The following is a 55679-nucleotide window of genomic DNA, read 5'->3' as shown; positions in this document are numbered from 1 at the left end:
TATTCGAGTTGGCCCTTGGCGAAGTCCGCGTCGAGCTTTTCCATCGCGTCGTTGGGCTTGAGCTTGCCGGCCTTCTCGTAGGCGGTGGCCGCCGCGTCTTCCTTCTTGTCGCCGTGCAGGAGCAGCAGCAGGTTGCCGTGTTCGAAATGGGCGATGGGGGAGTCGGGCGTGAGCTTGAGGGCGGTGGCCAGGTGCTTCTCGGCCTCGCTGGCCTTGGCGCCGTAGGTCATGCCGCCGACCAGGGCGCCGATCTTGCTGATGATCTCGGCGTGGTACAGGCCCAGCGCGGTGTGGGCCTCGGCGTGCTTCGGCGCCAGCTCGAGCGTCGCTTCGAGCGCCTTCCTCACCTTCGTGGCCAGGCCCATCTTCAGCGCCTTGGCGATCGAGATGCCCTGGCTGTAGCGGCCCATGGCGTGGGCGTAGCGGTAGTGGCTGTTGGCCTCGTCCGGCAGCGCGGCGATGGCGGCTTCGGCCAGCTTGCCGGCCTGCTCGTAGCGCGCCAGCTGCTCGTTCTCGTCGTCGACGAGGTGCGTGGCGTGGATGGCCAGCGCCTTGCAGGCCACGGACGCGCCGACCGGGCCAAGGGCCGAGCCGGCTTCATAGGCCTGCTGGAAATCACCGCGGTGGAAGGCGCGCCACGCGTCCTGCAGCGCTTCGGCCAGCGTAGCGGCGTCCATGCCCTTGGGCGCGGCCTTGCTGGCAGCCTTGATCAAGGCGGCGGCGCGCTTGTCGTCGGGGAACGGTTCGCAGTCACCCGCGTGCAGCGATGGCCACGCCTTTTTCAGCTTGTCGCCGGACTGGTCGAAGGCCTTGGCCTCGTGCGGGAACTTGGCCCAGGTCGATTTCTTCGCAGCCATGGCGGGTCTCCGTGCAGGGGAGGCCAGCATGTCGCGGGGCCCGGCGGGCCGCAAGCGCGGCTAGTGTGATTGCTCGGGTGCGGCGGCACAGACTCGGACGCGAACGGCCATCCCGGCCATCGCCACGAGGTGCCCCATGACCCGCTCGACTCCGACCCGCCGCCGCAGCCCCGCCCGCAAGACCGAGATCAGCCCGCGCGCCGTCATCCTGGCCGGCATCGGCGCGGTCTCGCTGGGCCGCAAGCAGGCCCAGGCCAAGCTTGGCCAGGCCGAGACCCTCGCCCGCCAGACCCGCGACCAGGCCGAAGCCTTCGTGCGCCAGGCGCGCACCCAGGTCGAAACCGCGCTGGCCCCGGTGCTGGTGAAGCTGGGCGTGAAGCGTGCCCCGGCCAAGCGCAAGGCCCGCGCCAAGCGCACCTCCGTGCGGTCGCGCAAGCGCGCCTGAAACCCGATCTCTCTCCCCGTCAGTGGGATTTCGCGCCCCGGTCGATTGGCCGGGGCGTTTTTTTGCAGTTGTAGGAGGGCCTTCAGGCCCGAAGCCTTTCGCGAAGGGCTTCGGGCCTGAAGGCCCTCCTACAGGTTCTAGGGATGGGCGCGGCGGGCGGCTTCGAAGGCGGCCAGTTGCTCGGGCGTCGCCTCGGGCTGGTACTTGGCCTTCCAATCGGGGAAGGGCATGCCGTAGATGGCCTCGCGGGCGGCGTCCTTGCCGATCGGGGTGCCGGCGGCGGCGGCCGCTTCCTCGTACCAGGTGGACAGGCAGTTGCGGCAGAAGCCGGCCTGGATCATCAGGTCGATGTTCTGGACGTCGGTGCGCTGCTGCAGGTGGGCGACCAGCCGGCGGAAGGCGGCGGCTTCGAAGGCGGTGGTGTCGGTCATTTTCCGGTAGCCGGGCAGGGAAGGGTTCGGGGATAATCGCATTTCGCGACCCGGACCCGCCCGCGCGGGGCCGCCCCCACTGTTCCCGGAGCGCCATGACCGCCCGCATCCTCGACGGCAAAGGCATCGCCGACGCCCTGCTCGACGACCTCGCCCGCCGGGTGCAGGCCCGCATCGCCGCCGGCAAGCCCGCGCCCGGCCTGGCCGTGGTGCTGGTGGGCCAGGACCCGGCGTCCGCCGTCTACGTGCGCAACAAGCGCCGCGCCGCCAAGAAGGTCGGCATCCGCGCCATCGACTACGACCTGCCGGCCGAAACCACCGACGCCGAGCTGGCCGCCCTGATCGACCGCCTGAACGCCGATCCGGCCATCCACGGCATCCTGGTGCAGCTGCCGCTGCCCGGGAACCGCGACGCCACCTGGCTGATCCACCGCATCGACCCGCGCAAGGACGTCGACGGCTTCCACCCGGAAAACGTCGGCCACCTCGCGCTGCGCCAGTTCGGCCTGCGGCCCTGCACGCCGCGCGGCATCACCACGCTGCTGGCCTACACCGACCGGCCCGTGCGCGGGCAGAGCGCCACCATCGTCGGCGTCAGCAATCACGTCGGCCGGCCGATGGCGCTGGAGCTGCTGATCGCCGGCTGCACCACCACCAGCTGCCACAAGTTCACCCCGCGCGAGGTGCTCGAGCGCCACGTGCGCGAGGCCGACATCCTGGTGGTCGCGGTCGGGCGGCCGGGCCTCGTGCCGGGCGAATGGGTGAAGCCGGGCGCGGTCGTGATCGACGTCGGCATCAACCGCCTCGACGACGGGCGCCTGGTCGGCGACGTCGGCTTCGACGCCGCCTTCGAGCGTGCGTCCTGGATCACGCCGGTGCCGGGTGGGGTGGGGCCGATGACCGTGGCCACCCTGATGCAGAACACGCTGGAGGCCGCGGACGCCTCCGATGCCACCGTCGCGTCATGATGACGCCGGAGCATCGACACTCATGGCCATGACCCGACGCGTCGCATCCCCGCTGCTGGTCCTTCTCGCCGCCGTGCTGATGTTGGCCGGCTGCGCGACCCTGGTCGGCCGGGCCAGCGACCAGCTGGCCGCGCAGCTGGGCAGCGCGATCACCAACAGCAACGACCCGGCCACCGTGCGCGACGGCCTGCCGGCCTACCTGCTGCTGATCGACGGCCTGGTGGAAGGGCAAACGCCGGGTGACCGCCGCAACGCCGGCCTGCTGTTCGCCGCCGCGGAACTCAACGGCGCGTACGCCGGCAACTTCACCGGCGACGACAAGGCGCGTTCGCGCCGACTGGCCGCCAAGGCGATGGATTACGCGCGTCGCGGCACCTGCGCGCAGGACGCGCGGCTCTGCGACGCCATCGATGCCGACATCGAGACCTTCAACGCCGCGCTCGCGGCCGCGCCGGCGAAGGACGTCGCCGGGCACTACGCGCTGGCCGCGGCCTGGGTGGGCTTCCTGCAGGCCAACAGCGAGGACTGGGGCGCGATCGCCGACCTGCCCAAGGTGCAGGCGCTGCTCGACAAGGTGGTCGCCACCGATGCCGGCCATGCCCGCGGCATGCCGCACGTGTATCTCGGCGTGCTGCATTCGCTGCGGCCCGAGGCGATCGGCGGCCAGCCCGCGCGCGGCCGCGCCCACTTCGAGCAGGCGCAGGCGCTGTCCGCTGGCCGCAACCTCTACGCCAAGACGCTGATGGCCGAGTACTACGCGCGCCTGCTGTTCGACCAGGAGCTGCACGACCGCCTGCTGGCGGAGGTGCTGGCGGCCGACCCCGTCGAGCCCGGCTTTACGTTGATGAATGTGCTGGCCCAGCAGCGCGCCGAAGCGCTGGTGGCCAGCGGCAAGGACTATTTCTGAGGATGTGCCCGTGATCCAGGCTCCGCTAGCACGACTCCTGCTTGCCCTCGGGCTGGCCTTCGCGGTCGCTTCGCCGGCGGCGGCGCAGGCGATAAAGATCGCCACCCTCGCGCCCGACGGCTCGGCCTGGATGCGCGAACTGCGCGCCGCCGCCGCCGAGGTCAAGGCCGGCACCGACGGCCGCGTGGACGTCAAGTTCTACCCGGGCGGCGTGATGGGCAACGACGCGGTGGTGCTGCGCAAGATGCGCCTGGGCCAGCTGCAGGGCGGCGTGCTCACTTCGAGCGAGCTGTCGCTGGTGTATCCCGATGCGCCGGTCTACAGCCTGCCGTTCCTGATGTCGTCGTGGGAAGAGGTCGAGCACGTGCGCAAGACCGTGGACCCGATGCTGGCCCGGGGCTTCGATGAGCGCGGCATCCGCATGCTAGGCGTCTCCGGGCTCGGCTTTGCCTACATGATGGGCGACAAGCCGCTCGGCAGCTCCGGCGAACTGGCGGGCCGCAAGCTCTGGGTGCCGCAGAACGACGCCGTCGCCGCGCGCATCTTCGAGATGGGCGGCGTCAACACCATCCCGCTGCCGATCGGCGACGTCTTCACCAGCCTGCAGACCGGCCTGGTGGACACCGTGGTGAACACGCCCAGCGGCGCGGTGGTGCTGCAGTGGCACGGCAAGATGAAGCACATGGTCGACCTGCCGCTCACCTTCGTGGTCGGCTTCCTGGTGATTGACGACAAGGCCTGGAAGCGGCTGACGCCGGCCGACCAGGCGGTGCTGGCCAAGGCCTTCGCCGACGCCGGCCGGCGCATGGACGTCAACACCCGGCGCGATGACGCCGCGGCCCTCGAGGCGATGAAGAAGCAAGGCCTGCGGGTCGCGCCGATGGACCCGGCCGAAGCCCGTCGCTGGCAGGCGCTGGGCACGCAGCTGGTGACCGAGATGGAGGCGCAGCGCAAGATCTCTCCGGAGATCCTGGCGGCAGTGCGCCGCTCGCTGGCCGAGTACCGGGCCCGCTGATGGGGCAGCGCTGGCTGGAGCGCCTGCACCGGGTCGAGGACGCGCTGCTGGCGGGCCTGCTCGGTGCACTGCTGCTGCTCTCGGTGGCGCAGATCGCGCTGCGCCTGCTGTTTGATTCCGGGCTGGACTGGGCCGAGCCGGTGAGTCGCGCCGGCGTGCTGTGGCTGGCGCTGCTGGGCGCCCTGGGCGCCACCCGCACTGGCAAGCACATCGCCATCGACGCCTTGCCGCGGGCCTTGCCCGCCGGCGCGCAGCGCGTGCTGTGGACCCTCGCGCAGGTGGCGGCCGCGGTTATCGCGCTGTGGCTGGGCTGGCTGGGCTGGGGCCTGGTCGGGCTCGAGCGCGAGGCGCCGGTGCCCTTCGTCGCCGGCATCCCGAGCTGGGTGCCGATGCTGGCGCTGCCGGTCGGTTTCGGGCTGATGGGCCTGCGTTTCCTGGTGGCCGCCGCGCTGCCGCCGCCGGTGCATGCGGTGATGGGCGAGGGGACGCCGTGAGCCTGGGGCTGGGCCTGGCCATCATCCTGGGGCTGGCCGCGCTGGGCATGCCGCTGTTCGCGGTGATCGCGGCGATCGCGCTGCTGGGCTTCCACCTGGCCGGCTACGACCTGATCGCCGTGGCCGTCGAGTTCTATCGCCTGGGCGACATGCCGGGGCTGATCGCGATCCCGCTGTTCACGCTGGCAGGCTACCTGCTGGGCGAGAGCCAGGCCCCGAAGCGGCTGGTGCGGCTCTCGAACGCGCTGCTGGGCTGGTTGCCCGGCGGGCTGGCGATCGTGGCCATCGTCGCCAGCGCCTTCTTCACCGCCTTCACCGGCGCCTCTGGCGTGACCATCGTGGCGCTGGGCGCGCTGCTGTACCCGGCGCTGCGCCAGGCCGGCTACGGCGAGCGCTACAGCCTGGGCCTGGTGACGGCGGCGGGCAGCCTGGGCCTGCTGTTCGCGCCCTCGCTGCCGCTGATCCTTTACGGGTTCGTGGCCGGGCAGATGGGCTCGGATCCGCCGGTGACCATCCCCGACCTGTTCCTCGCGGGCCTGCTGCCGGGCCTGCTGATGGTGGGCATGCTGTCGCTGCACGCGATGTGGGTGGGGCGGGGCATCCCGCAGTCCCGGCACCGGTTCGACACCGCCGAGCTGGCGCGGGCCCTCCGCGAGACGGCGTGGGAGCTGCCGCTGCCGGTGATCGTGCTGGGCGGCATCTACACCGGTGCGCTCGCGGCCAGCGAGGCCGCAGCTGTGACGGCACTTTATGTATTGGTCGTAACCGTACTGATTAAAAAGGAAATTAGTTTCCGAAAGCTGCCCGAAGTGATGGCGGAGTCGATGCGCCTCGTGGGCGCCATCCTGCTGATCCTGGGTGCCGCGCTGGCGCTGTCGAACTGGCTGGTGGACCAGGAGGTGCCGGCCACCCTGTTCGCCGCGCTGAGCGAGCACGTCGACAGCCCCTGGGTCTTCCTGCTGCTGCTCAACCTGTTCCTGCTGGTGGTGGGCATGCTGCTCGACATCTTCTCGGCCGTGGTGATCCTGACCCCGCTGCTGCTGCCGGTGGCCGCGGGTTTCGGCATCCACCCGGTGCATTTGGGCGTGGTGATGCTGGCCAACCTGCAGCTGGGCTATTTCACCCCGCCGGTGGGCATGAACCTGTTCATCGCCGCCTACCGCTTCGGCCAGCCGGTGCTGGTGCTGGTGCGGGCCTGCGTGCCGTTCTTCCTGGTGCTGGCGGCGGCCGTGGCCCTGATCACCTGGTGGCCGGCCCTGTCCCTGGGACTGCTATAATTTCGCGCTTCCCAATCCCCGGAGCCGCTCCATGCTGCGCATCCAGGCCGAAGCGCTGACCTTCGACGACGTATCCCTCGTTCCCGCGCACTCGGCCGTCCTGCCCAAGGACGTCAGCCTGGGCACCCAGCTCACCCGCGGCATCTCGCTGAACCTGCCGATCGTGTCGGCCGCCATGGACACCGTCACCGAAGCCCGCCTGGCGATCGCCATGGCCCAGCTCGGCGGCATCGGCATCATCCACAAGAACATGTCGGTGCAGCAGCAGGCCGCGCACGTCGCCCAGGTCAAGAACTTCGAGGCCGGCGTGATCCGCGAGCCGTTCACGGTCGGGCCCGACACCACCATCGGCGAAGTGATCCGCCTCACCCGCGCCCGCAACATCTCCGGCGTGCCGGTGGTCGACGGCGGCCAGCTGGTCGGCCTGGTCACCAGCCGCGACATGCGCTTCGAGAAGAAGCTCGATGATCCGGTCCGCCACATCATGACCAAGAAGGACAAGCTCGTGACGGTGCGCGAAGGCGCCACCGACGACGAAGTCCTGCAGCTGATGCACAAGTACCGCATCGAGAAGGTGCTGGTGGTGGACGACAGCTTCGCGCTGCGCGGCCTGATCACCGTCAAGGACATCCAGAAGGCGCGCGACAACCCCTTCGCCGCCAAGGACGCCGACGAGCAGCTGCTGGTCGGCGCCGCGGTCGGCGTCGGCGGCGACACCGAGGCGCGCATCGCCGCGCTGGCGGCGGCCGGCGTGGACGTGGTGGTGGTCGACACCGCCCACGGCCATTCGCAGGGCGTGATCGACCGCGTCGCCTGGGTCAAGAAGACCTTCCCGAACCTGCAGGTCATCGGCGGCAACATCGTCACCGGCGACGCCGCGCTGGCGCTGTTCGACGCCGGCGCCGACGCGGTGAAGGTGGGCGTGGGCCCGGGCTCGATCTGCACCACGCGGATTGTCGCCGGTGTCGGCGTTCCCCAGATCACCGCGGTGGGCATGGTGGCCGAAGCGCTCAAGGGCCGCATCCCGCTGATCGCCGACGGCGGCATCCGCTACTCCGGCGACATCGCCAAGGCCCTGGTGGCCGGCGCCAGCACCATCATGATCGGCGGTCTGTTCGCCGGCACCGAGGAAGCGCCGGGCGAGGTCGAACTGTTCCAGGGCCGCAGCTACAAGAGCTACCGCGGCATGGGCTCGCTGGGCGCGATGGAGCAGGGCAGCAAGGACCGCTATTTCCAGGACGCCTCCGACGCCGACAAGCTGGTGCCGGAAGGCATCGAGGGCCGGGTGCCTTACCGCGGCCTGCTGCGCAACATCGTGCACCAGCTCGCCGGCGGCATCCGTGCCTCCATGGGCTACGTCGGCTGCGCCACCATCGAGGAGATGCGCACGCGGCCGAAGTTCGTGCGCGTCACCAACGCCGGCACCCGCGAGGCGCACGTGCACGACGTGCAGATCACCAAAGAGCCGCCGAACTACCGGATGGGCTGAGGCCAGATGACCGACATCCACAGCGACAAGATCCTGATCCTCGACTTCGGCGCGCAGTACACGCAGCTGATCGCCCGCCGGATCCGCGAGTTCGGCGTCTACTGCGAGATCTGGGCCTGGGACCACGACCCGGCCGAGATCGCGAAGTACGCGCCCAAGGGCATCATCCTCTCCGGCGGCCCCGAGTCGACCGTCGAGGCCGGTTCGCCCCGCGCCCCGCAGGAAGTGTTCGACGCCGGCGTGCCGATCCTGGGCATCTGCTACGGCATGCAGACCATGGCCATGCAGCTCGGCGGCCGGGTCGAGGCCGGGCACCACCGCGAATTCGGCTATGCCGAGGTCGAGGTCGTGGCCGAGTGCGGCCTGCTCGACGACCTCAAGGACCACGCCGGCAGCCCGCCGCGGCTGGACGTGTGGATGAGCCACGGCGACCGCGTCACCGCGATCCCGCCGGGCTTCCAGGTTACCGCCCGCACCGGCGCGGTGCCGATCATCGCCATGGGCGACGACGCTCGCCGCTGGTACGGCGTGCAGTTCCACCCCGAGGTCACCCACACCAAGTCGGGCGAGCAGATGCTGCGCCGCTTCGCGGTGGACATCTGCGGCTGCGACACGCTGTGGACCGCGGCCAACATCATCGAGGACCAGATCGAGCGCGTGCGCGCGCAGATCGGCGAGGGCAACGTGCTGCTGGGCCTGTCCGGCGGCGTGGACTCATCGGTGGTCGCGGCGCTGCTGCACAAGGCCATCGGCCCGCGCCTGACCTGCGTGTTCGTGGACACCGGCCTGCTGCGCTGGCAGGAAGGCGACCAGGTGATGGCGATGTTCGCCGAGCACATGGGCGTGAAAGTGATCCGCGTGAACGCCGCCGATCGCTATTTCGCCGCGCTCAAGGGCGTGGACGAGCCCGAGGCCAAGCGCAAGATCATCGGCCGCCTGTTCGTCGAGATCTTCGATGAAGAAGCCGCCAAGCTCGACAATATCCAGTGGCTGGCGCAGGGCACGATCTATCCCGACGTGATCGAGTCGGCCGGCAGCAAGACCGGCAAGGCCCACGTCATCAAGAGCCACCACAACGTCGGCGGCCTGCCCGAGCACATGAAGCTGGGGCTGGTGGAGCCGCTGCGCGAGCTGTTCAAGGACGAGGTGCGCCGCATCGGCGTCGAGCTCGGCCTGCCGCGCGAGATGGTCTACCGGCATCCGTTCCCGGGCCCGGGCCTGGGCGTGCGCATCCTGGGCGAGGTCAAGCCCGAGTACGCCGAGCTGCTGGCCCAGGCCGATGCGATCTTCATCGACGAGCTGCGCAAGTCCGGCTGGTACGACAAGACCAGCCAGGCCTTCGCGGTGTTCCTGCCGGTGAAGTCGGTCGGCGTGGTCGGCGACGCCCGCGCCTACGAGTGGGTGATCGCCCTGCGCGCGGTCGAGACGGTCGATTTCATGACCGCGCACTGGGCGCACCTGCCGTACGAGCTGCTTGACGATTGCTCCCGCCGCATCATCAACGAACTCCGCGGCGTCTCCCGCGTCGTCTACGACATCAGCGGCAAACCCCCCGCCACCATCGAGTGGGAGTGACGGCGGGGGTGGGGGCTGCGTGTTTGAACGCGGATCAGAGCGGATGGACGCGGATAAGGGCGGATAAGATTGATTGAGGAGAGGTTTCCCGGAACCCAAGGGGCTTCCTCTTTCCAAACCGTCCTCGCGTCCATTCGCACCGGATGCCACGCTTCAATCCAAAAGAATCCGCTTTTATCCGCGCCCATCCGCTCTGATCCGCGTTCAATCCATGGCCCACACCGACGAAGAATGGATGCAGCAGGCGCTCGCGCTGGCCGACAGGGCGGAGCGGGAGCATGACGAGGTGCCGGTGGCCGCGATCGTGGTCGGGCCGGATGGCGCGCTGCTGGCGGAAGGGTTCAACCGGAACATCGGGGAGTGCGATCCGAGTGCGCATGCCGAGATCGTCGCGATGCGCGAGGCCGGCCGGAAGCTCGGCAACCACCGTCTGCTGGGCTGCACGCTTTACGTGACGCTGGAGCCCTGCGCGATGTGCGCGATGGCGATGGTGCATGCCCGCGTCGCCCGCGTGGTGTTCGGCGCCCGCGACCCCAAGACCGGCGCCGCCGGCAGCGTCTTCGACCTGCTCGAAGACCCGCGCCACAACCATCGCGTGGCGGTGCAGGGCGGGGTGCTCGGCGAGGAAGCCGGTGCGCGCCTGACCGCTTATTTCCGCCGCAAGCGCGGCAAGCCCCAGCCCGGCAACGCCGGCTGAGCCGAAGCCGCCCGCGCGTCGGCCACCGCCGCGGCCGGGGCCAGGCTCATCGCCGGCGGCGCGCCAGCTCCATGTCCAGTTCAGCGTCGAAGCTGCGCACCGACAGGCTCACTTCCCGCCCCAGCGCCAGGCTGGCGCCCAGCAGGCCGAGCACGCCGACCACGGCCAGGCCGGTGGGCAGGTAGGGCAGGCGGAAGCCGGCGAAGGCGTCCACCGCCAGCGCCAGGCTGGTGCCGACGAACGCGCCCAAGCCCAGGTAGAGCATCAGGCAGGCGCGCAGCACCAGGTGGGCGCGGCGGCGGTGCCGCTGGATCTGCTGTTCCAGCTGCGCGCGGTCCATGCCGTCGCCGCCGTCGAGCTGGGCGATGATCGCGCGCAGCCGGTCCACCACCCGGGCCAGGCGCGCGTTGGCCGAGACCAGCAGCGAGCCGGTGGCCGCCATCAGCAGGGCGGGGGCCAGCATCGACGTGAGGATGCGGTAGTGGTCCAGGGCGTCCTGCGGGTTCACGGCGGGGCTCGGCGGGGGCGGGCCTGAAGTATGATGCGGCCATCCCCACCGCCGCCAGCCGCGCATGCCCAGCCACGAGCAGAACCTGATCTGGATCGACCTGGAGATGACCGGCCTCGACCCGGACACGGATTCGATCCTCGAGATCGCCACCCTGGTCACCGACAGCCAGCTCAACGTGCTCGCCGAAGGGCCCGAGCTGGCCATCCGCCACCCGCTGGCCCGGCTCGAGGCCATGGACGACTGGAACCGCAACACCCACTCGCGCTCGGGCCTCTGGCAGCGCGTGCTCGACAGCGACGTCGACCTGGCGCGGGCCGAAGCGCTGACCGTGGAGTTCCTCACGCACTGGGTGCCGGCCGGCAAGTCGCCGATCTGCGGCAACTCCATCGGCCAGGACCGCCGCTTCCTGGTGCGGCACATGCCGCGGCTCGAGCGCTACTTCCACTACCGCAACCTCGACGTCTCGACGCTGAAGGAACTGGCGCGCCGCTGGGCGCCCGACGTACTGGCCAGCTTCAGCAAGGTCGGCGCGCACACCGCGCTGTCCGACATCCGCGAGTCGGTGAAGGAGCTGGCGCACTACCGCCAGCACATGGGCAAGCTGGGCGGGCTTTGAACATGCAGGCCCTGACCCGCAGGCTGCTGGCGGCACTTCTGTTGCTGGCCGGCCCGGCCGCGCTGGCGCAATCGCAGGATCAGAAGGCGCTCGACGCCTACGCCCGCGAGATCTGGACCACCCGCGACGGCCTGCCGCACAACCAGGTCAACTCGATCGCGCAGACGCCCGAGGGCTACCTCTGGTTCGCCACCTGGGAAGGCGTGGTGCGCTACAACGGCCAGGAGTTCCGCAGCTTCGGCCGCAACAACGTGCCGGCGCTGCAGGACAGCGGCATCCGCGCGGTCAGCGTCGGCCCCACCGGCAACCTGGTCGTGTCGACCTCGCGCGGCGGTGTCAGCGTGCTGCGCGGCGAGGAGTGGACCACCTACACGACGGCGCAGGGCCTGGCGCAGGATGAAACCTTCGCGGCCATCGAGGACCGCAACGGCCGGATCTGGGTCGCCTCGGAGAGCCGGGGCGTCACCCGGCTCGATCCCGACGGCGCCACCCACTTCAACATCGGCAATGGCCTCGGCTCGGACGTGGGCTACGCCATCGTCGAGGACGGCTCGGGCGCGATCTGGGCCGCCACCGGCCTCGGCGTGGCGCGAATCGAAGGCGACCGCGTCCAGAATTTCAGCATCGATGCCGGCCTGCCGGCCGGCGCGGTGTTCAGCCTGGCGCTGGCGCCCGATGGCCAGCTCTACGTCGGCACCGAAGAGGGCCTGTACATGGGCCGCGGCGGTCGCTTCGAGCCGGTCGGCGCCGGCTTCCCGGCGGTGGCGGTGGCCAGCCTGCAGGTGGACCAGCAGGGCAGCCTGTGGATCGGCACGGTCAGCCGCGGCCTGTTCCGGCTGGGCGATCGCGGGCTCGAGCACTTCGACGTCTCCGACGGCCTGCCCAACAACCGCGTGGCCTCGCTGTTCGCCGATCGCGAGGGCAGCGTGTGGGTGGGCACCAATGCCGGCCTGATGCGCTTCGCCGACACGCCCTTCATCACCATCGACAGCCACCAGGGCCTCGCCGACGACTACGTGCGCGCGCTGCTGCAGACCCGCGAGGGCGAGATCCTGATCGGCACCAGCCGCGGCATGGACCGCTGGAAGGACGAGGTCGTCACCAACTCGCCCGAGCTGTCCGCGCATTCGGTGCTGAGCATCGCCCAGGACCAGGCCGGCGACATCTGGATGGGCACGTACTCGACCGGCCTGCTGCGCTGGCGCGACGGCGTGCTGCTGGAGCAGATGACGGCCGGCGATGGCCTGCCGGCGAACCAGGTGCGCGCCGTGCACGAGAGTCGCGACGGCACGCTCTGGATCGGCACCTCGCGCGGGCTGCTGCGGCGCAAGGACGGCAGCAGCCTGGTGCTGGGCGAAAAGGACGGACTGCCGCGCGAGTTCGTGCTCAGCCTGTTCGAGGCCTCCGACGACAGCCTCTGGGTCGGCACCTCGAACGGCGCCGGCCGCATCCGCGGCGAGGAGATCACGGCCGTCGACCTCTCGACGATGGACGGTGCGCAGGACGTCTTCGGCATGCACGAGGACCCCGACGGCACCCTTTGGTTCGCCACCGACCGCGGCCTGGTGCGGCGCCTGCGCAGCGGCGAACTGAGCATCGTCGGCAGCCGCCAGGGCCTGCCGGTGGATGCGGTGTTCCAGGTGGTCGTGGACAGCTACGGCAATTTCTGCCTCAGCTCGAACGCCGGCGTGGTCTACATCCGCCGCGAAGACATGGAATCGGTGGCCGACGGCACCGGCGAACGCCTCGACTACCAGCAGTTCGCCGAGGCCGACGGCATGGGCAGCGCCCAGTGCAACGGCGGCGCCGGCCCGGCCGCACTGCGCGCCGCCGACGGCAGCATCTGGGTCGCGACCGCCAAGGGCGTGGCCGTGGTCCAGCCCGACCAGCTGCCGCGCTACCAGCTGGCGCCGCCACCGGTAGTGATCGAAGGCCTGCGCGTGGACGACGCCAGCACGAGCGCCGCGGGCAGCCTGGTGCTGCCGCCCGGCACCCGCAAGCTCGAGCTCGACTACGTCAGCCTCAGCTACCGCACGCCCGAGCAGATCCGCTACCGCTACCGGCTCGAGGGCTTCGACAACGGCTGGGTCGAGCGCAGCACCCGCCGCAACGCCCAGTACACCAACCTGCCGCCGGGCCAGTATCGGTTCCAGGTCAGCGCCGCGCAGCGCGGCAGCGGCTGGAGCCCCGAGACGGCGTCGGTCAACTTCGAGATCCAGCCCCGCTTCTACCAGCGGCCCTGGTTCCTGCCGGTGGCGGGCTCGCTGCTGGCGCTGTTCCTGTACTCGCTGTACCGCGCCCGCGTGAACCAGCTCAAGGCGCGCGAGGCCCAGCTGAGCCGCATCGTCGACGACCGTACGCGGGCGCTGAGCGAGAAGAACGGCGAACTCGAGCTCAAGAACGAGACCATCCGCAAGCAGTCCGAGGTGTTCGAGCTGCTCTCGCGCACCGACGCGCTGACCGGCCTGCCGAACCGCCGCAGCATGGACGAAGGCCTGGCCCGCGCCTACCGCGAGGCCGTGGCGGCGGACCAGCCGCTGAGCTTCGGCCTGCTCGACATCGACCATTTCAAGCGCATCAACGACGGCTACTCGCACGATGTCGGCGACGAGGCGCTGCGGCGCGTGGCGCGGGCGATGGTCAAACAGATGGGCCGCCACCCGATGGAGGGCTGGACCGCCGAGCAGCGCGTGGCGCGCTGGGGCGGCGAGGAGTTCGCCCTGCTGTTCCCGGGGGCCAGCGCCGACCAGGCGGCGGTCATCGCCGAACAACTGCGGGCGGCGATCGAGGCGATCGACTGCAGCGACTTCACGGCTGGCCTGAAGATCACGGCCAGCATCGGGCTTTGCGAGCGCACCGGGTTGAGCCACCACGAGCGCCTGGTGACGCACGCCGACGAGCGGCTTTACGAAGCCAAGCGGGCCGGCCGCAATCGCGTCAGCCGCTGAGGGAGAGGCGCCGGCCGCGGCCCGCGGGCGGCGTGCTCAGCGTGCGGGGAAGCGCGGCGCCGTCGGCGTCGAGTGCAGCACTCGCACGCTCCCCGGCGCCAGCGCGTCGGGCGCCTGGCCCATCAGCAAGGCCTCCAGGCCCATCGGCCCGAGCGCCTCGCCCGGCGCCAGGCCCACCCACGCGTTCTTGCCGGCCGCCTTCGCCGCGTAGAGGGCGCGGTCGGCCAGCGCCACGCTTTGCTCCCAGTCGCCCACCACCGCGTGCCGGGCCGAGAACGGCCAGGGTGCGAAGCCGATCGAACAGGTGATCGACAGCGTCAGCCCCGCGGGCAGCACGAAGGGCTGGTCGGCGATCACGCGGCGGATGCGCTCCGCCACCGCCGGCGCGTCGTGCATGTGCAGCTCGCGCAGCATCCACAGGAATTCCTCGCCGCCCCAGCGCACCACCACGTCGTGGCCCCGGCTGAGGCTGCTCAGCCGCGCGGCGAAGGCCACCAGCACCTCGTCGCCGACCGGATGGCCGTGCTGGTCGTTGACCGCCTTGAAGTCGTCGATGTCGACCATGAAGAACACCAGTCCGCCGCGCCCTTCGCCCGCGGCCGCCTCGCGCACGATCTGGAGGCCCTCGCGGGACAGCCACTGCTGCAGGTCGCGGCGGTTGGACACGTGGGTCAGCGGGTCGGTGCGGGTGGCGACTTCGAGCTCGCGGTTGTTGGCCTGCAGCTGGAGGTTGGCGCGCTCGAGTTCGGCGGTGCGCTCGGCCACGGTGCGGTTGAGCAGGGCGATCCGGGCCTCGCGCTCGCGGGCGCGGGCGCCGATGCGCGAATAGCCCCAGGCCAGCAGCGCGCAGCCGAGCAGGGCATAGCCCAGGTAGGCGAGGGGATGCCGCCAGATCGGCGGCGGCACTTCCAGCACCAGGGTGCGCGGCGGGCCGAAGCGGCCGTCGCGCCCGGCGGCGGACAGCTCGAGCGGGTAGTCGCCGGGCGCGAGGTGGCTGAGCATCAGCTCCGCCTGCGGCCCGCGCGTGCGCACCCAATCGTCGTGGATGCCGCCGAGGCGGTAGCGCAGGCGCGCCGCCGCCGGGGCCGAGAAATCAATCGCCACCAGGTCGACCGCCAGCACCGCGTCGCGCGGGTCCATGGCCACGCGATCGGCGTACAAGGTGTCGAACCGGCGTCCCTCCGGCACCGGCGTGCCGCCGCCGCGCACGCCGATCACCTGCAGTCCGGCGACCACCGGGGTGGCCGGCGGGGAGGTGAAATCCAGCGCTTCGGGATCGACGACATCGAGGCCTTCGGTGCCGCCGAAGAACAGCCGGCCCTCGGCATCCACCCAGCCGGCGCCGCTGTTGTACTCGCGGTTGCCCAACCCATCGCCCGGGCCCAGCGGCTGGATCACGCCGCTGGCGGGGTCGAGCACGTTCAGGCCGTTGTTGGTGCTCAGCCACAGCCGCCCGCGGCGGTCGGGCAGGATGCGGTAGACGACGTCGTTCGAGAGCCCGTCGGCACTCGTGAACGCCCGCACCGCGTCGTCGTCGCGACCCAGGCGCAGCAGGCCGCCGGCGAAGGTGCCGACCCAGTAGGCGTCCGGACCGGCGTGCAGCGACCAGACCGAGTTGTGCGGCAGCCGGCCATTACCCGGGTGCAGGTGCTCGAGGCGGCCGTCGGGCCAGAGCCGGTACAGGCCCCGCTCGTTGCTGCCGATCCAGAGCCGGCCACGCACGTCGCGCATCAGGCTGGTGAGGAATTCGCCAGCCAGCTCCGCCGGCACGCCGGCCGTGGTCAGCACGCCGTCGCGGACGTGGGCCAGGCCGCCGCGGGTCGCGATCCAGACATCCGCACCTTCCACCAGCAGGTCGGTCACGCGCGGATCGGGCAGGGGGGAATGCGGTCGGGCATTCCCTTCGCTGTCCATCCGCCACAGGCCGCGATGGGTGCCCAGCCACCAGCCGTCGTCCGCGGCCGCGGCGATCGCGCGGATCGAGGTGTTGCCCAGCTCGGGCACGCTGCGCCAGGGCGCGTCCGGCGCCGGGCGCCAGGCCAGGCCGGCATCGGTGCCCACGAGTTCGACGCCGTCGCGGCGCCACACCGAGCGCACGCTGCGCACCGGCCAGGCCGCGAGATCCCCGGGCGTGACCAGGTCGCGACGGATCGCCGCCGACAGCGGCCGGCCGCGGAACAGGCCGCGGGTATGGGTGCCTATCCACAGCACGCCGTCGCGGTCCTGGGTGAGGACCTGGATCGCACCGTGGATACGCTGGTCGAATTCGAGGCGCTGCGCCGCGCCGTCGCCGCGCACGTCCAGGCGCAGCACGGTGCCGTCGTCGTGGCCCAGCAGCAGCTCGCCGCCCGGGCGCTGCAGCAGGCTGGTGACGCTGGCCCCGGCGGGCGTGATCGCGGCCGGGGCGAAGCGCTGCAGCAAGTGGCCGCCGGGCGAGGCCAGCATCACCTCGCCGGACGCCATGGCCAGCCACAGCCCTTCGGCCGAGCCCTTCAGCGCCACGCAGCCGGCCAGCCCGTCGGCCAGCGGCGGCAGCGGGTCGATGCGCTCCGGCCAGAGCCGCCAGAGGCGGCAGTCCGCGCCCAGGGCATAAGGCTCGCCCGCGGCACGGGCCATGGCGATCATGCGGACATCGACGGCGAGCGTTTTCGCACCCGAGATCGCGGCATCGACGTAATCGATGCCGCGCTCGGTACCGATCCACGCGCCGGCATCGCCGTCCACCAGCACGTCGCCCACGGTCGGGTGCGACAGGCCCTGGTCGGTGCCCAGGCGCAGGCGCTGCCCGGTCCGCAAGTCGAGTACTTCCAGGCCGGCGTCGTTGGTGCCGATCCAAAGGCGGCCGCGGCCGTCGTGGGCGAGGGTATCCACGCTGCTGCTGACCGGGCCCGCGGCCTGGTCCGGCTGCCGGCGCTGGACGACGAAGCGCTGGCCGTCGAAACGGTTCAGGCCTTCCTGGGTGCCGATCCAGAGGAAGCCGGTGTCGTCCTGCACGATCGAGGTGACCGACAGCTGCGACAGGCCTTCGTCGAGGCCATAGCGCTCGAGGCTGAGGAAAGGAGGGCGGGGTTCGATGGCGGACGCCGTAGCCAGCGCCAGGGCGCCCGCCAGGAACATCGCCGTCCGGTGCCGCATCCGCATGCGTCGGTCGCCCCCTGCCGGGGTCTGGGCCCCGTTGGCCCGAGTATGCCCGGCCCGGGGGGCCGCGGCCACAGCGAATTTTCCGCCCGCGGCTCAGCCGCGGTCGGGGTCCTCCACGGCGGCAGTGACCTGCGCCAGCGGCCGGCCGTCGGCGTCGTGGTGGTAGACGTGCAGGTCGCGCTGCGGGAAGGGGATCGAGACGCCGGCCTTGGCGAAATCGCGGTGGATGGCTTCGGTCAGCTCGCTGCGCGCGATCACGAAGTCAGGCGTCTTCACCCAGGCGCGCAGTACCAGGCCGATGCTGCTCTCGCCGAGGCCGGTGACCAGCACGTCGGTCTCGGGCGCGTCGAGCACCTTTTCATTGGCCCGGGCGATGCCGAGCAACACCTCGCGCGCCTGGCGGATGTCGTCGCCGTAGCCGACGCCCACGGTGACGTCCACGCGGCGCTCGCCGCGCGAGGTGAAGTTGACGATCGGCGAGGTGGTGACCTCGCTGTTGGGCAGGGTGATGTCGTGGTTCTGGTAGGCGCGCAGCACGGTCTGGAAGATGCCGACCCGCTCGACCACGCCTTCCTGCCCGGCGATCTGCACCGCGTCGCCGGCGCGGAACGGGCGCAACACGATCAGCATCACGCCCGAGGCGATGTTCGACAGCGAGTCCTTCAGCGCCAGGCCGATTGCCAGGCCGGCGGCGCCCAGCACCGCCAGCATCGAGGTGGTGGGCACGCCCAGCGCATCCAGCGCCGCCACCAGCACCACGACGAGGCCGATGGCGTAGGCGAGGTTGCGCAGGAAGTCGCGCAGGATCAGGTCCAGCCCGGCCCGCAGCATCACGCGGTCCAGGCCCTTGGACAGCATCCGCGCCAGCCACAGGCCGACCAGCGCGATCGCCAGGGCCACGGCGATGCGCCAGAGCCAGTCGGATTCGGCGACCTGGCGGGCCAGGTCGCGGGCGGTGTCGGCGGGGGCAGCGAGGAAGCTGGCGACCGCCATCAGCTCGCCTTGAGCTTGGCCAGGCGCAGCCAGGTGTCGACGACGGTGTCCGGGTTGAGCGACACCGACTCGATGCCCTGCTGCATCAGCCAGTCGGCCAGGTCGGGGTGGTCGGACGGGCCCTGGCCGCAGATGCCGATGTACTTGCCCTTGGCGCGCGCGGCCGAGATCGCCATCGACAGCAGCTTCTTCACCGCCGGGTCGCGCTCGTCGAAGAGCTCGGCGACGATGCCGGAGTCGCGGTCCAGGCCCAGGGTGAGCTGCGTGAGGTCGTTCGAACCGATCGAGAAGCCGTCGAAGATATCGAGGAACTCGTCGGCCAGCAGCGCGTTCGACGGCACTTCGCACATCATGATGACCTTCAAGCCGTTCTCGCCGCGCTTGAGGCCGTTGGCCTCGAGCGTGCGGATGACGGCGCGGCCTTCCTCGAGCGTGCGCACGAACGGGATCATGATCCAGCAGTTGGTCAGGCCCATCTGGTCGCGCACCTTCTTCACCGCCCGGCACTCGAGCGCGAAGCAGTCGCGGAAGTCGGGGTGCACGTAGCGCGAGGCGCCGCGGAAACCGATCATCGGGTTTTCTTCGTGAGGCTCGTAGGCCTTGCCGCCGACCAGGTTGGCGTATTCGTTCGACTTGAAGTCCGACAGGCGCACGATGACCGGGTTCGGCGCGAACGCCGCGGTCAGCGTGGCGATGCCCTCGACCAGGCGCTCGACGTAGAACTCGACCGGGCTGGCGTAGCCGGCGGTGATCTGGTCGATCTGCTTCTTCAGGTCGGCCGGCTGGCGGTCGTACTCGAGCAGGGCGCGCGGGTGCACGCCGATCTGGCGGGCGATGATGAACTCCAGGCGGGCCAGGCCGATGCCCTGGTTGGGCAGCTGCGCGAAATCGAAGGCGCGCTCGGGGTTGCCGACGTTCATCATGATCTTCAGCGGCGCCGGCGGCATGTTGCCGAGGTCGGTGGTGATGACCTCGAAGCCCTGCTTGCCGGCGTAGATGAAGCCGGTGTCGCCTTCGGCGCAGGACACGGTGACTTCGGCGCCATCGGGAATCATCTTCATCGCATCGCCGGTGCCGACCACGGCCGGCACGCCCAGCTCGCGGGCGATGATCGCCGCGTGGCAGGTACGGCCGCCGCGGTTGGTGACGATGGCGGCGGCGCGCTTCATGATCGGCTCCCAGTCGGGGTCGGTCATGTCGGCCACCAGCACGTCGCCCGGCTGGAACTTGCTCATCTCGGCCAGGCTGCGCACCACGCGCGCCACGCCGGCGCCGACCTTGTGGCCGATGGCGCGGCCCTCGGTGAGCACCTCGCCCTTGGACAGCAGGTGGTAGCGCTCGATCTGGTTGGCGCTGGCGCGCGACTTCACCGTTTCCGGGCGCGCCTGCACGATGTAGAGCTTGCCGGTGTGGCCGTCCTTCGCCCACTCGATGTCCATCGGGCGGCCGTAGTGCTTCTCGATGGTGAGGGCCTGGCGCGAGAGCTCCTCGACGTCGGCGTCGGAGATCGAGAACTGGCGGCGCAGTTCGGCCGGCGTGTCCTCGATGCGCACGCGCTCGCCGGGCTGGTCGGAATACACCATGCGGATCAGCTTGGAGCCAATCGTGCGGCGCAGGATCGCCGGCTTGCCCTGTTCCAGCGTGGGCTTGTAGACATAGAACTCGTCCGGGTTGACCGCGCCCTGCACGACCATTTCGCCCAGGCCGTAGCTGGAGGTGACGAACACCGCGTCGCGGAAGCCCGACTCGGTGTCGAGCGTGAACAGCACGCCCGAGGACCCCACGTCCGAACGCACCATCAGCTGCACGCCGGCGCTCAGGAACACGTCCTCGTGCTTGAAGCCGTGGTGCACGCGGTAGGCGATGGCGCGGTCGTTGTAGAGGCTGGCGAAGACTTCCTTCACCTTGCGCACCACGTCGTCCTCGCCGGTGACGTTGAGGAAGGTTTCCTGCTGGCCGGCGAAGCTGGCGTCGGGCAGGTCCTCGGCGGTGGCCGAGGAGCGCACGGCCACGGCCATGGCCGGGTCGCCGGATTCGGCGCACATCTTGCGGTAGCCGGCGCGGATGGCCTGGTCGAGTTCGGGCTGCAGCGGCGCGTCGATGACCCAGCCGCGGATCTCGCCGCCGGCCGCGACCAGCGCGTCCACGTCCTCGACGTCGAGCGTGGCCAGGCGATCGAAGATGCGCTGGCTCAGGTTGTTGTGGGCGATGAAGCGGCGGAAGGCATCGGCGGTGGTGGCGAAGCCGCCCGGCACCGAGACACCGAGATGCGCCAGCTGGCCGATCATCTCGCCGAGCGAGGAATTCTTGCCGCCGACCTGGGCCAGGTCGGTGAGACGAAGTTCGTGCAGCCAGAGGACGTCGGCGTTCAAGGGGGTCTCCGTGGGCTCGGGAAGGGGGCGGCCAGGCGGCGGGCCCGCTGTGGATGGGGCCGCAGCTGCGTATGATGCGACCCCGGGGCTACCCCATACAAGCTTGAATTGGCTGGGGAATCATGCGTCGGGCCCCGGCGCGCAAGGCGAGGGCAGGGCATGGCGGCGGCAAGACCGGTTTTCTATGTTTCCGACGGCACCGGCATCACCGCCGAAACCATCGGCCACAGCCTGCTCACCCAGTTCTCCGGGATCGAGTTCGAAACCCGCCGCATCGCCTTCGTCGACAGCGTGGAGAAGGCCGAGGCCGCCGTCGCCGAGATCCGCCGGGCCGGCGAGCACGCGGGCGTCCGGCCGGTGGTCGTGAACACGGTGGTGGACCCGGACCTGATCACGCTGCTGGCCGAGAGCGGGGCGCTGATGCTGGACGTGTTCGCCCCGTTCATCAGCCCGCTGGAGCAGGAGCTGGGCCTGCGGCGCGAGTCCCGGGTCGGCCACGCCCACGGCATGGTCGATTTCAAGGCCTACGAGGCGCGCATCAACGCCACCAACTATGCGCTCACGCACGACGACGGCATGGACATCCACTACGACGACGCCGACGTGATCCTGGTCGGCGTGTCGCGCTCGGGCAAGACGCCCACCTGCCTGTACATGGCGCTGCACTACGGCGTGAAGGCCGCGAACTATCCGCTCACCGAGGAAGACCTCGAGGGCCGGGAGCTGCCGCGCCGCCTGCGCGCCCACCGCCGCAAGCTGTTCGGCCTCACCATCGACCCCGAGCGCCTGCAGCAGATCCGCAACGAGCGCCGCCCGAATTCCCGCTACGCCACGCTCGAGACCTGCCGCGCCGAGGTGGTGCAGGCCGAGGCGCTGTTCCGCCAGGAGAACATCCCGGTGCTCAGCACTACCCATACCTCGATCGAGGAAATCGCCGGCAAGGTGCTGGCCCACCAGGGCATCCACCGGCACATGTTCTGAGCCCCGGGACGCCGCGGGACGCGTGCTAGCATCGGGCCATGCAAGCGCCCGCCCACGACCGCAACGCCTTGCCCCGGATCAGCCGCTTCGCCTGGCTGATGGGCCTGTACGGCGAGAATTTCCATCGGCTCACCCGCATGTTCCAGCCGCAGTCGCTGCCCGCGGGCCGCTACGTGTCGCGCGTGCCCGGCGGCCTGGCGCTGGTGGTGGACGTGCTCGAGCAGCACGCCTACACGGTGGAGCTGCGCCTGAGCTACCAGCTGCAGGACGCCCAGACCGGCCAGCCCGACCCCTCGGCCTACGTGCGGCTCTACCGCGACGCCCGCCAGGCCGAAGTCACGCACTGCTACGTCGGCCGCCACTGGCAGGACGTGCTCGGCCTGCGCCCCAGCGTGCAGGCGATGCTCAGCCACCGCCTGCGCATGAACAGTTTCCTAAACAAGTGGCTGGACTATCTGGATGGCCAGGGGCACGGTCCCCACACCCTGTCCGGGCTCGAGCCGGAGCCGGCCGGAGAAAAAAACGTCGCCTGTGCTTGACGAGGCAAATGCGGATGTCTAAACTTCCGCTTCTTCCTTCGGTGGGGCTATAGCTCAGCTGGGAGAGCGCTACAATGGCATTGTAGAGGTCATCGGTTCGATCCCGATTAGCTCCACCACTTATTCGCAACACGCTGCAAAAAGTTCCAAGTCCCCATCGTCTAGAGGCCTAGGACATTACCCTTTCACGGTAGCGACCGGGGTTCGAATCCCCGTGGGGACGCCAAGTTCAAGCCTCCAGGAAAGCCCGGCCAACGCCGGGCTTTTTCTTTTGGCGCCCGGCGCGGGATGATGGCGGCCGGACGCAGGAGGCGTGGACATGGACGGACAATTCAGCCTGCTCGGCTGGTCGGCCTTCGCGGCCGGCCTCGAGTCCCCGGACGACTGGCTGGCCTGGGCACGGCAACCGACGCTGCCGGACGGCCTGGCCACCCCGGCTTTGGCCGAGATGCCGGCGATGCAGCGACGGCGGCTCGAGCCGCTGGGCCGCATGGCCCTGCAGGTGGCCTGGCGCTGCCAGCCCGAGGCCGCGCCCGGGCTGCCGATGGTGTTCGCCTCGCGCCACGGCGACGTCGCCCGCACCTACGAGATGCTGGCCGGGCTGGCGCGCGGCGAGCCACTGTCGCCGACCCACTTCGGGCTGTCCACGCACAACGCGATCGCAGCCCAGTATTCGATCGCGCGCGGGCTCACCGACAACTACCTGGCGGTGTCGGGCGGGGTGGAGTCGCCCGAAGCCGCCGTGACCGAGGCGCTGGCGCTGCTGGCGGACGGCGCGCCGGAGGTGCTGGTGGTGCTGTATGACGGCCCCACGCCCGAGCCCTACGCCGAGTACCGCGACGAACCCGAGGCCGCCTGGGCCTGGGCCTGGCGGATCGGTGCCCCGTGCGACGACGCGCCGCGGCTTTCGCTGGGACCCTGCGCGGGCGCGCCGGCCGCCGCGGCCACGCCGCTGCCGCACGGCCTCGACGTGCTGCGCTTCGCGCTGGCGGGCGAGGGCACGCTGGTCTCGCCTTCGGGCACCCGCGGCTGGCGGCGCCATGCTTGAGCGGCTCGACCACGCCTGGCGCGTGTTCGGCACGGCGGTGTCGTTCGCGGCCTTTGGCCTGGGCGGCGTGCTGCTCGGCCTGCTGGTGTTCCCGGTGCTGCGCCTGGCCGTGCGCGACCCGGCCCGCCTGGGCCGGATGGCGCGGCGGCTGGTGCAGGCCAGCTTCGCCGGCCACGTCTGGTTGATGCGGCGGCTGGGCGTGATGAGCTGGGAAATCCACGGCGCCGAACGCCTGCGCCGCCCGGGCCTGCTGGTGCTGGCCAACCACCCGACCCTGATCGACGTGGTCTGCCTGATCGGCATGATCGAGGAGGCCGACTGCGTGGTGAAGTCGCGCCTGGCCACCAATCCTTTCACGCGCGGCCCGCTGCGAGCGGCGGGCTACGTCTTCAACGACAACGGCGCCGGGCTGGTGCAGGACTGCATCGATTCGGTGCGCGCGGGCAAGAACCTGGTGATCTTCCCGGAGGGCACCCGCACGCCGCGCGGCGAGGTGCTCGGACCGCTGCAGCGCGGGGCCGCGAACATCGCGATCCGCGGCGCCCTGGACGTGACGCCGGTGCTCATCCGGTGCACCCCGCCGACGCTGGGAAAGGGTGAGAAATGGTATCGTGTCCCGTCACGTCGATTTCACATGAGAATAGAGGTCCTGCCGGATATTCCGGTGGCCCCGTTCCTCGCCGGGAGCGCCGAGGCGCTGGCGGCCCGCCGGCTGACCGAACACCTGGAAACAACCTTCAAGACGGAGTTGGCCCGTGCTGGCGCTGGAAGCTGAAATCAAGGAACTGATCATCACCACGATGTCGCTCGAGGACATCGCCGCCGACGACATCGACGCCGAGGCCCCGCTGTTCAACGAAGGCCTGGGCCTGGACTCCATCGACGCCCTCGAACTCGGCCTGGCGCTGCAGAAGCGCTACGGCGTGACGCTCGCCGCCGATTCCGAGGAAACCCGCCAGCACTTCGCCTCCGTTCGCGCGCTCAGCGCCTTCGTGGCGGCCAACCGCAAGCAGTAAGGCCGAGCCGCCGCACCGCATGAGCAAGACCATGACCAAGGAACAGCTGTTCGAGCGCATCGTCGCCATCCTCCACGACACCTTCGGCATCGACCCGGGCAAGGTGACGCCCGACTCGAAGCTGGGCGAAGACCTCGACATCGACAGCATCGACGCGGTCGACCTGATCGTGCAGCTCAAGCCGCTGCTGGGCGGCAACCTCAAGCCCGAGGCCTTCAAGTCGGTGCGCAGCGTGCAGGACGTCGTGGACGCACTGCACGCGATGATGCACGGCAGCGACGGCACCGCCGCGGGCGCCTGAGCATGCGCGCCGCGAAGGCGCTGGCCTGGCTGGCGACCCTGCTGTACCCGCTGGCGATCTGGCTGGGCCTGGCCCATTTCGAACCGCGCTGGCTGGCGCTGTTGCTGCTGGCGATGGCGCTGCTGCGCGCCGCGGTCTCGCGCGAGGCCGTGTGGCTGGCCGCGGCGGCCTGCGCCGGCGGCCTGGTGCTGGCCAGCATGCTCAGCAACGACGGCCTGCCGCTCAAACTCTATCCCGTGCTGGTGAACGCGGCCTTCCTGGTCGTGTTCGCGACCAGCCTGCGGCGGCCGCCCACGGTGATCGAACGGCTGGCGCGCCTGCAGCACCCGGACCTGCCGCCCGAAGCGATCCCGTACCTGCGCAAGGTGACGAAGGCCTGGTGCGTGTTCTTCGTCCTCAACGGTGGCATCGCGCTCTACACCGCGGTTCGCGCGAGCGATGCGGCGTGGGCGCTGTACAACGGGATGATCGCCTACGGGCTGATCGCGGCCATGTTCCTCGGCGAACGTTTCCTGTTCCGCCCGCGCCATGGCCACTGAGCGAACGCGCATCCCGCTGGGCCAGCGCCTGGCCTGGCCGCTGCCGGCCGACGCGCCGGTGGCGACCGACGTCGACAACGCGGCCTTCCTCGCGCGCGTCGGCGCCTGGCGCGACGCGCATGCCGCGCGCCCCGGCCGCGATGTCGCGCTCTACCTCGACGACGGCCTGGAGTTCGCGGCCGCCCTGTTCGGGGCCTGGCTGGCGGGCAAGACGCCCTGGCTGCCGGGCGATCGCCTGGCGGCGACGCTGGCGGGCCTGGCCCCCCACGTGCAGAGCCATGCCGGCGAACTGCCCGCGGGCTTCGCCGCCAACGCCGACGCGCCGCTGCCGGCGGACGCCACGCTGGATCCGGGCCGCTGCGGGGTGGTGCTGTTCACCTCCGGCTCCACCGGCGAGCCCGGCGCGATCCGCAAGACGCTGCGCCAGCTGGACAACGAAGTCGCCGCGCTTGAAGCGCAGTTCGGCGCCACGCTGGGCGAGGCGGTGGTGCAGGGCACGGTGTCGCACCAGCACATCTATGGCCTGCTGTTCCGGCTGCTGTGGCCGCTGTCGGCGGCGCGGCCGTTCGCGCGCCGGCGGGTCGAGTTCAACGAACAAGTCGCGGCGCTGGGCGCGGCGCCGCTGGTGCTGGTGGCCAGCCCGGCGCATCTCAAGCGCCTGCCGGAGAACCAGGACTGGTCGCCGCTGGCGCGGAACCTGCGCGCGGCGTTTTCCTCCGGCGGCCCCTTGCCGGCGGACGCGGCGCTGGCGGTGCGCAAGCTGTGGGGCCAGGCCGCGATCGAGGTCTTCGGCAGCACCGAGACCGGCGGCATCGCCTGGCGCCAGTCCGGCGGCGCGCCCAGGCCCTGGCAGCCGCTGCCGGGCGTGCAGTGGCGGGTGGACGAGGGCGTGCTCGCGATCCGGTCGCCGCACCTCGCCGACGACGCCTGGCACGCCACCGCCGACCGCGCGCTGGCCACGGCCGGCGGCGGCTTCGAACTGCGCGGGCGCGTCGACCGCATCCTCAAGCTGGAGGAGCGCCGCATTCCGCTGGGCGCGATCGAGCGCCGGCTGCAGGCCTCGCCGCTGCTGGACGAAGCGCGGCTGCTGCCGCTGCCCGGCCATCGCATCCTGCTGGCCGTGGCGGCGGTGCCGAGCGCCGAGGGCCAGGCCTTGCTCGAACGCGCCGGCAAACCCGGGCTGGTCGCCGCGCTGCGCGTCTGGCTGGCCGACCACGCCGATGCGATCGCGCTGCCGCGGCGCTGGCGTTTCGTCGATGCGCTGCCCGCGGACGCGCAGGGCAAGACCAGCGAACGCGCGCTCGCCGCGCTGTTCCGGCCGCTGCTGCCCGAGCCCGAGTGGCTGGAGCGCACGCCCGCCGCCGCACACGTTCGCCTGGACGTGCTGGCCGAGCTGGCCGCATTCGAGGGCCACTTTCCCGGCGCCACCGTGCTGCCGGGCGTGGCGATGATCGACTGGGCGGTGCGGCTGGGCCGCCTGGCCTTCGGCATCGAGGCCCGCTTCCTGCGCATGGAGGCCATCAAGTTCATGCATCTGGTGCGGCCGGGCGCGCGGCTGGAGGCCCGCCTGGACTGGCATCCGGATACCGGCGTGCTCGGCTTCCGGTTCCAGTCCGACACCGGCGTGCATTCCAGCGGGCGCCTGCGCTTCGCGGCGGGGGAAGCGGCATGACTCCCGCCTTCCAACCCCTCGTCGTGATCCCGGTGTTCGACCACGAGCACGCCATCGGCGACGTGGTCGCCCGCGTCCGCCGCCACGGCGTGGACTGCCTGCTGGTGGACGATGGGTCCTCGCCGGCCTGCGCCTCGGTCCTCGACCAGCTCGCGACGCAGCCCGGCGTCTCGCTGCTTCGCCTGCCGGTGAACCAGGGCAAGGGCGGCGCCGTGATCGCCGGCCTGCGCGAGGCGGCGCGGCGCGGGCACAGCCACGCGCTGCAGATCGACGCCGACGGCCAGCACGACGCCGACGACGTGCCGCGCTTCCTCGAGCAGGCGCGTGCCCACCCGGAAGCCGTGATCAACGGCCGTCCGATCTTCGACGCCTCCGTGCCGAAAGCCCGGCTGTACGGCCGCTACGCCACCCATGTCTGGGTCTGGATCAACACGCTGTCGTTCGAGATCATCGACTCGATGTGCGGTTTCCGCGTCTACCCGCTGGCGCCGACGCTGGCGCTGCTCGACCGCGTGCGCATCGGCCGGCGCATGGATTTCGACACCGAGATCCTCGTGCGGCTGTACTGGGACGGGCTGCGCGTGCGCAATCTCGACACCCGCGTGCGCTACCCGGCCGACGGCGTGTCGCATTTCCAGGTCTGGCGCGACAACGTGCTGATCACCGCGATGCACACCAGGCTGTTCTTCGGGATGCTGGGGCGGCTGCCGCGCCTGCTGGCGCGCAAGGTGGCGCGACGATGAGCCGCCGGCACTGGGCCGACCTCGGCGAAACGACCTTCGTGGGCGGCACCTGGCTGCTGTACGGCGTGTACCGCGCGCTGGGCCGGCTGCCGTTCCGGCTGTGCCTGTATCCGGTGGTGCTGGTGTACTGGCTGGGCAGCGGCGTGGCGCGCCGGGCCTCGCGCCAGTACCTGGCGCGGCTGCAGGCGGCGGAGCAGGTGTTCGCCCGCGAGCCGGGCATCCGCGAGAGCCTGCGCCACTTCGCCGTGTTCGCCGAGACCCTGCTCGACAAGATGCTGGCGATCGGCGGCCGCTACCCGCGCGCACGCGTCGCGTTCACCGGGCATGAACTGCTGCAGGCCTCGTCGCGGGCGGGGCAGGGCGGGGTGATCATCACCGCGCACATGGGCTGCCTGGAGCTGATGCAGATGGCGGCCACCTGGCGCGAAGGCCTGCGCGTGACCATCCTGGTGCACACCGCGCACGCGCCGCGCTTCAACCGCATCCTCGAACGCATCAACCCGCAGGCCAGCGTGCGCCTGATGCAGGTCACCGATTTCTCGCCGACCACGGCGATGCTGCTGGCCGACCGGGTGGCCGCGGGCGAGTTCATCGCCATCGCCGGCGACCGGGTGCCGGTGCGCGGCGACCGCGTCGTGCAGGCCGCGTTCCTGGGCCACGCCGCGCCGCTGCCGGCCGGGCCCTACCTGATCGCCTCGGTCTTGCGCTGCCCGGTCTGGCTGCTGTCCTGCCTGCACCACGGCGAGGGCTACCGCGCCGACATCGTGTCGTTCAGCGAGCGCATCGTGCTGCCGCGCGGCGACCGCGAGGCCGGCCTGGCTGAACAGGCCGCGCGCTTCGCCGCCTGGATGACCGCCTGCCTGCGACAATCGCCCTACGACTGGTTCAACTTCTTCCCCTTCTGGGACGCCCCGCATGACCGCCGCCCCGCCTGACGCCCTTCCCATCCTCGTCGACGGCCGCCCGCTGCGGATCGAGGACGTCGTCGCCGTCGCCCGCGCCGAGGCCCGGGTGGCGCTGTCGCGCGACCCGGCCTTCGAGGCCCGCATCAACCGCGGCGCCGATTTCGTCGACCGGCTGATCGCCGAGGACGGCGTGGTGTACGGCGTCAGCACCGGCTACGGCGATTCCTGCACGGTGGCGATCCCGCCGTCGCTGGTCGCGGAGCTGCCGCACCATCTCTACGCCTACCACGGCTGCGGCCTGGGCCGCTTCCTCGACCCGCAGGAAACCCGCGCGGTGCTGCTGGTGCGCCTGCAGTCGCTGGCCCAGGGCGTGTCGGGCGTGAGCCTGGGCCTGCTGCGCCAGCTCGAGGCGCTGCTGGCGCACGACATCCTGCCGATGATCCCGGCCGAAGGCTCGGTCGGCGCCAGCGGTGACCTGACCCCGCTGTCCTACGTCGCCGCCGTGCTCTGCGGCGAACGCGAGGTGTGGCACCAGGGCCGGGTGATGCCCGCCGCCGAGGCGCTGGCGCTGCACGGCCTGCAGCCGCTGCGCCTGCGCCCGAAGGAAGGCCTGGCGATCATGAACGGCACCGCGGTGATGACCGCGCTGGCCTGCCTGGCCTGGCGCCGCGCCGACTACCTCGGCCGCCTGGCCACGCGCATCACCGCCTTCAACGTGCTGGCCAGCGCCGGCAACGCCCACCACTTCGACCAGACGCTGTTTTCAGTGAAGCCGCACAAGGGCCAGCAGCGCGTCGCCGCCCGGCTGCGCGCCGACCTGGCCTCCGACCGCCCGCCGCGCAACGAGCAGCGCCTGCAGGACCGCTATTCGCTGCGCTGCGCGCCGCACGTGGTCGGCGTGCTCGAGGACGCGCTGCCGTGGCTGCGCACCAACATCGAGGACGAGCTGAACTCGGCGAACGACAACCCGATCATCGACGCGGTCGAGGAGCGGGTGCTGCACGGCGGCCACTTCTACGGCGGCCACATCGCCTTCGCCATGGATTCGCTGAAGAACGCCGTGGCCAACCTGGCCGACCTGCTGGACCGGCAGATGGCGCTGGTGGTGGACGCGCGCTACAGCCACGGCCTGCCGGCCAACCTGTCGGCGGCCCGGGGCGAACGCGCGGCGCTCAACCACGGGCTCAAGGCGCTGCAGATCAGCGCCTCGGCCTGGACCGCGGAGGCGCTGAAGCTGACCATGCCGGCCTCGGTGTTCTCGCGCTCCACCGAATGCCACAACCAGGACAAGGTCAGCATGGGCACGATCGCGGCGCGCGACGCGCTGCGCATCATCGATCTCACCGAACAGGTCGTGGTGGCGCTGCTGGTGACGGCGCGCCAGGGCATCACGCTGCGCGAGGCGGTGTCCGGAGAACTCAAGCTCTCGCCCGCGCTGGCCGGCATGCACGCCGACCTGGCCGCCCGGGTTCCGCTGGTGGTCGAGGACCGCGCCCTCGACGTCGAGCTGCGCGGGCTGCTGGCGGCCGTGCGGGCCGAAACCTGGAGCCTGTATGCCGACGCCTGAGCACAGCCTCGAGATCGAACTGAGCCCGGGCTTCCACGACCTGGACCCGATGGACATCGTCTGGCACGGCAACTACGTGCGCTACCTGGAGCTGGCGCGCTGCGCGCTGCTGCAGAAGATCGACTACGACTACCCGCAGATGCGCGACTCCGGCTACGCCTGGCCGGTGGTGGACATGCGCTGCAAGTACGTGCGGCCGGTGCGCTACGGCCAGCGCATCGCGGTGCGCGCCACCATCACCGAATGGGAAAACCGGCTGCGGATGGACTACCTCATCCGCGACGCGGTGACCGGCGAGACCATCCATCGCGCGCACACGATCCAGGTGGCGGTGGATTTGGGCACGGGCGAGATGTGCTTTGCGTCGCCGGCCGTGCTGTTCGAGCGGCTGGGGATCGCGCCTTGAGGCGGGGGCTGGCCACGCGGCTGGGCCTGGCGCTGGCGCTCGGGCTGACGGCGCTGGCTTCGCCGCGTGCGCCGGCGGCCGTGCCGGCCCCGGTACCTGCGGCGACTCCGGTACGGGCAGTCGGCGAGGGCGAGGGCGTGCGTGCCCGGCTGGCGCAGCCGGTCGTGCTGCGCGGCCAGTTCGAACAGAGCAAACGGCTCGAGGGCTTCCGCCAGCCGCTGGTCTCGCGCGGCGACTTCCTGCTGGTGCGCGACCGCGGCGTCGCCTGGGATACCCGCGAACCCTTTGCCTCGACCACGCTGCTGACCCGCGAGCGCCTGCTGACCCGGCTGCCCGACGGCAGCCAGCGGGTGCTGCTCGACGCCGCCGATTCGCCCGGCATGGCCGCGGTGAACGCGCTGCTGCTGGCGCTGGTGGCCGGCGACCTGCCGGCGCTGGCGGAGCGCTTTGCACTCGACGAGACGCTGGCCGCGGACGGCAGCTGGCGACTGGTGCTGACGCCGGACGAGACCGGGCTGCGGCAGGCGTTCACCCGGATCACGCTGGCCGGCGATCGCTTCGTGCGCGACGTGGTGATCGAGGAGGCCGGCGGCGACGTCACCACGCTGCGCTTCCTGGCCCTGTCCGACGCGCCGGCCGCGCCGACGCCCGACGAGGCGGCGCGCTTTGACTGAAGCGACGCACCGCGCGCGCTGGAAGGCGCTGGCCTGGGCGTGGCTGCTGGCCGTGGCCGCGCTGGCCGTGCACCAGGCAGACTTCTGGCGCGAGGCCCGGCTCGACAGCGACGTGATGGCGCTGCTGCCGGGCGAGATCGACGACGCCTTGCTCAAGGCCGCCAACGCGCGGCTGGCGGCGGGCGCGACGCAGCAGGTGGTGGTGCTGGTCGGCGCGCCGGACTGGGCGGCGACGCGGCGTGCGGCGGAAGCGTTCGGGGCCCGCGTGATGGGGTCGGGCTCGCCCTTCGCCGTGGTCGCGGCCAGCGAGGACGCGCTCGAAGGCGCGCTCGCGTTCTACGCCGGGCATCGCCAGGGCCTGCTGACGCCGGCGCAGCGCGCGCAGCTGGACGATCCGCGCACCGTTGAATTGGCGTTGGCGCGGCTGTATTCGCCCGGCGCCGGCGGCTTCGGCGCGTGGCGCGAGGATCCGCTGGGCTTGTGGCCAGCTTGGTGGCAGGACCGCGCCGGCGCCGCGCTGTCCACCCGCGACGGGCAGCTGGTCGTGCGCGGTGAATCGCGCGACTGGGCGCTGCTGCGGCTGGAGAGCCGGATGCCGGCCTTCCAGCTCGACGGCGAGAGGCACCTGCGCGACGCGCTCGACCGCGCCAGCGCCGCGGCCCGCGCCGCGACGAACGAGGTCGATGTGATCACCGGCGGCGTGCCGCTGCACGCCGAGGCCGCCGCCGTGCGCGCCCGCACCGAGGTCGGCACCATCGGCCTGGGCTCGCTGATCGCGGTGGTGGCCCTGGTCTGGCTCGCCTTCCGCAGCCCGCGTCCGATCCTGATGGTGTCGGCCTCGCTGCTGGTGGGCTGCGCGGCCGGCGTGTCGGTGACGGCGCTGGTGTTCGGCCAGGTGCACCTGCTCACGCTCGTGTTCGGCGCCAGCCTGGTCGGCGTCGCCGAGGACTACGGCATCCATTGGTTCGCCAGCCGCCAGGCGCAGCCCGACGTACCGCCGCGCACGATGATGCGGCGCCTGCTGCCCGCGCTGGGCCTGGCCCTGGTCACCAGCGCGCTGGCCTATCTCGCGCTCGGCATCGCGCCGTTCCCGGGCCTCCGGCAGATGGCGGTGTTCTCGGCCGCGGGACTGGCCGCCGCCTTCATCACCGTCGCGCTGTGGTTCCCGTGGCTCGACGGCGCGGCGCCGCGTCCCAGCGCCTTCGCCCGCGCCGTCGGTCGAAGCCTACTGCATTGGCCGCGGCTGTCGAACCACTGGCCGACCTGGCTGGCCGCCGGCGCGGTGCTCGTGGTGCTGGCCATCGGCCTGCCCAGGCTCGCGGTCAACGACGACCTGCGCAGCCTGCAGTCATCGCCGCCCGACCTGTTGGCGCAGGAAGCGCGGCTGGGCCGGGTGCTCGGGCTGCCCAGCCCGGCGCAGTACTTCCTGGTCGAAGGCGAGGACGCCGAGCAGGTGCGCGAACGCGAGGAAGCGCTGACGGATCGCCTGGCGACGCTGGTGGAAAACGACGGCCTCGGCGGCTGGCGCGCGGTGACCGACTGGCTGCCGTCCTCGGCGCGCCAGCGCGAGGACGCGGCACGCGTACAGGCCGTGGAGGGCAGGGTGCTCGCACGCGCTGCCGAACTGCTCGGCGAAGCGCCGGCCCCGACGGAGCCGGCGACGACGCTGTCCCACGCCGACTGGCTGGCGCATCCGGTGTCCGAACCGCTGCGGCCGCTGTGGCTCGGCGCGGTGGATGGCCGCTGGGGCAGCGTGGTGCTGCTCGAAGGCCTGGACCCCGGCCGGCTGCCGGCGCTCGCCGCGGCCGCCGACGGCCTGCCCGGCGTGCGCTGGGTCGACCGCAGCGCGACGATCTCCGGCGTGCTCGCGCACTACCGCCACCAAATGTCGGCCTGGCTGCTCGCGGGCTACGCGGCGGTCGCGCTGGCGCTCTGGCTCCGCTTCGGCCGCCGCGCCTGGCGCGCCTGGCTGCCGACCGCGCTCGCCGCGACGCTGAGCCTGGCCCTGCTGGGCTGGCTGGGCGTGCCGCTGCAGCTGTTCGGCGTGCTGGCGCAGCTGCTGCTGCTCGGCGTGGGCGTGGACTACGGCATCTTCCTGCTGGAACATCGCGATGACCCGGCCAGCTGGCTGGCCGTGTCGCTGGGCGCGGCCAGCACGCTGCTGGCCTTCGGCCTGCTGGCGCTGTCGGCCACGCCGGCCCTGCACAGCTTCGGCCTGACGCTGCTGCTGGGCATCGGCCTGGTCTGGCTGATCACCCCCTGTTTCCGACCCGCCGCGCCTGCGGCGACCTGACCCCGAACTCCCGACGGATGGCACCGACATGGACATGCGCACCGAAACCACCGAAATCCTGATCATCGGCGCCGGCCCCGCCGGTTCCGTGGCGGCCGGCATGCTGCGCCAGCAGGGGCGCGAGGTGCTGATCCTGGAGAAGGAGCAGTTCCCGCGCTTCTCGATCGGCGAAAGCCTGCTGCCCCAGAGCATGGAGTACATCGAGGCCGCGGGCATGCTCAAGGCCGTGGTCGAGGCCGGCTTCCAGTACAAGAACGGCGCTGCCTTCGCCTGCGGCGACCGGCGCACGCAGTTCGATTTCCGCCAGAAGTTCAGCAAGGGCTGGGGCACCACCTACCAGGTGCAGCGCGCCGACTTCGACAAGGTGCTGGCCGACGAGGCCGCGCGCATGGGCGCCACCGTGCGCTTCCGCCACGAGGTGCTGGCGGTGGACGTGGACGGCGAGCAGCCGGTGGTGACCGTGCGCAGCCCGGAAGGCGAGACCTACCGGGTGCAGGCGCGCTTCCTGCTCGACGCCAGCGGCTTCGCGCGCATCCTGCCGCGACTGCTCAAGCTCGAGAGCCCTTCGGGTTTCCCGGCCCGCGGCGCGATCTTCACCCACGTGGCCGATCGCGTGGCGCCGGGCTCGGCGACCTTCGACCGCAACAAGATCCTGATCACCGTGCATCCGGAGCACCAGGATGTCTGGTACTGGACCATCCCGTTCTCGAACGGCCGCTGCTCGCTGGGCGTGGTCGCCGAAACCAGCTTCCTCTCGCGGTACGAAGGCACCGAGACCGAACGCCTCAAGGCCATCGTCGGCGAGGACCCGGGGCTGTGCGAACTGCTGGCCGAGGCCGAGTGGGACACGCCGGCGCGCCAGATCGTCGGCTACTCGGCCAACGTGAAGTCGCTGTGGGGCAAGAACTACGCGCTGCTGGGCAATGCCGGCGAATTCCTCGACCCGGTGTTCTCCTCGGGCGTCACCATCGCCTTCAAGTCGGCCAGCCTGGCCTCCGCCTGCCTGGCCCGCGAGTTCGCGGGTGAAACCGTGGACTGGGAAGCCGACTACGGGAAGCCGCTGCGCGCGGGCGTCGATACCTTCCGCTGCTTCGTCGAGGCTTGGTACGCGGGCGGGTTCCAGAAGATCATCTTCCACCCGAACCCGAGCCCCGACATCCGCGAAATGATCTGCTCGATCCTGGCCGGCTACGCCTGGGACAAGGCCAATCCCTACGTCGCCGAGAACAAGCGCCGCCTCGCCGTGCTGGAGCAGCTGTGCTCCGCCTGATCGCTTCGCTGGCGCTGCTGGCGCTGGCCGCATGCACGCCGCCGGCGACGCGGCCGCCGGCCGAGGCCGCGCCGCTGTTCGCGCTGGCGCCTTCGGCGCTGCCGGGCGGGCTGGCCGAGCAGCAGCGGCTGGCGTTCGAACACGGCGACCGCCGCGAGACGGTGGACGCGATGGTGCAGGCCGACGCCGACGCGGTGCGGCTGGTGATCCACGCCCAGGGCCAGGTGGCGCTGCGGCTGGACTGGGACGGCGAGCAGCTCACCCAGAAGCGCATGCCCTGGGTGCCGGAATCGCTGGACGGCGCCCGCGTGCTGTCGGACCTGCAGCTGGTGTTCTGGCCGGCGGAGGCGCTGCGCACGCAGCTGCCCGCGGGCTGGACGCTGGACGAGGACGGCGCCCGCCGCACGCTCCGGGACGCGAACGGCCCCGTGGCCTGGGTCGACCGCGAGGACGCCGACACCCGCGTGCTGCACCAGGCGCGGCTGCGCTATCGCCTGCGCATCGATTCCGTGCCGGTGTCGCCGTGAGCGCGGTGTTCCTCAACGAACTCGGGCTGTGCTGCGCGCTGGGACGCGACGCGGACGAGGTGGCCTCGCGCCTGTTCGCCGCCGATGCGCCGCGTGGCGTGGCGTCCACTGAGATCGTGACGCTCGGCCGTCCGCTCGCGCTGGGCCTGGTGCCGGGCGAACTGCCGGATCTCGGTGCGCTCCCGGTCGCGCTTCACGGTCGCAACAACGCGCTGGGCGCACTGGCGCTGGCGCCGATTCGCGCCGCAGTGGACGCCGCGATCGCCCGCGTCGGCCCGGATCGCGTGGCGATCGTGCTGGGCACCAGCACTTCTGGCGTGGGCGAGAGCGAGCATGCGCACCAGTACCGCCTGGCCGGCGGGCACTGGCCCGCGGCCTTCCATTATTCGCAGCAGGAAATGGGCATGCCGGCGCGCTTCCTGGCCGAACAGCTCGGCACGCGCGGTCCCGCGCACGTCATCTCCACCGCCTGCTCGTCGAGCGCGAAGGCGCTGGCCTCGGGCGCGCGCCTGCTGCGCGCCGGGCTGGCGGACGCCGTGATCGCCGGCGGCGTGGATTCGATCTGCCAGTTCACCATCGCCGGCTTCAGCGCGCTGGGCTCGGTGTCGGAGGCGCGCTGCAATCCGTTCTCGCGGCATCGCAACGGCATCAACATCGGCGAGGGCGCGGCGCTGTTCCTGATGACGCGCGAACCGGGCGCGGTGCGGCTGGCGGGGTGGGGCGAGAGTTCCGACGCCCACCACATGTCGGCGCCGGAACCGGAAGGCCACGGCCCCGAACGCGCCATCCGCGAGGCGCTGCAGCGCGCCGGGCTGGCGCCCGCCGACATCGGCTACGTCAACCTGCACGGCACCGCCACGCCGCAGAACGACGCGATGGAGGCCGCGGTGCTGCACCGCGTGTTCGGCGCCGCGACCCCGGCCAGTTCGACCAAGCCGCTGACCGGGCACACGCTCGGCGCGGCCGGCGCGGTCGAGGCCGGGCTGTGCTGGCTGGCGCTGGCGCGCAACCCCGGCCACGCGCTGCCGCCGCACTGGTGGGACGGCGAAGCCGACCCGGCGCTGCCCGCCGTCGACCTGGTCGCGCCCGGCCGGCGCGCCGCGGCGCCGCTGACGCACGTGCTGAGCCAGTCCTTCGCCTTCGGCGGCAGCAATGCCGCGCTCGTGCTGGGGGCCGGCTGATGGACCCGCGCGAACTGGCCATGGAGAGCCTGGTCCCGCACCGCGGCGGCATGCTCTGGCTCGACCGCGTGCTGCACCTCGACGCCGAGAACGTCGTCGCCGAAGCCACCGTGCGCGACGACGACCTGTTGCTCGAGGACAACACCGAGGCCGTGCCGGCCTGGGTCGGCATCGAGTACATGGCCCAGGCCATCGCCGCCTGGGCCGGCGGCCGCGCGCTGGCCCGCGACGAGGCGGTCAAGCCTGGCTTCCTGCTCGGCACCCGCCGCTATGACGCGGCCTGGGACCGGCTGCCGGTCGGCTCCGTGCTGCGCATCGAGGCACGCTGCGAACTGATGGGCGACAATGGCCTGGGCCTGTTCGCCTGCCGCCTGCTGGTCGGGGAGGCGGTGGTCGCCACCGCCAGCGTCTCGGTGTTCGAGCCGCCGGATCCCGACGCCTACCTTGGAACCGCTTCCGCATGAATCCACGCACCCTCCTGGTCACCGGCGCCAGCCGCGGCATCGGCAAGGCCATCGCGCTGCGCCTGGCCCGCGACGGCTTCGACATCGTCGTGCACTGCCGCAGCCGCCGCGACGAGGCCGAGGCGGTCGCCGCCGAGATCGCCGCGATGGGCCGCGCCGCGCGCGTGCTCTGCTTCGACGTCGCCGACCGCGCCGCCTGCGCCGCCGCCCTCAACGCCGACATCGAGGCGCACGGCGCCTACCACGGCGTGGTCTGCAACGCCGGCATCGCCCGCGACAACGCCTTCCCCGCGATGACGGGCGAGGAGTGGGACAGCGTCATCCACACCAACCTCGACGGCTTCTACAACGTGCTGCAGCCGGTGGTGATGCCGATGGTGCGGCGCCGGAAGCCCGGGCGCATCGTCACGCTGTCCTCGGTGTCGGGCCTCGCCGGCAACCGCGGCCAGACCAACTACAGCGCCGCCAAGGCCGGCATCATCGGCGCCACCAAGGCGCTGGCGCTTGAGCTGGCCAAGCGCGAGATCACGGTGAACTGCGTCGCGCCCGGCCTGGTCGACACCGAGATGCTGCCCGCCGAAGTGGTGGACGAGGCGATGAAGATGATCCCGCTGCGCCGCGTCGGCCGGCCGGAGGAAGTGGCCGCGGTGGTGTCGTTCCTGATGTCGGACGAGGCCTCGTACGTCACCCGCCAGGTGATCTCCGTCAACGGAGGCATGGTCTGATGCGCCGCGTCGTCGTCACCGGCCGCGGCGCGATCAGCCCGCTGGGCCACGACTGGGCCAGCGTGCTGGCGCACCTGCGTTCGGGCCGCAACGCCGTGCGTCGCTTCGACGAGTGGGGCCAGTACAAGGGCCTGAACACCCGCCTGGGTGTGCCCTGCGCGCCGTTCGAGCTGCCCGAGCACTACAACCGCAAGACCCTGCGCAGCATGGGCCGGGTGGCGATGCTGGCCACGCGCGCCAGCGAACTGGCGCTGATCGACGCGGGCCTGCTGGGCGACCCGCTGCTGAAGTCCGGGAAGGTCGGCATCTCCTACGGCTCGTCCGCCGGCACGCCGTCCTCGATCGGCGACTTCGGCCGCATGCTGTCCGAGATGACCACGCAGTACATCAACGCCACCACCTACATCAAGATGATGAGCCACACCGCGCCGGTGAACATCGGCGTGTTCTTCGGCATCAACGGCCGCATCATCACCACCTCCAGTGCCTGCACCTCGGGCAGCCAGGGCCTGGGCTTCGCCTACGAGGCGATCAAGTCGGGCAAGCAGGTGGCCATGCTGGCGGGCGGCTGCGAAGAGCTCGACGTCACCGACGCCACCGTGTTCGACACCCTGTTCGCCACCAGCACGCTCAACGACACGCCGGAACTCACGCCGCGCCCCTTCGACGCCGACCGCGACGGCCTGGTGGTGGGCGAGGGCGCCTGCACGCTGGTGCTCGAGGACCTGGAACACGCACGGGCGCGCGGCGCCACCATCCACGCCGAGATCGTCGGATTCGGCACCAACAGCGACGGCCAGCACGTGACCCAGCCCAATGCCGCCACGATGGCGGTGGCGATGCGGCTGGCGCTGGAGGACGCGGGCCTGCCGCCGGAAGCCATCGCCTACGTGAACGCCCACGGCACCGCCACCGACCACGGCGACATCGCCGAGACCGCGGCCACCCACGCGGTGTTCGGCGAGCGCATGCCGATCAGCTCGCTCAAGAGCTACACCGGCCACACGCTGGGCGCCTGCGGCGCACTCGAGGCCTGGGTGACGCTGGAGATGATGCGCGAGGGCTGGGTCCACCCCACGCTGAACCTGCGCAACGTCGACCCGCGCTGCGGCGCGCTCGATTACATCACCGGCGACGGCCGCACCCTCGACGCCGAGTACGCCATGAGCAACAACTTCGCCTTCGGCGGCATCAACACCTCGCTGGTGCTGCGCCGCTGGGCCGCCTGACCTTCCAAGGGAATCAGCACACATGAAACCGATCACCAGCCTGGCCGCCACCTTCGCCGTCCTGTTCGCCCTGGTCGCCGCACCGGCCGAGGCGCGCGACAAGCGCGTGCAGTTCAACATCGCCAGTGCCATCGCCCAGGGCAAGGCGCAGGGCGTGCTGGACGGCAGCGTCGCCTTCTATTTCGAAGGCCAGGCCACGCCTGCCGTGGTCCAGGACTTCGGCGTCGCCAACACCAACCGAAAGACCAATGCCGTCGGCAAGTCCGAGCAGGAATCCTGCGACTGGGCGCTGCTGGGCGCGCTGGTGGCCCTGCAGGATGCCGCCAAGGCCCGCGGCGCGAATGCCGTCATCGGCCTGCGCAGCAACTTCAAGCGCCAGGTCTTCAGCAGCGCCACCCAGTACGAGTGCGGGGCCGGCCGGCTGATGGTGGGCGTGGCGCTGCTGGGCAATTACGCCAAGGTGGCCGACCGCTGACGTGGCGAACGCCGCCGACTGCCGGATCGCGCTGGCGTCCCTCGCGGACGTCGAGGCCCGGCTGCCCGGTCCCGGCACCGCCTGGCTGACCGCGGGCGAAGACCTGCGCCTGCAGGGCATCGTCGCCGCGCTGCGCCGGCGCCAGTACCTCGCGGGCCACTGGCTGCTGCGGGTGATGGCCAGCGACGCCCACGGCGGCTCGCCCGCCGACTGGCGCTTCGAATCCGATGCCGATCCGCGCCCGCGCCTGCGCCACGTGGATGGCCGCGGGCTCTGGGCCTCGCTCAGCCACAGCGGCGAACACCTCGCCGCCGCCATCGCGTCCGCGCCCGTTGGGCTGGACCTCGAACGCCCGCGCAAGCCGCGCGACTACGTGGCGATCGCGCGCTTCCTGTTCTCGCCCGAGGAAGCCGACCAGGTCGGGGCGACCGACGAAGGCGCCGCGCGCGAGCGCGTGTTCCACCTGTTCTGGGCACTGAAGGAAGCCCGCGGCAAGCGCGGCGGGGAGGGGCTGCAGCCGTCGCAGGCGCGCCGGGTCACCGCACGCGCCGCCGAGATCGACACCGCCGATGCCTGGCACTGGGACCTGGCCGACGGCGGCTGCGTGGCGCTTGCGGCCTGGGCCGGCGCCAGGATCGAGTGCACGCCCTACGCTGCGCCCGGCGGCGCCTGGCGCTACGCCGACGCCGACTGAATCAACTCACTCCGACGCGGCGTGGGTGGAATACGTGCTGCTCAGGCCGTCCTTGTCGATCAGCTGCACTTCGTAGGCCTGCACGCGGCCGTCCGGCGACTCCATGCCCGGCGAACCGATCGGCATGCCCGGCACGGCGATGCCGCGGGCGGCCGGCTTCTCGGCCAGCATCCGCTTCACGTCATCGGCGGGCACGTGGCCTTCGACGAAGTAGCCGCCGACTTCGGCCGTATGGCAGGAGCCCTTGCCGGGCGGGATGCCGACGCGCTGCTTCACCGGCGTCATGTCCTCGGTGTTGACCACCTCGACCTCGAAGCCGGCGGCCTGCATGTGCTCGATCCACTTCTCGCAGCAGCCGCAGTAGGGGCTCTTGTGCACGGTGACCAGCGGCAGCCCGCGCTCGACCGGGCTGGTGTTGGGCGTGGCGGCGAAGCCGGTGCCGGCGGCGGACAGCAGCAGCGCGGCCATCATCATCTTCAGGAACTTCATCTCGCTCTCCTTACCTTGCGTTGCGGCGCACGGGCGCGCCGAAATCGGGATCACTGCTGACGCGGCTGGCGACGGTGCCGGCCGGGTTGCGGTACCAGCCGGGGTCGCTGAAATCGCCGGGCGCGATATCGTCGCGCACCTTGACCACGGTGAACATGCCGCCCATCTCGATGTTGCCGAACGGACCCTTGCCGGCCATCATCGCCAGCGTGTTTTCCGGCCCCTGCATGTGGCCACTGTCGGTATGGTCCTGGTGCTCGGACATGCCGGTCTCGCCCATGGCCATGTAGCCTGGCAGCATGCGCCGGATCTTCTCCTCGACGCCGGACTGGTCGACGCCCAGCGTGTTCGGGATGTCGTGGCCCATCGGACCCATGGTGTGGTGCGACATGTGGCAGTGGAAGGCCCAGTCTCCGGCGACGGCCGTGAACTCGATGTCGCGCATCTGGCCGACGCCGACGATCTCGGTCACCTCGCGCCGCCACTGGCCGCGCGGCCAGCGGCCGCCATCGGAGCCCGTCACCTCGAACTGCACGCCGTGCAGATGGATCGGGTGGTTCCACATGCTCAGGTTGCCGACGCGGATGCGCACGCGCTCGCCGGTGCGCGCCACGATCGGTTCGATCGCGGGGAATACCTTGGAGTTGAAGGTCCACAGGTCGAAGTCCTGCATCACCGCCGGATCGGGGCGGCGCGTGCCCGGATGCAGGGCGAAGTTGTGCAGCAGGAAGGCGTAGTCGCGATCCACCGGCACCGCCTCGGCTTCGCGCGGGTGGATGATGAACAGGCCCATCATGCCCTGCGCCATCTGCACCATCTCGTCGGCGTGCGGGTGGTACATGTGGGTGCCGTGCTGGCGCAGCGTGAACTCGTAGGCGAAGGTCTCGCCGGGCTGGATCTGCGGCTGGTTCAGGCCGCCGACGCCGTCCATGCCCGAGGGCAGCAGCAGGCCGTGCCAGTGGATGGTGGTCGCTTCGCGCAGGCGGTTGGTGACGTAGATGCGGACGCGGTCGCCTTCCACGGCCTCGATGGTCGGGCCCGGCGTGGAGCCGTTGTAGCCCCAGCAGATCGCCTTCGAGCCGGGCGCGAACTCGTGCTCGAACTCCTCGGCCACCAGGTGGAACTCCTTCACCCCCCCGTTCATGCGGTGGGGCAGGGACCAGCCGTTGAGCGTGCGCACGCGGCCGGCGCCGCGGCGGGTGGCCGGCGGCGGCGCGGCTTCAGGTGACGCGTGGCCGACGTGGGCATCCTGGGCGAACGCACCGGTGGCGCCGGAGGCGACCAGGCCCGCGCCGGTGCCGATCAGCAGGTTGCGGCGGGTGAGCTTCATGGCGTGTCTCCGTGGTCGTGTTCGTCGTGGCGGGGCGCGTCGTCCTCGGGCTTGGCGTCGTCGGCCTCGTGCTGCGAGTGGTCCATCCCTTCGTGCCTCGAGTGATCCATCTCTTCAGGCTTGGCGTGGTTCATCCCTTCGTGCTTGGAGTGATCCATCTCCTCAGGGTTGGCGTGGTCCATGCCCTCGTGCATCGAATGGTCCATGCCGCCCTTCGGCGCCAGGATGTCCTGGACGGCCGGCGTGCGTTCGCCGATCGAGGCGTCGCTGGGCAGTCGCTGCCCGACCACGCGCGCCAGCCAGTAGTCGCGCACCGCCTCGAGGTAGGCCTGGTAGGCGTCGTACTCGGCCAGCTTGGCCTGCACCAGCTCGAACACGCCGATCAGCATGAAGTTCTGGCGCTCCTGCTGGCGCGCGACGATGGTCTCGCGCTGCGGCACCAGCGCCTCGCGGTGCAGGCGCACCACTTCGCGCAGGGCCGAGACCTGCTCGCTGCCCAGGCGCACGCCCTGCGTGGCCGACAGTTCGGCCTGGTCGACGCGCGCCAGCGCCGCGGCCAGCTGGGCCTCGGCGCGCGCCACGCGGGCTTGGCCCTGGTTGAAGATCGGCAGTTCCAGCGCGAGCTCCGGGCCGCGCAGGCGGGCGCCGTCCGCTTCCTTCTCGCGCTCGTAGCCGATCTCGCTGCCGCCGAGCCAGCGCAGCGAGCGGGTCAGGCCCAGCGCGTCGGCCAGCACCTCGGCTTCCTTGCGCGCCGCCAGCAGCTCGGTATTGCCTTCGCCGGCGAGTCTTGCAAGCAGCGCCGGATCGTCTTCCTGAGGCACCGGCAGCGGCAGGTTGTCGCTGGCCTCCCAGTCCGCCTCGTCGCCGTGCAGGCCGAGCACCTGGTTCAGCGCCAGGCGCTGGCGGCCGGCCTCGGCGCGGGCGCGCAGCGCTTCGATGCGCGCCTCGCTCGCGACCGCCTGTTCCTGCGCGAGCTGCAGGTCGCTGATGTTGCCGGCGTCGTGGAAGCGCTGCGCCAGCTCGGCCGAGGCCGCGGCGCCTTCGGCCACCGCCTCGCGCATCGCCGCCACCTGGCGCGCGGCCACGTACTCGTACCAGCCCGATTCGACCTCGGCGACGACGCCGAGCACGGCACCGGTGATCTCGTAGGTGGCGCGCTCGTATTCCAGCCGGGCCAGGCGGGTGCGCACCGGCAGCATCAGCAGGTCCACCAGCGGCAGCGACAGGCCGACGGTGCGGTTGCTGCCGCCGCCGTCGAGCGACATGCGCGACAGCGACAGCGTCGGGTTCGAGATCTCGACGGCCTCGAGCACCTCGGCGCGGGCCAGGCCCTGGTGCGCGTATTCCTCCTGCAGGCGCGGGCTGCGCAGCATGGCCACGCGCAGCGCGGCGTCGAGGGTCATGGGCTGGTCGAGCCAGCGGCCGATCGCGGCGCGCTCCTCGCGCGGGGCGCCGACGGCGGCCCAGTCCACGGCGGGTCCGCCGCGGGCTTCGAGCGCGGAGGTCAGTTCGTCCGCCCGCGGCTGCGGCGAAAGGGTGGTGCAGGCGCCAAGGGCGGCGGCCATCGCCAGCGCCAGGCTGGCGCGGGCCAGGGAAACGGTCATGTTCGGATCTCCGTGGAATCGGTCCCGGCGCAGCCGGGTGGCCCGTCGGAAAACGGGCGCGTCGCGGGGTGGCGGACCGGGGTCCGCCGCGGGCGATCAGGCGATGGGAGGTCGGATGTCCGGCGTCGCCGAGGCCGACAGGCGCACGGCGGCAAACGGACGCTGGACCGCGCCGCGAACAGGCAGCGTTGCGCGCGAGGGAGCGGCCAACAGCCCGGCCTGCATCGGGTTCACGCAGTCGCAGGTGCAACCGCCCTCGCAGCAATCGGTGGGCATCGACTCGGGAGGGCCCACCGGGTCACCGGCGAGGTCATGGCAACTTCCCGCCATGCCGGCGTCGGCCTGGGCCGCCCCGGCATCCGCGAAGCCCTGAGCCGCGACGCCACCCGGCGCAAAGCCGCCGGCCAGCAAGGCCAGGACCAGCATCAGGTGGGCGAGGGTGCGAAGCAGCGGCATGGCGGTAGTTTACCCCGGTCGGTGCGTGATCGTTCCGTCAGTCCGTCGCCCGCTTGAGGCTGTCGAGGCTGACGCCTTCGCGCGCCAGGACCCGGGCCATCGCGGGGTCATTGGCCAGCCGCCGGCGCAGGGCCTCGCTGGCGGGGCCCAGGCCCTCCGGTGCAACCGCCGCGCTCCAGCGCAGGAAGACGCCGGTGTAATACGCGAGGAAGCCGGTCGGCTCACCCTGGCCCCAACGGCCTTCGGCGAGGCGCTGCTCGAGCTCGGCATGGAACGCCTTCAGCCGCTCGGCCGCCGTCGCCTTCATCGCCGGATGCGCGCCGGGATCCTCTGCGAACCAGTCCGTGATCCAGAGCGCCCGGTAAAGCGGATGGATGTCGCTGGACAGGCGCTGGATCGCGGCCTGCGCCAGTGCCCGGGCGATGTCGTCCCTGGGCAGCAGGCCTGCGGCCGGGAAACGACGGTCGAGAAAGTCGGCGATCGCCACCGTTTCGGTCAGCACGATCCCGCCGGCCACGAGCGTTGGCACGCGCCCCTGCGGGTTTAGCAGCAGGTAGTTCGGCGCCAGCTGCTGGTTCTGGCGAAGATCGACGCGCACCGGCTCGAAGTCCGCGCCCGCGTGTTCGAGCGCGGCGTGGATGGCGAGGGAGCAGGCGCCCGGGGAGTAGAAGAAGACGAATTCACTCATGGGGATTCAACCGTGGCAGGAGGGGGCGGCGTGACCGGCGGCGCGGCCTTCGGGCGCGGGGCCTGCCAGGTCATCGAGGATCGGGCATTCCGGGCGGGCATCGCCGTGGCAGTGCGCGGCCAGGGTTTGCAGCGTGCGCTGCATGGCCTGCATTTCGGCGATGCGCGCGGCCAGCTCGTCGGCGTGCGCCTGCGCCAGGCGCTTGACCTCGGCGCTGCTGCGCGCCGGGTCCGACCACAAGCCCAGCAGCTGCTCGATCTGCTTCATCGAGAAACCGAGGGTGCGCGCGCGCTTGATGAAGCGAAGCCGGTGCACGTCGGCGTCGTTGTAGAGCCGGTAGTTGGCGAAGGTGCGGCTGGCCGGCGGCACCAGGCCGATCGATTCGTAGTGACGGATCATCTTGGCCGAAACGCCGGTCAGGGCCGAGGCCTCGCCGATGTTGTGCAGGCCCTGGCCCTTGGCCTCGGACAGTTCGGGTCGGATCGCATGGCGTGCCATGGCTGGCTCCTCAGTGGCGGGCGCGCGGCGACCAGCGCCGCAGCAGCAGGGTGTTGGAGACGACGCTGACGCTGGAGAGCGCCATCGCCGCGCCGGCGACGACCGGATCGAGCAGGCCGGCGGCGGCCAGCGGGATGCCGACGATGTTGTAGACGAAGGCCCAGAACAGGTTCTGGTGGATCTTGCGGGTGGTGCGGCCCGAGATGTCGATGGCGTCGGCCACCAGGCGCGGGTCGCTGCGCATCAGCGTGATGCCGGCGGCATGCATGGCGACATCGGTGCCGCCGCCCATCGCAAAGCCCACGTCGGCGGCGGCCAGGGCCGGCGCGTCGTTGATGCCGTCGCCGACCATGCCGACGCGGCCGTCGACGGCCAGCGCGCGCACCACGTCGGCCTTGTCGCCCGGCAGCACTTCGGCGCGCACGTCCTGCGCGGGAATGCCCACGGCGGCGGCCACGGCCTGCGCGGCACCGCGGTTGTCGCCGGAGACCATCACGGTGCGCAGGCCCTGCGCCTGCAGCAGGCGGATCGCGTCGGTGGCTTCGGGCCGCGGCGGATCGCCGAACGAGAGCAGGCCACGCAGCACGAGGTGCCCGTCGTCCTCGGTGACCAGCCACGACACCGAGCGCCCGTTCGCCGCCTCGGCCTGGCCTTCGGCGGCCAGCGCGGCGAGGTCGACGGCCAGCTCGCGCATCAGGCGTTCGCTGCCCAAAAGCACGCGACGGCCCTGCACGCGGCCTTCGAGGCCGCGGCCCTGCAGGGCGGTGATGCCTTCGGCCGGCGCGGGCAGTGCGCCGCGCGCGGACGCCGCCGCAATCACGGCGCGCGCCAGCGGATGCTCACTGCCTTGCTGCAGGGCGGCCGCGAGGGACAGCAGCTCGCCCTGGTCGCCTTGCACGGCGCGCAGGGTGGCAAGCTCGGGGCGACCCGCGGTCAGGGTGCCCGTCTTGTCGAAGGCGACCGTGCGCAGGTGCCGCGTGGTTTCCAGCGCTTCGGCGTCCTTGATCAGGATGCCGGCCCGCGCCGCGACGCCGGTGCCGGCCATGATCGCGGTGGGCGTGGCCAGGCCGAGCGCGCAGGGGCAGGCGATCACCAGCACGGCGACGGCATTGAGCGTGGCGACGGTCCAGTCGCCGGTGGCGAAACCCCAGCCGAGCAGGGTGGCGAGCGCGATCACGATGACCACGGGCACGAACACCGCGCTGACGCGATCGACGATGCGCTGGATCGGCGCCTTCTTCGCCTGCGCGTCTTCCACCAGGCGGATAATGCGCGCCAGCGCCGACTCCGCGCCGACCGCCAGCGTGCGGACGACGAGGCGGCCCTCACCATTTACTGCGCCGCCGGTGACGCGTTCGCCGGGTTCCTTCGCCACCGGCAGCGATTCGCCGCTGATCAGGGATTCATCGGCGTGGCTGCGACCTTCGAGCACCTCGCCATCGACGGGGAAGCGTTCGCCGGGCAGCACCACCACGTGGTCGCCGACGCGCACGCTGGCCACCGGCACCTCGGCCTCGTGGCCGTTGGCGTGGCGCACGCGCGCCGTCGCCGGGCGCAGCGCCTGCAGCGCGCGGATGGCTTCGGTGGTCTGGCGCTTGGCGCGCGCCTCCAGCCACTTGCCCATCAGGATCAGCGTGATGATCACCGCCGACGCCTCGAAGTACAGCGGCGGCTCGCCGTGGTGCGGCTGGGTGAACAGCAGGTGGTAGACGCTCAGGCCGTAGCCGGCCGTGGTGCCCAGCGCGACCAGCAGGTCCATGTTGCCGGTGCGGGCGCGCACGGCCTTCCAGGCCGCTTTGTAGAAGCGCGCGCCGAGCCAGAACTGCACGGGCGTCGCCAGCGCGAACTGCCACCAGCCCGGCAAGGCCCAGTGTTCATCGAACAGCATGCCCAGCATCGGCACGGCGAGGGGCAGGGAGAGCAGGGCGGCGAGGAGCAGGTGGCGGCGCTCGCGTGCCGCCGCGAGCGCTTGCGGCGACGCAGTCGTGGCAGTGGCGAGGCGCACGGAACCGCGACCGCCGGCGTGCCCAGGGCCTGCGTGCGACGGCGCGGCGGTGACATCCACGGCCGTTGTCCCGCCGTCGTGGGACGCCTCGGTGGCATCGGCGGGCGGCGCGACCTCATAGCCCGCGCTTGAGATGGCCGCGATCAGCGCTTCGTGAGGCGTGCCGGCGAGCACCTGCACCCGCGCGGTTTCGGTCGCCAGGTTCACGCTGGCCGACTGAACGCCAGGCACCTTCGCCAGGGCCTTCTCGACGCGACCCACGCAGGAAGCACAGGTCATGCCGAGGATGGCCATCGAGATTTCCTCGACGGCCACGCCGTAGCCGGCCTTTTCGACGGCGGCCGCGAGGGTGGCCGCCGAGGTGCTGCCGTCGGTCGTGACCGTGGCCATCTCGGTGGCCAGGTTGACGCTGGCCGAGCGGACGCCGGGGACCTGGGACAGGGCTTTCTCGACGCGGCCCACGCAAGACGCGCAGGTCATGCCGGTCACGCCGAAGCGGATTTCGGTATCGCGGGGGGAATCGGGAAGGGAAGGGGTCATGGCGGGGTCCTGCGGGGTGGTTGGACGCAGGCTGGGGCTTCCCATCATGGCAAGGTCAACGGCCCTGTCCAGTGCCGAGCCGGGAGCCGCGGCCTTGACCTTGCCACCGGGGCAGGCCCGAGTCTGGCGCCGGGCCGGCCATCCCGCCGGCGCCATCCCGTAGTAAAACCCATTTGCGCCGGGTCCCACTCCCCGGGGGCCCGGCGCTTTTTTGGAGCCTTCGATGTTCGTAACCCACGGAAAATCATTCACGGCCGAGCGCGCCTGGGGCGCGCGAACCATCGCCCGCATGGGCGAGGTCACCACGCGGATTCATTGGACCAACGAGCCCTACCGCTGGCACGTCAACACCGGCGAAGAAGTCTTCGTCGTGCTCGATGGCGTCGTCGAGATGCGCTACCGGATCGACGCGACCGAATACAGTGCCTTACTTGGCCCGGGCGACATCTTCCATGCCTGCGAAGGCCTGGCGCACGTCGCGCATCCGATCGGAGAGGCCCGGATCCTGGTCGTGGAGCAGGCCGGCAGCGAGTGAACCGGCCGCCAACGGGCCGGGGAGGGGTTGGCCTCGCCGGGACGGGATGCCCGTCTCAATGTATGAGCCTGCCGCCGGGCACACTGGCTGGCGAACCACCCGACACGGAATCCCATGGACGAGCGAGACGAGTGGTTGACCCGCCTGCGGAAGATGCGCCTGTCCTGGCCCGTCCGCTGCGCGCGGACCTTCACGCCCGAGGAGATGGCCCGGCTGTCCGAAGGCCTGTGGCCGGCCAGCCTCGAGGACCGCTGGGTGGTCTGGCATGACGCCGGCCTGCTGCGTGCGTGGCGCGGCGCCACCGGCGAATGCATCTACGAGGCCGAACTGACCGTCGATGACGGAGGCGCCGGCCACTGCCGCATCCTGCGCGTCTGCGACGAGCCGGACATGTACACCCGCAGCGCCGCTGACGCCGGCGAGCTCGACCGCTTCGAGGGCGTGCTGGCGCTGCTGCTCGGGCGCAGGCGGGAAGCCGCCGCCTGACCCACGGGCTACTGCGGTGCCTGCGCGTCCAGCGGCCGGTCGCGGTGCAGCAGGATCCACTCGGCGTGTTCCTCCAGGCAGGCGCGGCCCAGCGCGAGCAGCAGCTCGCGCTTTTGACCTACCGTGTTGGCGCGGGCGAGGCGCTCGCTGCAGCTGGCGAACAGGCGCGCCATGAACTGGAACTGCTTGATCAGTTCCTTGTCCGCCTTCTTGAACGAGTAGGCCTCGCGGATGCCCGCGATCAGCGGCAACAGGCCCATGAACAGCAGCAGCAGCGACTGGTGCGAGCCTTCGATGCGACTCCCCAGCAGCCACAACACGAGCGCGCCGGAAAGGCCGGCATAAAGCGACAGCCGCCACAGCCGCTCGGTCAGGAGGTAGGCCTTGGCGCGATCCTGCGCGCCCTGCCTGAAGTACGCGAGCTGGCCGCCCTGGCCGGCGTCGTCGCCGACCCAGTGCCGGATCGTCCAGTCCAGCCAGCGCGGATCCGGTGCCAGGCCGCTGTCCTGCACCAGGCTGGTGCCGCGCATGGCGTGGCGGATCCAGCTCAGCTCCACGTCCTGCTTCTGCAGGAAGCTGTCGTAACCCAGGCTGCCGTCCGGCGGCACCGGCACGCCCGCGAGCCGCCAGTAAAGCTGCACGCGCAGGCCTTCGGACAGACCGCGGTAATCGAGGTACTTGCGCTGCCACTGCCGCCGCCGCGCGATCCAGGCCAGCAGCGCACCCGCGGCGAACAGCAACAGGAAGGCCGCCACGAACTCACTGCGCGACGCCATGTCCGAATACAGGATGAAGGCCAGGCCCATCAGCGCCGCGGCGACGTGGCTGGCCTGCAGGTTGCGGCGCACGCGCTGGCGGAAATGCAGCGCCAGCCAGTCCGCCGCGCCGAACAGCCGCTCGATGCGCAGCACGCCAGGCGGCACCGGGGCCGGGGGCGGCTCCGGCAGCAGGCGAGGGTAGTCGTGCCGGATGCCGGGCCAGTACTTCCGGGTATCGGTGTTGAACGCTTCCATCTGCCGGAAGACGGCGCGATAGGCCGCGGGCATGCCGACGTTGACCGGCGTACCGCCGTCGGCCGTCAGCCAACGCGCCGCGCCCGCGGCCACGGCACCGGACTCGCTGCCGGGCGCCAGCCGGCGCGAACAGGTGACGTGGTACACGAGGTCGCTTTCGTCATCGGCCAGCAGGTTCGGCGCGATGTCGCGCTTTTCGATCCAGGGCATGGCATTGGTGATGTGGTAGTCCACCACCTGCGCGGTGCCACCCAGCGCATCGCTGGGCTTGCCATCCCAAAGCGCCAGCAGCACCTGGCTGTGCGAGGAAATGAACATGCCGAGCTGGGCGTACTGGCGGTTCCGGGCCGGCCCGCGGACGGCCACCTCGTCGGCGCGGATGCCCGGCGCCAGCGGCAGCTCGCGGATCCTGGCGCCCGACACCAGTTCGCGGAACTCGGCCAGGGACTCCGGGGTTTCGAAATCCCGCTCGTATTCGTCCCGGGCGAACGGAAGCGGCACGAACAGCGGCACGCCCAGCGCGACCGCGGCACGGGCCGCGATCCGGTCGCCGCCATCGGCCAGCGGGTTGAGCATCAGCAGCGGCAGGCCCGGGAACTCCCGCCGCAGGGACTGCAGCAGTTCGGTGACCCGCGCCGCCAGCGCCGGGTACTCCGTATCCGGGATGTCCCGATGGCCGGTTACGCCAATCACCAGGGTCAGCAGGGCATCGTCGACCTGGGGCATGGCGGGGCGCCTGAGGAGAGTCCCAAGGGCAACTGTCACAGTCCGCCAAACCGCGGCGCACCGTGACAGGCCCTGGGCAAGTTGCGGAAAGTTATGGACATTTCTTCTAACCTTATCCTCCGGGCACAGGGGTTTTCGGATGGCGTGCGACAGGATTAAGGAGCATTCTGTCATCTAACGTCACGGTAAAGCGGATACCGGCCAGCGCGCACCTGGTTGCGCCAACGACCCCCACGCGGCGACGCCCGGGTCCGCCAACGAGCGCGAAACCCCTTCGTGACGAGGGGTGAACGCATTTCGGCAAAACCTCGTCTAACTTTCGCCGGCGAGAAACGCCGCTAGCGTCCCCCTCACTCACCTCCGCCGGCGCGTCTCGTGCCGCCTGCAGGGACGATGCGTCGCCATCCCCGATGGAGCGTGGGCAGCTCAAGGCAGAGCGTCCTTGTGGGACATCCACAGTCTCCAAGCCCCCCGGCAGGGAAGCCTCTCATTCAAGGGAGGACACTCCATGGGCAGCTGTTGACCACAAGCCAAATCGTCGCCCCGACCCACGTCGGGGCCGCTCTGTGCCTTGGAGAAATTCCAATGAAAGCCATGCATCAACCCCCGCCGTCCAAAGTGGACGGTGCCATTCGATGGTCCGCTCGAGAAATTCCGCTCTCCCATGGGAGGCACGTCTGCGGTCGCGTTGCCTGGACGCCACCCACCCAATCCGTGCCCGTAGAGAGCGACCTCGAGGCGCACGCCATCGCGTTCTTCTCGCGACACGCCGGCCTGGTGGCCATCCACGCCCAGCCGTTCACGCTCCGCTACGCCGATGACCAGGGCGTGCACCGGTACACCCCAGACTTCCTGGTGGTCTACGACCGGGTCACCCGCGCCATTGTCCGGTTGGGATTTCGACGTTGGACGGTCGTCGAAATCAAATCGAAGTCCTTTTTGGACCGTGATCCTGATGCGGTGAGCCGCCGCCTGGCGGCTGTTCGCCGGTTGCTCGGCTTCGCCACGGTCGTGCTTACCGAATGTCAGCTTCGGACGGGGAGGGCGCGGCCATGACGCTCGAACTCACCCCAGGCACGACCTGCGTCGCCAATGGCCGGGTCATCCAGATCGACGGGGCCGACTCGCTCACCCACATGCGCGTGCGTGATGTGGCCACGGGGGCGGTCAGTTCCGTCGCGATCGCCCGGATCGAGGCGCTGCCCAAGACTGCGGCTGCCTCGTCCTTCGAAGGAATCCCTGCCGCGGAATGGAAGCGTTGCTGTGACCTCGCCAAGGACCTGACGCCCCTGAACAGCCGGACCACCGTCGCCCGCAGCGAGCTCGAAAAGCTCGCCAAGCGTCACGGCATCAGCGTCAGGCAGCTTCAGAGGGCCCGTGCGACCTTCAGGAAGGACCCACGCGCCAGCGCCTTGGCCCGAAGCCCGGGAGGTCGGCCGCTCGGACTAAATCAGCTGGATCCGGAGGTCGATGCGCTGATCAAGCACGTCATTGCCAAGCACTACCTGCGCCGGGAACGACCGTCCAAGGAATACGTGGTTGTCCGTGCCCGCTCCCTGGCTCGGCGACTCAAGCTCAAGCCGCCGTCCCGATCCGCGGTGCTGACCCGAATCGCCCGTGAAGACGGCTACCAGGCGGACCGCGCCCGGCTGGGTTGCAAGGCGGCCAAGCAACGCTGGGAGGCCCGCACCGGCAAGTTGGAGGCGGAACGGCCCCTGGATCTTCTGGAAATTGACCACACCCCGGCCGACGTCCTCGTCCTGAGCGATGACCGCCTAACCGTGATCGGACGTCCGTGGGTCACCGTGGCCATCGACGTGGCGACCCGCTGCGTCATGGGCATGTGGCGCAGTCGGGCGGCTTGAACAAACCGGCTGACCTGGGGGCTTCAAGCCACCTTGCCGCAGCGCGTGGATCACATCGCTCGGGGCAACCCCGAAGTGCCGCTGCATGGTCCGGGTCAGATGGGCGGCATCGGCAAACCCGGCGTCCTGGGCCGCTCGCGTCAGGCTCTCGCCCCTGGCCGCCAGCGTCAGGGCCTGCCGCAGGCGGAGCCAGCGCAGATAGGGCCGCAGCGGCATGCCAATCAGTTCCCGCACGCGATGTCGGAAGCGGCTGGGGGAGATAGCGGCCTCCGCGGCCAAGCTCGTCAACGTGCCCTCCCATGTCGTCCGGGTAACCAAGGAGTCCAGCACGCGCTGGACGCGGTCATCGGAGCCCTCCGCGGGGGGAACCGCCGGTAGGTCCTGACCCAAGGCCGCCAGCACGGGCCCCAAGGCCAGACGGGAAGGATGCGGCCAGGCGTCGAGCACCGCGTGTCGTTCTGCCGAGGTCAAGCCCCGGGCGCCGGCCACGCAGGTGGGTGACAACAGGCGGCCAGCCTGCGATTCCCGGTCCAAATACAGCAACCGCGCCGGTCCGGGGTGGAGTCGATGCACGACGTCCGCGTCGAGCAGCACCGCGGGTGCCTGGACCTCGCCCCGGCCACGGATCCAGACAACGACGTCTGCGGCCTCGCCGACCACCAACTGAAGCGCGTGGTGGGCATGGTCCCGGTTGTCGCCCACGGCGCCGGCGAACGTTGCCCAACCTGCGCCCATCAAGGCGCCGCCACGCCAGGGGGTGCGCGGCCGCCGGCGATCCAACGGGATCAGGTCCGCGCTCAACCCGGACCCCGCAATGGGCGGGCGAGGGCATCGAGCGGGCGCAGTCCTTGCCCGAACCGCGCCATGGATTCGCGGTGCTCGGCCAGATCGCTGTAGGCGAGAAAGCGCAGGTCCAGATCCAGGACGCGCTGGAACGCAGGACGCGCGAACTGCGCCCGGGCATCGGCTTCGCGCCGATCCGGGGCCACCAGGAAGTAGCGCCCCGCCAGGCCATCGGTTGCGCCCAAGGCAAGGTCGAGCATGCGCACGATGCCCGAGTACAGGCTCGTGCTGTGCTCGACCTCGAACGCGGCGGCGACCCGCCCCTCGGGCTCGATCCAGAGCACATCGATCAGCCGGATCGTATCCACCGCCAAGGAGGACTCCAGTGCCGCCGGCAGGGTGTCCAGGCAGCCCTCGGCCAACCGGCCACCGTTGTAGGTGCGACCGCGATCATTGCTGGCGACCCACACCTGATAGCCCAAGGCCCGGCCCAGGTCACGCAGCCACCCTTGGACCTGGGTATGGGAGCGGTCCTCGGCCGCTTCGGCCGCACGGCGGCGCTCGGCGGCGGCATCGTTGCGGACACGGGCCAGATCGGCGGCCCACGCCGTCGGGTTGGCCTCGGCGGTCGGCAGCGGCAGCCGGCCCGAGCCGACGTCAAACAGGAACCCGGCGATCGCACCCAGATCGTTGGACAGCCGCGTCCGGTACTGCTGGTTCAGCGCAAGCACGCCGCGGCGCATGGCGAGGTACTCGTCCCAGCGGCCCAGCTTGACCCGGGCACCCGTGACCGTGTTGTAGCCCTTGACGATCGCCGTGTTGAAAGGCGTCACCAAGGTGGGGTGCAGGAAATACAGCAGGTTGGCGGCCGCTGGGCCCAGACCCTTGATCCGGCAATCGTCCAGCGCCTGGATCGCCCACAACACGCCGGCCTCGTCGTCGCAGCAATCGCAGGCATGCAGGAAGCGCCCGAACGTGCGCTGGTTGTCCGGGCTTTCGTAGATGTCGGGGATGCGCAGCTTTGGCTTCCACAAGAAGGCGTGATCGGCGCCCTTGAAGATCTGACGCTGCTCGGCGACGGCCGAGACCACGGTCTCCAACGTGGAGCCGCGGTAGGCGGTGCCGAACGTACCGGCCTCGATCTCCTGCACGACCGCCTGCAGGCCCCGCCGGATCGAGCGGAAGTTTTTGATCCGCTCCTCCCACAGAAACCAGGTGCGATAGGTCCCGCCCGGATCCTGGCGCCAATGCTCCAGGGCCAAGGTCAGGTCGGGCATCACCAGGGCCTGCGTCACGGACGCCTCATGGCGCCGCGGGCTTTGGCGCACGCGAGGAGCTGTGCATCGCGCGGATCTTCCAGGCTCCCTCCCGCCGCTCGAGCACCGTCGTGGCCACGCCCTGACGCACGATGGGGTCTGCGCGATCGGGCAGCACGATCGTGTAGCGGTAGGTCTCCGTGGCCCAGGCGATGTCGCCGGCCTGCTCGACCGTCACGGCATAGTCGTCGAAGGTGAAACGTTGGATATGGCCCAGTTCCGGGCCAATGTGATGCGTGACGTAATCGGCATAGGAGCCTTCGACCTTGCCCGATTCAATCACTTCGTTGCGCTCGGCAAACAGGGCGTCCACCCCCGTCAGGTCTCGGCGCTCGAGCGCCGTCTTGTAAGTCGCCAGCACCGCCTTGATCGCGGCGGTGTCGTCCGAGGCTGCGGCGGCGGGGGCCGCCATCGTCGCACCGGCCAGCAGCAGGGCCGCCAGGCCCGTCCAGAATCGTGTCATTGCGCTCTCCTTGCCTCCAGTGGCCGGGGCGGCCAAGGCCGCCCCGGGCGAAACCTCACATGCCGTTGCCTTTGGCGAACTCGGCGGCCGAGAGGGTGCCGTTCTTGTCGGTATCGAGCATGTCGAAATGCGCGGCGAGCTTGTGCTCCTTGGGGAGCTCGGTGCGACCGAGCTGGCCGTTTTTGTCGGTGTCGAGCTTGGCAAACTCCTCGGCCGACATCGCGGCCATATCGTGCGGCTGGGTCTGGCCATTCTTGACGGCCATGTGGTCGTGGCCCTTGTCGTCGGCCCAGGCGAGCGGGGCGGCGATCAGCAGGGCAATAGCGAACGGAAGCAGACGTTTCATGGGGAAATCTCCTTGGGGGACGAAAGAAACGAACCGGTGGTTGTCCCAACACCCACCGGTCCGGGATGCCTGCGCCGCCGCAGCGGCCAAGCAAAAAATCGTCACGTGTCGTCCGCACGCAGGCGCAGCGCGTTGATCACCACCGAGACCGAGCTCAGGCTCATGGCCAGGGCGGCGATCATCGGGCTGAGCAACAGCCCGAACACGGGGTAAAGCACGCCGGCCGCAATCGGCACGCCCAGCGCGTTGTAGAGGAAGGCAAAGCCCAGGTTCTGCTTCATGTTGGCCACCGTGGCCTCGGAGATCTGCCGGGCCCGGACGATGCCGCGCAGGTCGCCCTTGACCAGGGTCACCTGGCCACTGTTCATCGCCACGTCCGTGCCCGTGCCCATCGCGATACCGACATCGGCCAGGGCCAGCGCCGGGGCATCGTTGATGCCATCGCCCGCCATCGCCACGCGTCGGCCTTGTGCTTTGAGATTCGCCACCAGGTCGGCCTTGTCTTGAGGCCGCACTTCGCCATGCACCTCGGTGATGCCCAGGGCCTGGGC

Annotated in this window: 56 protein-coding genes and 2 tRNA genes (2 of these 58 only partly in view); 39 read left to right on the top strand and 19 right to left on the bottom strand. The window is 71.0% G+C overall.

All coding sequences use genetic code 11. From position 1 onward, the window contains the following. A protein-coding gene (locus N787_RS05480) for a tetratricopeptide repeat protein (protein WP_034211303.1) crosses the window boundary here: on the bottom strand, positions 1-857 show its 5' portion. 1 nt of this gene lie to the left of the window's left edge; 857 of the gene's 858 nt are visible here — the first part of the coding sequence; it begins with the start codon at positions 855-857; only part of the stop codon is in view: it crosses the left edge, with 2 bases visible at positions 1-2. Positions 858-993: 136 nt separating this feature from the next. Between N787_RS05480 and N787_RS05475 the strand changes: the two genes are divergently transcribed. Then, the gene (locus N787_RS05475; RefSeq protein ID WP_034211301.1) at positions 994-1302 is read left to right on the top strand and encodes a hypothetical protein; all 309 of its coding nucleotides are present in this window, start codon (positions 994-996) and stop codon (positions 1300-1302) included. A 137-nt stretch (positions 1303-1439) separates the two neighbouring features. On the opposite strand, the gene N787_RS05470 is transcribed toward N787_RS05475, so the two are convergent. Continuing rightward, complete coding sequence (locus tag N787_RS05470) at positions 1440-1733, bottom strand: DUF1244 domain-containing protein (RefSeq protein WP_034211299.1); 294 nt, start codon at positions 1731-1733, stop codon at positions 1440-1442. Positions 1734-1828: 95 nt separating this feature from the next. Here N787_RS05470 and folD point away from each other — a divergent pair, with 95 nt between their 5' ends. From folD to tadA, 8 genes are all read left to right on the top strand, one after another. Continuing rightward, positions 1829-2701 (top strand): bifunctional methylenetetrahydrofolate dehydrogenase/methenyltetrahydrofolate cyclohydrolase FolD, encoded by an 873-nt coding sequence (folD, locus tag N787_RS05465; RefSeq protein ID WP_034211292.1) that lies wholly within the window; start codon positions 1829-1831, stop codon positions 2699-2701. 28 nt (positions 2702-2729) lie between these two features. Continuing rightward, entirely contained in the window at positions 2730-3608 is an 879-nt protein-coding gene (locus tag N787_RS05460) for a TRAP transporter TatT component family protein (RefSeq protein WP_034211540.1), read from the top strand. Positions 3609-3618: 10 nt separating this feature from the next. Beyond that, positions 3619-4623 (top strand): TRAP transporter substrate-binding protein DctP, encoded by a 1005-nt coding sequence (gene dctP, locus N787_RS05455; protein ID WP_052575158.1) that lies wholly within the window; start codon positions 3619-3621, stop codon positions 4621-4623. Next, a complete protein-coding gene (locus tag N787_RS05450; protein WP_052575157.1) occupies positions 4623-5117 on the top strand; it encodes a TRAP transporter small permease in 495 nt (164 codons plus the stop codon). Before dctP ends, N787_RS05450 begins: the two co-directional genes overlap by 1 nt. After that, entirely contained in the window at positions 5114-6394 is a 1281-nt protein-coding gene (locus tag N787_RS05445) for a TRAP transporter large permease (protein ID WP_034211290.1), read from the top strand. Before N787_RS05450 ends, N787_RS05445 begins: the two co-directional genes overlap by 4 nt. A 31-nt stretch (positions 6395-6425) precedes the next feature. Further along, on the top strand, positions 6426-7883 hold the full coding sequence (guaB, locus tag N787_RS05440) for an IMP dehydrogenase (protein WP_034211288.1): 1458 nt from the start codon (positions 6426-6428) through the stop codon (positions 7881-7883). A 6-nt stretch (positions 7884-7889) separates the two neighbouring features. Beyond that, positions 7890-9458, top strand: a complete 1569-nt coding sequence (gene guaA, locus N787_RS05435) for a glutamine-hydrolyzing GMP synthase (RefSeq protein WP_034211286.1) — start codon at positions 7890-7892, stop codon at positions 9456-9458. 211 nt (positions 9459-9669) lie between these two features. Beyond that, on the top strand, positions 9670-10155 hold the full coding sequence (gene tadA, locus N787_RS05430; protein WP_052575156.1) for a tRNA adenosine(34) deaminase TadA: 486 nt from the start codon (positions 9670-9672) through the stop codon (positions 10153-10155). 46 nt (positions 10156-10201) lie between these two features. On the opposite strand, the gene N787_RS05425 is transcribed toward tadA, so the two are convergent. Continuing rightward, positions 10202-10663 carry a DUF2721 domain-containing protein gene (locus N787_RS05425; protein ID WP_034211284.1) on the bottom strand — a complete coding sequence of 154 codons (462 nt, stop codon included), beginning with the start codon at positions 10661-10663 and terminating at the stop codon, positions 10202-10204. A 64-nt stretch (positions 10664-10727) separates the two neighbouring features. Here N787_RS05425 and orn point away from each other — a divergent pair, with 64 nt between their 5' ends. Both orn and N787_RS05415 read left to right on the top strand, forming a co-directional pair. Continuing rightward, entirely contained in the window at positions 10728-11282 is a 555-nt protein-coding gene (gene orn / locus N787_RS05420) for an oligoribonuclease (protein WP_034211282.1), read from the top strand. Positions 11283-11284: 2 nt separating this feature from the next. Next, positions 11285-14230 (top strand): ligand-binding sensor domain-containing diguanylate cyclase, encoded by a 2946-nt coding sequence (locus N787_RS05415; RefSeq protein WP_052575155.1) that lies wholly within the window; start codon positions 11285-11287, stop codon positions 14228-14230. Positions 14231-14266: 36 nt separating this feature from the next. Here the strand turns inward: N787_RS05415 and N787_RS05410 are convergent, their stop codons facing one another. The 3 genes from N787_RS05410 to ppsA form a co-directional block, all read right to left on the bottom strand. Beyond that, complete coding sequence (locus tag N787_RS05410) at positions 14267-17371, bottom strand: ligand-binding sensor domain-containing diguanylate cyclase (protein WP_034211278.1); 3105 nt, start codon at positions 17369-17371, stop codon at positions 14267-14269. Positions 17372-17464: 93 nt separating this feature from the next. Beyond that, positions 17465-18364 (bottom strand): mechanosensitive ion channel family protein, encoded by a 900-nt coding sequence (locus N787_RS05405; protein WP_034211276.1) that lies wholly within the window; start codon positions 18362-18364, stop codon positions 17465-17467. Next, positions 18364-20736 carry a phosphoenolpyruvate synthase gene (gene ppsA / locus N787_RS05400; protein WP_034211274.1) on the bottom strand — a complete coding sequence of 791 codons (2373 nt, stop codon included), beginning with the start codon at positions 20734-20736 and terminating at the stop codon, positions 18364-18366. Before ppsA ends, N787_RS05405 begins: the two co-directional genes overlap by 1 nt. Before the next feature lie 159 nt (positions 20737-20895). Here ppsA and ppsR point away from each other — a divergent pair, with 159 nt between their 5' ends. The 24 genes from ppsR to N787_RS14250 all read left to right on the top strand — a co-directional run bounded on the left by ppsR (position 20896) and on the right by N787_RS14250 (position 39985). Next, entirely contained in the window at positions 20896-21717 is an 822-nt protein-coding gene (gene ppsR / locus N787_RS05395) for a posphoenolpyruvate synthetase regulatory kinase/phosphorylase PpsR (protein WP_034211272.1), read from the top strand. Between the two features lie 38 nt (positions 21718-21755). After that, on the top strand, positions 21756-22256 hold the full coding sequence (locus N787_RS05390) for a DUF1249 domain-containing protein (RefSeq protein ID WP_052575153.1): 501 nt from the start codon (positions 21756-21758) through the stop codon (positions 22254-22256). Between the two features lie 43 nt (positions 22257-22299). Continuing rightward, a tRNA-Ala gene (locus tag N787_RS05385) sits at positions 22300-22375 on the top strand. Between the two features lie 31 nt (positions 22376-22406). Next, positions 22407-22482, top strand: a tRNA-Glu gene (locus N787_RS05380). A gap of 93 nt (positions 22483-22575) precedes the next feature. After that, the gene (locus tag N787_RS05375) at positions 22576-23304 is read left to right on the top strand and encodes a beta-ketoacyl synthase chain length factor (protein ID WP_034211270.1); all 729 of its coding nucleotides are present in this window, start codon (positions 22576-22578) and stop codon (positions 23302-23304) included. Beyond that, entirely contained in the window at positions 23297-24079 is a 783-nt protein-coding gene (locus N787_RS05370) for a lysophospholipid acyltransferase family protein (RefSeq protein WP_034211269.1), read from the top strand. The genes N787_RS05375 and N787_RS05370 overlap by 8 nt, the downstream gene beginning before the upstream one ends. A 25-nt stretch (positions 24080-24104) precedes the next feature. Then, positions 24105-24320: a phosphopantetheine-binding protein gene (locus tag N787_RS05365; protein ID WP_245593970.1), complete on the top strand. Its 216-nt coding sequence runs from the start codon at positions 24105-24107 to the stop codon at positions 24318-24320. A gap of 19 nt (positions 24321-24339) precedes the next feature. Then, the gene (locus N787_RS05360; protein WP_245593963.1) at positions 24340-24621 is read left to right on the top strand and encodes an acyl carrier protein; all 282 of its coding nucleotides are present in this window, start codon (positions 24340-24342) and stop codon (positions 24619-24621) included. Between the two features lie 2 nt (positions 24622-24623). Beyond that, positions 24624-25160, top strand: a complete 537-nt coding sequence (locus N787_RS05355) for a COG4648 family protein (RefSeq protein ID WP_034211263.1) — start codon at positions 24624-24626, stop codon at positions 25158-25160. Beyond that, positions 25150-26832: an ApeI family dehydratase gene (locus N787_RS05350; protein WP_084590639.1), complete on the top strand. Its 1683-nt coding sequence runs from the start codon at positions 25150-25152 to the stop codon at positions 26830-26832. The genes N787_RS05355 and N787_RS05350 overlap by 11 nt, the downstream gene beginning before the upstream one ends. Then, a complete protein-coding gene (locus tag N787_RS05345; RefSeq protein ID WP_034211261.1) occupies positions 26829-27575 on the top strand; it encodes a glycosyltransferase family 2 protein in 747 nt (248 codons plus the stop codon). The genes N787_RS05350 and N787_RS05345 overlap by 4 nt, the downstream gene beginning before the upstream one ends. Next, on the top strand, positions 27572-28510 hold the full coding sequence (locus tag N787_RS05340) for a lysophospholipid acyltransferase family protein (protein WP_034211259.1): 939 nt from the start codon (positions 27572-27574) through the stop codon (positions 28508-28510). Before N787_RS05345 ends, N787_RS05340 begins: the two co-directional genes overlap by 4 nt. After that, positions 28491-30047, top strand: coding sequence for an HAL/PAL/TAL family ammonia-lyase (locus N787_RS05335; protein ID WP_034211257.1), 1557 nt, complete (start codon positions 28491-28493; stop codon positions 30045-30047). The genes N787_RS05340 and N787_RS05335 overlap by 20 nt, the downstream gene beginning before the upstream one ends. Next, positions 30034-30453, top strand: a complete 420-nt coding sequence (locus N787_RS05330) for an acyl-CoA thioesterase (protein ID WP_034211256.1) — start codon at positions 30034-30036, stop codon at positions 30451-30453. The genes N787_RS05335 and N787_RS05330 overlap by 14 nt, the downstream gene beginning before the upstream one ends. Next, complete coding sequence (locus N787_RS05325; RefSeq protein WP_052575152.1) at positions 30450-31127, top strand: outer membrane lipoprotein carrier protein LolA; 678 nt, start codon at positions 30450-30452, stop codon at positions 31125-31127. The genes N787_RS05330 and N787_RS05325 overlap by 4 nt, the downstream gene beginning before the upstream one ends. Beyond that, a complete protein-coding gene (locus tag N787_RS05320) occupies positions 31120-33420 on the top strand; it encodes an MMPL family transporter (RefSeq protein WP_034211255.1) in 2301 nt (766 codons plus the stop codon). The genes N787_RS05325 and N787_RS05320 overlap by 8 nt, the downstream gene beginning before the upstream one ends. A 28-nt stretch (positions 33421-33448) precedes the next feature. Beyond that, the gene (locus N787_RS05315; RefSeq protein WP_211252131.1) at positions 33449-34690 is read left to right on the top strand and encodes an NAD(P)/FAD-dependent oxidoreductase; all 1242 of its coding nucleotides are present in this window, start codon (positions 33449-33451) and stop codon (positions 34688-34690) included. Further along, positions 34678-35217, top strand: a complete 540-nt coding sequence (locus tag N787_RS05310; protein ID WP_034211254.1) for a DUF3261 domain-containing protein — start codon at positions 34678-34680, stop codon at positions 35215-35217. The genes N787_RS05315 and N787_RS05310 overlap by 13 nt, the downstream gene beginning before the upstream one ends. Further along, complete coding sequence (locus N787_RS05305) at positions 35214-36398, top strand: beta-ketoacyl-[acyl-carrier-protein] synthase family protein (RefSeq protein WP_034211253.1); 1185 nt, start codon at positions 35214-35216, stop codon at positions 36396-36398. Before N787_RS05310 ends, N787_RS05305 begins: the two co-directional genes overlap by 4 nt. Continuing rightward, positions 36398-36862 (top strand): hotdog family protein, encoded by a 465-nt coding sequence (locus N787_RS05300; RefSeq protein ID WP_034211252.1) that lies wholly within the window; start codon positions 36398-36400, stop codon positions 36860-36862. The genes N787_RS05305 and N787_RS05300 overlap by 1 nt, the downstream gene beginning before the upstream one ends. Beyond that, a complete protein-coding gene (locus tag N787_RS05295) occupies positions 36859-37587 on the top strand; it encodes a 3-ketoacyl-ACP reductase FabG2 (RefSeq protein WP_034211250.1) in 729 nt (242 codons plus the stop codon). Before N787_RS05300 ends, N787_RS05295 begins: the two co-directional genes overlap by 4 nt. Next, a complete protein-coding gene (locus tag N787_RS05290) occupies positions 37587-38816 on the top strand; it encodes a beta-ketoacyl-ACP synthase (protein WP_034211248.1) in 1230 nt (409 codons plus the stop codon). The genes N787_RS05295 and N787_RS05290 overlap by 1 nt, the downstream gene beginning before the upstream one ends. Before the next feature lie 22 nt (positions 38817-38838). Continuing rightward, a complete protein-coding gene (locus N787_RS05285; protein WP_034211246.1) occupies positions 38839-39291 on the top strand; it encodes a hypothetical protein in 453 nt (150 codons plus the stop codon). A 1-nt stretch (position 39292) separates the two neighbouring features. Further along, complete coding sequence (locus N787_RS14250) at positions 39293-39985, top strand: 4'-phosphopantetheinyl transferase family protein (RefSeq protein ID WP_052575151.1); 693 nt, start codon at positions 39293-39295, stop codon at positions 39983-39985. Between the two features lie 6 nt (positions 39986-39991). Here the strand turns inward: N787_RS14250 and N787_RS05275 are convergent, their stop codons facing one another. From N787_RS05275 to N787_RS05245, 7 genes are all read right to left on the bottom strand, one after another. Then, the gene (locus N787_RS05275) at positions 39992-40474 is read right to left on the bottom strand and encodes a DUF411 domain-containing protein (protein ID WP_084590637.1); all 483 of its coding nucleotides are present in this window, start codon (positions 40472-40474) and stop codon (positions 39992-39994) included. Positions 40475-40484: 10 nt separating this feature from the next. After that, the gene (locus N787_RS05270) at positions 40485-41804 is read right to left on the bottom strand and encodes a multicopper oxidase family protein (RefSeq protein WP_084590636.1); all 1320 of its coding nucleotides are present in this window, start codon (positions 41802-41804) and stop codon (positions 40485-40487) included. Continuing rightward, a complete protein-coding gene (locus N787_RS05265) occupies positions 41801-43408 on the bottom strand; it encodes a TolC family protein (protein WP_034211245.1) in 1608 nt (535 codons plus the stop codon). The genes N787_RS05270 and N787_RS05265 overlap by 4 nt, the downstream gene beginning before the upstream one ends. A 96-nt stretch (positions 43409-43504) precedes the next feature. Then, a complete protein-coding gene (locus N787_RS05260; protein ID WP_034211243.1) occupies positions 43505-43864 on the bottom strand; it encodes a CopL family metal-binding regulatory protein in 360 nt (119 codons plus the stop codon). A gap of 37 nt (positions 43865-43901) precedes the next feature. After that, positions 43902-44552 carry a glutathione S-transferase family protein gene (locus tag N787_RS05255; protein ID WP_052575150.1) on the bottom strand — a complete coding sequence of 217 codons (651 nt, stop codon included), beginning with the start codon at positions 44550-44552 and terminating at the stop codon, positions 43902-43904. 6 nt (positions 44553-44558) lie between these two features. Then, on the bottom strand, positions 44559-45050 hold the full coding sequence (gene cueR, locus N787_RS05250) for a Cu(I)-responsive transcriptional regulator (RefSeq protein ID WP_052575149.1): 492 nt from the start codon (positions 45048-45050) through the stop codon (positions 44559-44561). A gap of 10 nt (positions 45051-45060) precedes the next feature. Then, complete coding sequence (locus tag N787_RS05245) at positions 45061-47595, bottom strand: heavy metal translocating P-type ATPase (RefSeq protein WP_034211242.1); 2535 nt, start codon at positions 47593-47595, stop codon at positions 45061-45063. 223 nt (positions 47596-47818) lie between these two features. Between N787_RS05245 and N787_RS05240 the strand changes: the two genes are divergently transcribed. After that, a complete protein-coding gene (locus N787_RS05240; RefSeq protein WP_034211240.1) occupies positions 47819-48130 on the top strand; it encodes a cupin domain-containing protein in 312 nt (103 codons plus the stop codon). Positions 48131-48244: 114 nt separating this feature from the next. After that, on the top strand, positions 48245-48616 hold the full coding sequence (locus N787_RS05235; RefSeq protein ID WP_034211238.1) for a hypothetical protein: 372 nt from the start codon (positions 48245-48247) through the stop codon (positions 48614-48616). Between the two features lie 8 nt (positions 48617-48624). Here the strand turns inward: N787_RS05235 and N787_RS05230 are convergent, their stop codons facing one another. Further along, the gene (locus N787_RS05230) at positions 48625-50355 is read right to left on the bottom strand and encodes a hypothetical protein (RefSeq protein ID WP_034211236.1); all 1731 of its coding nucleotides are present in this window, start codon (positions 50353-50355) and stop codon (positions 48625-48627) included. Positions 50356-50940: 585 nt separating this feature from the next. Between N787_RS05230 and N787_RS14900 the strand changes: the two genes are divergently transcribed. Then, a complete protein-coding gene (locus N787_RS14900; RefSeq protein ID WP_169742285.1) occupies positions 50941-51411 on the top strand; it encodes a TnsA endonuclease N-terminal domain-containing protein in 471 nt (156 codons plus the stop codon). Beyond that, entirely contained in the window at positions 51408-52220 is an 813-nt protein-coding gene (locus tag N787_RS14895) for a hypothetical protein (protein WP_156968907.1), read from the top strand. Before N787_RS14900 ends, N787_RS14895 begins: the two co-directional genes overlap by 4 nt. Here N787_RS14895 and N787_RS15500 read toward each other — a convergent pair. From N787_RS15500 to N787_RS05200, 5 genes are all read right to left on the bottom strand, one after another. Beyond that, entirely contained in the window at positions 52131-52955 is an 825-nt protein-coding gene (locus N787_RS15500) for a helix-turn-helix transcriptional regulator (protein WP_425387849.1), read from the bottom strand. The two genes, N787_RS14895 and N787_RS15500, sit on opposite strands and share 90 nt — an antisense overlap. 62 nt (positions 52956-53017) lie before the next feature. Further along, a complete protein-coding gene (locus N787_RS05215; RefSeq protein WP_245593962.1) occupies positions 53018-54298 on the bottom strand; it encodes a type II restriction endonuclease in 1281 nt (426 codons plus the stop codon). A 7-nt stretch (positions 54299-54305) separates the two neighbouring features. Next, entirely contained in the window at positions 54306-54782 is a 477-nt protein-coding gene (locus N787_RS05210) for an SgcJ/EcaC family oxidoreductase (RefSeq protein WP_034211230.1), read from the bottom strand. A gap of 55 nt (positions 54783-54837) precedes the next feature. Next, positions 54838-55128: an EF-hand domain-containing protein gene (locus tag N787_RS14890; RefSeq protein ID WP_052575148.1), complete on the bottom strand. Its 291-nt coding sequence runs from the start codon at positions 55126-55128 to the stop codon at positions 54838-54840. Between the two features lie 101 nt (positions 55129-55229). Next, positions 55230-55679, bottom strand: the 3' portion of a protein-coding gene (locus N787_RS05200) for a heavy metal translocating P-type ATPase (RefSeq protein ID WP_084590631.1). It continues 1887 nt past the right edge of the window; the window shows 450 of its 2337 coding nt (coding positions 1888-2337); the start codon falls outside the window, past its right edge; its stop codon occupies positions 55230-55232.

It is taken from the genome of Arenimonas metalli CF5-1 (assembly GCF_000747155.1).
Taxonomy (GTDB): domain Bacteria; phylum Pseudomonadota; class Gammaproteobacteria; order Xanthomonadales; family Xanthomonadaceae; genus Arenimonas; species Arenimonas metalli.
This window is presented reverse-complemented; position numbering and strand designations above follow the sequence as displayed.

Coding starts and splice junctions, on each gene's coding strand:
- N787_RS05475 (WP_034211301.1), top strand. CDS start 994: ATGACCCGCTCGACTCCGACCCGCCGCCGCAGCCCCGCCCGCAAGACC.
- N787_RS05470 (WP_034211299.1), bottom strand. CDS start 1,733: ATGACCGACACCACCGCCTTCGAAGCCGCCGCCTTCCGCCGGCTGGTC.
- folD (WP_034211292.1), top strand. CDS start 1,829: ATGACCGCCCGCATCCTCGACGGCAAAGGCATCGCCGACGCCCTGCTC.
- N787_RS05460 (WP_034211540.1), top strand. CDS start 2,730: ATGACCCGACGCGTCGCATCCCCGCTGCTGGTCCTTCTCGCCGCCGTG.
- N787_RS05450 (WP_052575157.1), top strand. CDS start 4,623: ATGGGGCAGCGCTGGCTGGAGCGCCTGCACCGGGTCGAGGACGCGCTG.
- guaB (WP_034211288.1), top strand. CDS start 6,426: ATGCTGCGCATCCAGGCCGAAGCGCTGACCTTCGACGACGTATCCCTC.
- guaA (WP_034211286.1), top strand. CDS start 7,890: ATGACCGACATCCACAGCGACAAGATCCTGATCCTCGACTTCGGCGCG.
- tadA (WP_052575156.1), top strand. CDS start 9,670: ATGGCCCACACCGACGAAGAATGGATGCAGCAGGCGCTCGCGCTGGCC.
- orn (WP_034211282.1), top strand. CDS start 10,728: ATGCCCAGCCACGAGCAGAACCTGATCTGGATCGACCTGGAGATGACC.
- N787_RS05415 (WP_052575155.1), top strand. CDS start 11,285: ATGCAGGCCCTGACCCGCAGGCTGCTGGCGGCACTTCTGTTGCTGGCC.
- N787_RS05410 (WP_034211278.1), bottom strand. CDS start 17,371: ATGCGGATGCGGCACCGGACGGCGATGTTCCTGGCGGGCGCCCTGGCG.
- N787_RS05405 (WP_034211276.1), bottom strand. CDS start 18,364: ATGGCGGTCGCCAGCTTCCTCGCTGCCCCCGCCGACACCGCCCGCGAC.
- ppsR (WP_034211272.1), top strand. CDS start 20,896: ATGGCGGCGGCAAGACCGGTTTTCTATGTTTCCGACGGCACCGGCATC.
- N787_RS05390 (WP_052575153.1), top strand. CDS start 21,756: ATGCAAGCGCCCGCCCACGACCGCAACGCCTTGCCCCGGATCAGCCGC.
- N787_RS05375 (WP_034211270.1), top strand. CDS start 22,576: ATGGACGGACAATTCAGCCTGCTCGGCTGGTCGGCCTTCGCGGCCGGC.
- N787_RS05370 (WP_034211269.1), top strand. CDS start 23,297: ATGCTTGAGCGGCTCGACCACGCCTGGCGCGTGTTCGGCACGGCGGTG.
- N787_RS05365 (WP_245593970.1), top strand. CDS start 24,105: ATGTCGCTCGAGGACATCGCCGCCGACGACATCGACGCCGAGGCCCCG.
- N787_RS05360 (WP_245593963.1), top strand. CDS start 24,340: ATGAGCAAGACCATGACCAAGGAACAGCTGTTCGAGCGCATCGTCGCC.
- N787_RS05355 (WP_034211263.1), top strand. CDS start 24,624: ATGCGCGCCGCGAAGGCGCTGGCCTGGCTGGCGACCCTGCTGTACCCG.
- N787_RS05350 (WP_084590639.1), top strand. CDS start 25,150: ATGGCCACTGAGCGAACGCGCATCCCGCTGGGCCAGCGCCTGGCCTGG.
- N787_RS05345 (WP_034211261.1), top strand. CDS start 26,829: ATGACTCCCGCCTTCCAACCCCTCGTCGTGATCCCGGTGTTCGACCAC.
- N787_RS05340 (WP_034211259.1), top strand. CDS start 27,572: ATGAGCCGCCGGCACTGGGCCGACCTCGGCGAAACGACCTTCGTGGGC.
- N787_RS05335 (WP_034211257.1), top strand. CDS start 28,491: ATGACCGCCGCCCCGCCTGACGCCCTTCCCATCCTCGTCGACGGCCGC.
- N787_RS05330 (WP_034211256.1), top strand. CDS start 30,034: ATGCCGACGCCTGAGCACAGCCTCGAGATCGAACTGAGCCCGGGCTTC.
- N787_RS05315 (WP_211252131.1), top strand. CDS start 33,449: ATGGACATGCGCACCGAAACCACCGAAATCCTGATCATCGGCGCCGGC.
- N787_RS05300 (WP_034211252.1), top strand. CDS start 36,398: ATGGACCCGCGCGAACTGGCCATGGAGAGCCTGGTCCCGCACCGCGGC.
- N787_RS05295 (WP_034211250.1), top strand. CDS start 36,859: ATGAATCCACGCACCCTCCTGGTCACCGGCGCCAGCCGCGGCATCGGC.
- N787_RS05290 (WP_034211248.1), top strand. CDS start 37,587: ATGCGCCGCGTCGTCGTCACCGGCCGCGGCGCGATCAGCCCGCTGGGC.
- N787_RS05285 (WP_034211246.1), top strand. CDS start 38,839: ATGAAACCGATCACCAGCCTGGCCGCCACCTTCGCCGTCCTGTTCGCC.
- N787_RS05275 (WP_084590637.1), bottom strand. CDS start 40,474: ATGAAGTTCCTGAAGATGATGATGGCCGCGCTGCTGCTGTCCGCCGCC.
- N787_RS05270 (WP_084590636.1), bottom strand. CDS start 41,804: ATGAAGCTCACCCGCCGCAACCTGCTGATCGGCACCGGCGCGGGCCTG.
- N787_RS05265 (WP_034211245.1), bottom strand. CDS start 43,408: ATGACCGTTTCCCTGGCCCGCGCCAGCCTGGCGCTGGCGATGGCCGCC.
- N787_RS05260 (WP_034211243.1), bottom strand. CDS start 43,864: ATGCCGCTGCTTCGCACCCTCGCCCACCTGATGCTGGTCCTGGCCTTG.
- N787_RS05255 (WP_052575150.1), bottom strand. CDS start 44,552: ATGAGTGAATTCGTCTTCTTCTACTCCCCGGGCGCCTGCTCCCTCGCC.
- cueR (WP_052575149.1), bottom strand. CDS start 45,050: ATGGCACGCCATGCGATCCGACCCGAACTGTCCGAGGCCAAGGGCCAG.
- N787_RS05245 (WP_034211242.1), bottom strand. CDS start 47,595: ATGACCCCTTCCCTTCCCGATTCCCCCCGCGATACCGAAATCCGCTTC.
- N787_RS05240 (WP_034211240.1), top strand. CDS start 47,819: ATGTTCGTAACCCACGGAAAATCATTCACGGCCGAGCGCGCCTGGGGC.
- N787_RS05235 (WP_034211238.1), top strand. CDS start 48,245: ATGGACGAGCGAGACGAGTGGTTGACCCGCCTGCGGAAGATGCGCCTG.
- N787_RS05230 (WP_034211236.1), bottom strand. CDS start 50,355: ATGCCCCAGGTCGACGATGCCCTGCTGACCCTGGTGATTGGCGTAACC.
- N787_RS14900 (WP_169742285.1), top strand. CDS start 50,941: ATGAAAGCCATGCATCAACCCCCGCCGTCCAAAGTGGACGGTGCCATT.
- N787_RS14895 (WP_156968907.1), top strand. CDS start 51,408: ATGACGCTCGAACTCACCCCAGGCACGACCTGCGTCGCCAATGGCCGG.
- N787_RS15500 (WP_425387849.1), bottom strand. CDS start 52,955: ATGGGCGCAGGTTGGGCAACGTTCGCCGGCGCCGTGGGCGACAACCGG.
- N787_RS05210 (WP_034211230.1), bottom strand. CDS start 54,782: ATGACACGATTCTGGACGGGCCTGGCGGCCCTGCTGCTGGCCGGTGCG.
- N787_RS14890 (WP_052575148.1), bottom strand. CDS start 55,128: ATGAAACGTCTGCTTCCGTTCGCTATTGCCCTGCTGATCGCCGCCCCG.